Raw genomic sequence first — 56041 nt, 5'->3', positions numbered from 1 at the left:
GATCACGCTCGTGAACCCGGCCGGGACACCCCACGCCCGCCACCGGGCAGCCGAGCCGGGCCGCCCCTGGGCCGGGGTGCCGGCCGACCGCGCAACCGGCTGTCCGGCACCGCCGGAGATAAACGCTCGCCACCGATGACTTCGGGGAGGACGGTCGGTCGGAGAGGAGACGGACACGGACGATCCCGGGCGAGGTACCCATGACGCTGCAGTCACCGCTGGCCATCGAGGCGACCGCCCTGACGAAGTCCTTCGGGACCACCACCGCCGTCGCCGGCATCGACCTCGCCGTCCCGTCCGGCGTGATCTACGGGGTCCTCGGGCCCAACGGCGCCGGCAAGACCACCACGATCCGCATGCTGGCCACCCTCATCGCGCCGGACTCGGGCAGCGCCCGCATCCTCGGGCACGACGTCGTCGCCGACGCCGACGCCGTCCGTGACCAGGTGAGCCTCACCGGGCAGCTGGCCTCGGTCGACGAGGAGCTCACCGGCTGCGAGAACCTGGTCCTGCTCGGCCGGCTGCTGGGCCTGCGCCGGGCCGCGGCCCGCGCGCGGGCCGACGAGCTGCTCGACGCCTTCGGGATCGCCGCCGCGGGGGGAAAGCTGGTCAAGCACTACTCCGGTGGCATGCGACGGCGTCTCGACATCGCGGCCAGCCTGGTGGTCACCCCACGGCTGATGTTCCTGGACGAGCCGACCACGGGCCTGGACCCGCGCTCGCGCAACCAGGTCTGGGAGATCGCCCGCGCGCTGGTGGCCGAGGGGACGACGATCCTGCTCTGCACGCAGTACCTGGAGGAGGCCGACCAGCTGGCCGACGGCATCGCCGTCATCGACCGCGGACAGGTGATCGCGGAGGGCACACCGGGTCAGCTGAAGGCCTCGGTCGGCACCGGTGCCCTGCGCGTGCGCCTGCTCGACCCGGCCGAGCGCCCGGGGGCCGCGGCCGTGCTGGAGCAGGCCGTCGGCGCCGTGGTGCTCGAACCCGACCCGGCGGGGCTCTCGGCGCAGTGCTCCGACTCCGCCCAGGCCGCGCTCGGGATCGCGGAGCTCGCCCGCGCCGGGATCGGCATCGCCGACTTCTCCCTCGGCCGGCCCAGCCTGGACGAGGTCTTCCTGGCGCTGACCGGCCACGCGGCCGAGGAACCGCCCGCACCGACCCTCGAGGAGCAGCCGTCATGAGTGCCGCCCCCACCGCCGCCACCGATGCGGCCGACACCGCCGCCGTCCGCCGGGCGATCGCGTCGACGGCGCGGCCACCCCGGCCGGGAGCGCTGTCGGCGGCCCTGACCTTCGGCTGGCGCGGGATGCTCAAGGTGAAGCACGTGCCGGAGCAGCTCCTGGACGTGACCGTGACGCCGGTGATGTTCGTGCTGATGTTCACGTACTTGTTCGGGGGTGCCATCGCCGGCTCCACCAGCGCGTACCTGGACTACCTGCTGCCGGGCATCCTGGTGATGTCGGTGCTGTTCACCACCGTCTACTCGGGGGTCGCGCTCAACACCGACGTGACCAAGGGGGTGGTCGACCGGTTCCGTTCCCTGCCGATCTGGCGGCCCGCGCCCCTGCTCGGCGCCCTGCTGGGGGACAGCGTGCGCTACGTCCTGGCCGGCACGGTGATAATCGTGCTCGGTGTGCTCCTCGGGTTCCGGCCGGACGGGGGATTTCCGGGCGCGGTGTCGGCCCTGGCGCTGGTGGTCGTGTTCTCGTTCGGGCTGTCGTGGGTGTTCTCGGTCCTCGGGCTGCTCCTGCGCACCCCGAACGCGGTGATGAACGCCGGCTTCATGGGCATCTTCCCGCTGACGTTCCTGTCGAACGTCTTCGTGCCGCCGGCGACCCTGCCCGGTCCGCTGGCCGCATTCGTCGAGGTCAATCCCATCTCGATCCTGGCGACGGCGTCCCGGTCGCTGATGGCCGGCGAGCCCGACCTCACGGCCATCCTGGTCTCCCTGGCGGTCGCGGCGGCGCTCGCCCTGGTGTTCCTGCCACTGACCACCCGGCTGTACCGGAGCCGCTGAGGTCAGGCCGGCGGTTCAGACGCGGGACGCGGCGACCGGCGCCGGGCGGGGCGCCTCGCGCGGGATGAACAGGCCCCCGACGAGGCCCGCCGCGAGCACCGCGGTGCTCGCGGCGAAGGCGACCTGGAAGGACGCCACGTCGGTGAGCCAGCCGGCGACCAGCGGCCCGGCGATCGCGCCGAGATCGGCTGACATCTGGAAGACCGCGACGACCCGTCCGCCGCGGCCGGCGCTGATGTCGCCGACCAGCGCAGCGGGGGCGCTGGCGAGCAGGGATGCGGCGAGGCCGAAGACGGCCATGGAGCCGAGGAAGGGCACGATCGCCGGGGGGCCGACGAGGATCGCCATCGCCGCGGTGCCCAGCACGGCGCCCAGGATCAGCGAGGGACGCCGCCCCCAGCCGTCGACGAACCGGCCCGACCGCAGCAGCCCGAGGGCCTGGGCGGCCGATCCGGCGAGCAGGCCGGCGCCGGCCCAGGCGACCGTCCGGCCCAGCTCCTCGGTCACGTAGAGCGGCACCAGGGAGTTGCGGACGCCGAACAGCACCCAGCCCACGCCGAAGTTCGCCAGCAGGGCGGCGAGGTAGGCGCGGGAACGGAAGGCGGTGGTGAGCGCCATCGGGCCCGGGCCGAGGTCGGGGCCGGCCGTGTCGGCCGCCGGAGGTTCGGCCGGGTCCGGCTCGGCGGACCGGAGCAGCAGCATCCCGACGCCGCCGGCCACCAGCAGGAACCCGGCGTACAGGAAGAACGGCAGCCGGGGTGAGAGCTCGGCCAGCAGACCACCGAAGGCGGGGCCGGCGATGCCGCCCAGGATGAAGCCGCCCTGCCAGGTGGCGGCGGCCCGCCCGCGGTGCGACGGCGGCGCCACCCGGAGCAGCAGCGACAGCGCCGCCACGGTGAACATGGCGCTGCCGATGCCGCCGGCCGCGCGCAGGCCCAGGAAGAGCGGGAAGGACCCGGCCAGCCCGGCGGCTCCGGTCGCGACGGCGACGATCACCAGCCCCGAGGCGAGCACCAGCCGTTCGCCGAACCGCTCGACCAGCGTGCCGCCGCTGAACGCGGAGACGAAGCGGAAGAACGCGAAGGCGCTGACCGCCAGCCCGACGGCGGTGGTGCCCACTCCGAAGGACCGTGCGAACAGCGGGATCGCCGGGGCGACGATGCCGAAGCCGAGGGCGACGACGAAGGCGATGACCGCCAGGACCTTGACCTCGCGGGGAAGGTCTCCCCGTGTCCCGACCCGCACGAGGGACCATGCTCGCACGCCGCGCAGACGCGGCGCGCCGGCGTACGGGGCGGCGGTCGCGCCGCCCCGTACGCCCAGCCGATCAGGCGGTCAGGCCATGGAGTTGGCCGGCTTCCGCGCCCCGGTCCGCTCCTCGCTCGTTCCTCGCTGCGATGCTCCCGGGGCTGTCAGCCGGCCATCCGCCGGGCGCTGGCGAAGCTGCCCATCGAGTCGATCGGGGCCACCTTCACCGGGACGCCGGACGTCGAGGCGTGCACCATCTGCCCGTTGCCGATGTACATGCCCACGTGGCTGACCGGGCTGTAGAAGAACAGCAGGTCGCCGGGCTGGAGGGCCGAGCGGGACACCGGGGTGCCCATCTGCGACTGCATCCGGCTGGAGTGCGGCAGGCTGATCCCGGCCGCCGCGTAGGCGAACTGGGTCAGCCCCGAGCAGTCGAAGGCGTTCGGCCCGGCGGCCGCCCAGACGTACGGGTCGCCCACCTGGGCCAGCGCGGTGTCGACCGCCACGCCGGCGGCCGAGCTGCCACCGCCGGCCGGGGCCGGCACCGGTGCTGCCGGAGCGGGGGCGGGTGCTGCGGGAGCGGGGGCGGGTGCTGCGGGAGCGGGGGCGGGTGCCGCGGGAGCGGGGGCGGGTGCCGCGGCGACCGGGGCCGGCGCGGGTGCAGCGGCGCCGGGGGCCTCCTGGGCCCGCGGCTGCTGGACCCGCGGCTGCTGGGCTCGCGGCTCCTGGGCCGGTGCGGCCGCTGCGGCCTCCGCGGCCTCCGCGGCCTCCGCGGCCTCCGCGGCCTCCGCCGCCTCCGCCGCCTGCTGGATCGCGTGCCGCTCGGCGGCCGCCCGGGAGGCCCGCTGCTCCTCGGCGCTGAGCCGGGCGTACTGGGCCTGGTACACGGCGATCTGCTGGTCGAGCCGCGCGCGCTCGGCGGTCACGCGGTCGACCTGCTCCTGCGCCTCCGCCGCGGCCTGCTCGGCCGAGGCCTGGGCCTGGTCGGCGTCCTCACCGGCCGCCTCCGCCTCGCCCAGCACGCCGTTGTTGTGATCGGCGATCGTGCCCAGCATGCCGACCCGGTCCATCAGGTCGGTGGCCGACTCGCTGGTCAGCATGGCCTCCAGCGTGCCGAGCCCGCTCCCGGTCCAGGCGCTGCGGGCGACCGTGCGGACCCGGTCCTGCGCCTCCGCGAGGTCGGCCTCGGCGGCGGCGAGCTCCGCCGCGGCGCGGTCGGCGGACTCCTGGGCCGCCTTCAGTCCTTCGCGGATCTCGTTGAACCGTTCGGTGAGGACCTCCAGGTCGTGCGCCTTGGCAGCGATGAGCTGCGCGGCTTCCTGGGAGGTGCTCGGCCGCTGCGGGTCGGCGGCGGCGGGGAACGGCGTCAGGCCGACGCCGCCGGCGGCCACGAGGGCCACGAGTGCCCGACGGCCGGGAATCCGACGGTGGGCAGGGTTGTGCGAACTCGCCATGTGCGGCGGGTCGTCCTTTCTTCCACGGCCGCCTACCGGGTGAGCTGACGGGTTCGGGCGGGAAGGCGCCCGGCGTCCGGTGGCCGCGCGGGCCGTCGGTCGCTTCACCCCAGTGGTGCGGTTGGGTCCCCGGTCCTGGTGCCGGCCGGTGCCGGCGGGTGGTTCGGCGGCGTCCGGGCGGCTGTCACCGGTTGAGCGACGGAGGGGGGCCGTCCGGACGGCCCCACGCTAGGGGTCGATCGCGCGGGTCACCAGGGGAAGCGGAGGACTTCACAGCGACCTTCGCCTCGGCGCGGTGGTGCGTGCACATTCCGTCACGGACACGCCGCGACGATCGTCGTCCGATGACCGGGCACGGCCTGGCGCGGCGCAGGTGGACCAGGGACCTATGACCATGTTGACGTCCTAATGCTCGTAGGAAGATGGCTGCCGTGAGCGTGGTTGCACCGCCGGACCGTCGCCGGCGGCGGCGGCAGGAGACGATCGAGCAGGTGCTCGACGTCGCCCTCGAGGTGATGGCCGAGCAGGGCGCCGCCGGGCTGACCCTGGGCGAGGTGGCTCGCCGCATGGGCATCCGGCCGCCGTCCCTCTACGGGTACTTCGACGGCAAGCACGCCCTGTACGACGCCCTCTTCGAGCGGGGGTGGCGGGCGCTGCTGGAGACGCTCCGGGCGGCCGGGGCGATCGACCAGACCGCGGACCCGCTCACCGGTCTGCGCAACGGCACCACCCTGCTGGTCCGCTGGGCGGTCGAGCACCCCGCCCAGTCGGCGCTGATGTTCTGGCGTCCGGTGCCCGGCTTCGCTCCGTCGGAGCGGGCGTACGCGCCGGCCGTCGAACTCGACGTGGAGTCCCGCGCGCTGCTCGCCCGGCTGCGGGACGCCGGGCACCTCGCCCCGGACGTCGACCTGGAACGTGCCTACCGCGCCTGGACGGCGCTGGTCGGCGGGGTCATCTCCCAGCAGCTGTCCAACGCCCCCGGTGAGCCGTTCGAGACCGGCGCCTTCACCGCCGTCCTGCCCGACGTCATGGAGATGTGGCTGGACCACCACCGCAGGAATCCGTCCGCCCGCTGATCCGAGGAGGTCCGTCGTGACCGCTCCCGCTCCTGCCCGTCCCCGCCCGCGCTCGGCCGCTCTGGATCGGGACACCGCCTACCGGCTCGCCGCCACCGAGTACGAGCGCATGCTCGCCGCCCTGCGCGACCTGGACGCCGCCGACTGGAGCCGGGCGACCGAGTGTCCCGGATGGGACGTGCGGGCGATGGCCGCGCACGTGCTCGGTATGGCGGAGATGGCGGCCTCGATCCGGGAGATGGCCCGGCAGAACCGACTCGCGGCGAAGGCCGGTGGGGGCATCGACGCGCTGACCGGCGTGCAGGTGCGCACGCACGCCGACCTCGACGGCGCGGCGATCGTCGCCCGGCTGGACAGCACTGCGTCGAGGGCCCTGCGGGGCCGACGCCGGATGTCCCGGGCGGTGGGCCGGGTGAGGCTGCCCGAGGAGCAGGTCACCGGCCCCGTCCGCGAGTACTGGCGGATCGGCTTCCTGCTCGACGTCGTGCTGACCCGCGACGTCTGGATGCACCGGGTCGACGTGTCCCGTGCGACCGGGCGCGACCTGGAGCTCACGTCCGGGCACGACGGGGTCCTGGTCGCCGACGTCGTCGCCGAGTGGGCCCAGCGGCACGGCCGGCCCTACCGCCTGGTGCTCACCGGTCCGGCCGGCGGCGACTGGTCGTCGGGCTCGGACGGGGAGCAGCTCCAGCTCGACGCCGTCGAGTTCTGCCGGGTGCTGTCGGGTCGGGGAAGCGGGCCGGGCCTGCTGGGCCAGCAGGTCCCGTTCTGAGGCGGTCCCAGGAAAGGCGCACGACGGCAGCCGGGCTATCGGTGGCGCGCAATCCGATCGTCATGTGTGCAGTCGCGGGTCGCTGGGGCACCCCACTGCCATGACCGAAACCGCGTCCCTCCGAGCACTGGCCCTCATCTGCAGCCTCAAGCCCTCACCGGCGCCGTCCAGCAGCGACCTGATCGCCCGTCAGGTACTCGCGGAACTGGGCAAGCACGGCGTGACGGGCGACGTCGTGCGCGTCGCCGACCACGACGTGAAGCCGGGCGTCGAGGTGGACATGGGCGAGGGCGACGAGTGGCCGGCGATCCGCGAGAAGATGATGGCGGCCGACATCCTCGTCATCTCCACCCCGACCTGGGTCGGGCACATGAGCAGCATCGCCCAGCGGGTGCTGGAGCGGCTGGACGGCGAGCTGTCGGAGACCGACGACTCCGGTCGTCCGCTGGTCGCCGGCAAGGTCGCCGTGGTCTCCGTGGTCGGCAACGAGGACGGTGCGCACAAGATCGTCGCCGACCTGTTCCAGGGGCTGAACGACATCGGTTTCACGATCCCGTCCCAGGGCGGCACCTACTGGAACGACCACGCGATGGGCGGCACGGACTACATGGACCTGGACGAGACCCCCGAGGCGGTGGCGTCCACGACGGCGACCCTGGCGGCGAACACCGCACACCTCGCCCGGGCGCTACGGGCCACTCCGTACCCGGGCAGCTGACCGACCGTCAGGCCGCCAGCGACTCCTGTGCCGCGCCGGGCGCGGGCTCGGGTCGCTGGGCGGCCCGGCGGCGCAGCCGGACGCCGGCCACCGCGCCGAGGGCCAGCACCACCAGCACGGCGGCGTAGATCTCGGTGACCGCCTCGAGGCCGAGCGCGCCCGCGGCCACGCCCGCGACGACCGCCGGGACGCTGAAGCTCAGGTAGCCGGCGACGAAGACGCTGGACAGCAGGGCGGCCCGCTCGGCGGGGGCCACCCCGGCGCTCGCCGTGGCGACAGCGCCCAGGAAGGCCAGCCCGAAGCCGAGCCCCGACACGACGGCGGCGGCGAACAGGACGGTGACCTGCACGGAGACCACGGCCGCGGCCGTGCCGGTGACCCCGATCGCGAACAGCGAGGCGCCGGCGACCATGGCGCGCTCGGGAACGAGGTTGCGGCCCAGGATCGCGCCGGCCGCCGCCATTCCCTGCATGGCCAGGACGAGCAGGCTGCCGACCAGGTGGTCGGCGATGCCGAAGACGGTGGCGACCAGGGACGGCCCCAGGGAGAGGTAGAGCCCGCCGAGCGCCCAGACGGCGACGATCACCGGCAGGGCGGTGAGGAACGCCGCTCGCTGGGGCCGGGGCACGCGGACGGCCGGGCGCAGCGAGCGCAGGGCGCCCGGCGCGCGGGGCGACGTCTCCGGCAGGACCACCGCGGTGGCGGCTCCGAGCAGGAGGACGGCGGTGAGGACGGCGAACACCCACCGGGTGGGGGACGCGACGAACTCGACGACCAGGCCGGCGCCCACGGCTCCCAGGGACAGCCCGATGCCGGGGCCGGCGCTGTTCACCAGCGCCCCGAGCGGGCGGCCCCGGCGCTGGGTGTCCAGCAGCATCGCGCCCAGCGTGCCGGTGAGTGCACCCATGGACAGCCCCTGCAGGACGCGGGCGGCCAGCAGCCAGCCCACGCCGTCGGCGGCGAGGAAGACGACCATCGAGACGGCCTGGAGCAGCAGCCCGCCGACGAGCACCGGCCGGCGGCCGACGTGGTCGGACAGGCCACCGACGACCAGCAGCGCGGCCAGGAGGGCCAGGGCGTAGATGCCGAACACCGCGGTCAGCACCCCGGGACCGAAGCCGAACTGCTCCTGGTAGACGCGGTACAGGGGGGTCGGAACGCCCGAGGCGGCGAGGACCAGCAGGAGCAGGGCCGCCGTGATCCAGAACGCCGGGGTCCTGCCAAGGGTCGGGGGAGCCACGATGGTGGCCAAGAGCAACGATCTCCCGCGCATTCCCGGACGGCGGGTCGGCTCGTGCAGCGGCGCCAGCTCCGTCCTCCCGCGTCGTCGCTGTCGGTCCCAGCCCGTGGTCGCTCCCCGAGCCCAGCGGCGGGACGCCGACCGCGGGGACGGCCCTACCGCCTGACGGCCGGGCCTCGGGGGCCCGTGTCGAACGACATCCACCTGCGGCGGCGTTCGGCGCGGCTGTGCAACCCCGCCATGGCCGCGACCCGGCGGCGCTGGTCCTCCGTGGCGACGTGTTGGACGACGGCCACCTCGGCATCTCGCATCGCCTGCTCCGCGGCGACCTCGGCCGGCCCGGAGGGCATCTCGCTGGTGAGGTCGACGTCCTCGTCGTCCTCCGTGCGCGGCCGGGCGTACGGGCTGTCCGGCGGCAGGTGCCCGCTGATCCGGCCGTAGGCGCCGAGGGTCAGCAGGAGAAGCCCGACGACGACCGAGAAGACGACGTTCTCGAACTCGAACGCCAGCAGGTTGACGGAGGTGCGCAGCACCGCCAGGTTCACCAGGGCGGAGACCAGGAACAGCGAGCCGATGACGATCATCACCGTCGACACGACTCGTGGGCTGCGCGCGGCGGCCGCCAGCAGCACGAGCGCCACGATGACCGAGATCGTCGACAGCAACCCGTTGGACGACAGGCCGAGGATGCGCTGGCCGTCGGTCGAGAAGTAGTCCAGGCCGCCGGCGAAGCCGAGGATGCCGAAGACGAGGAGGAACACCGCCACCAGGACGGCGCCGGCGCGTTGGACGATGAACACCCGCGCCCCGAGGTGTGGCTCGCCGGCCGGTGCCGAGCGTGGCGTCGTGCGGTGCAGGAGGTGCGGTCGCCGTGCCATGAGGACTCCCGGGTGGGTGGGGCAGTGACCATTCTTCTCCTCCGGAGCCTGGTCGGATGCGCTACGGCCACGGGTTCTGGAGAAACCCGACCGGCCGATGCGTGTCCCGGCATGGCGCAGCGGGACCTGCACCCGGAGTTCGTCCGCGCGGATGCCGGCGGCGTCGGTGACGTCGTCGTCGCCGAAGGACGACGGTGCGGGGGGTGGTCCCGGTCGGTGCCGTCATCCCGGCGTCAGCGGGCGGGGACTACGCCTGTGGCAGCCGGTGCGGACGGAACGGCGTCACCGCAGCGACCAGTGCCCGCGGCGGACGGAGGTGTCGGCCAGCTCGAACGTCGTCGCGTACGGCTGGAAGTCCACCCGCTCGTTCACCGCGTAGAGCACCCGCGGTGCGACGAGGAACAGCGCGAGCGCCTGGTCGGTCACGTACCGGTCCAGCCGGTTGGCCGCCAGCACCTGCCGCAGCTGGGACCGCCGGGACCGCAGGTGGTCGAAGAGCCGCTCGAACTCCGGATCGACCGGCCCGGCGCGGAACTCACCGGACCGGCCGGCGAACGCGCGGTGCAGCTCCAGCGGGGGGACGTCGACCGACTGCGACCCCTGCTCGAGCAGCAGCACGTCCCAGTCGCGGGGCTCCTTGGCCGCCTGCCGGCGCCGCGCCTCCCGCTGCTCGTCGGAACTGCGCAGGACCCGGACCTCGACGGCGAGGCCCAGCACCGTCTGCCACCGGGCGGCGACGGCGTGGGCCACCGCCTCCCACTCCGCCATGGCGGCCAGCCTCAGCGGTCGCCGGGCACCGCCCGACTCCCGCCACAGCCGCGCCGCGCGGGACGGGTCGTGCGGGTACGGCCGCAGCCGGCCGGGTGCGCGGTGCAGCGCGGTGAGCGGGGTCGGCGGGGTGAGCCCGGCCAGCGGTCGGGCCTGCCCGCCGAACAGGTCGCGGACCAGCGCGGCGCGGTCGACGGCCAGGTTGAGCGCCCGCCGGGCTCGGACGTCGTCGAGGGGCAGACCGTCGGCGCCGCGGTCGATCGCCCCGGCCAACGCGCGCACGGCGTCCACGGCCACCAGCCGGGCGTGCCGCGAGCGGCGGACGCGCTCGGCCTCCCGGTGCGGGACCTCGGTGACGAGGTCGACCTCGCCGACGGTGTCGCACACGAGGTCGAGCGCCCGGGGGCGGTCGAGGTCGTTGCGGAACTCGACCTCCCGCACCCGTGGCCCGCGGACCCGGTCCCAGTAGTGCGGGTTGGCGCGCAGCCGCACGGTGGGGGAGCGGTCCTCGGTCTGCAGCCAGGTCCGGTCCTCGCCGTCGGTGACGACCGGTTCGGTGGCGATGAGCGAGCGGCCCTCGACGAGGGTGAACGGTCCGGAGGCCCACGGCCCCGGTGCGTCGATCACCTACCAGTGGCCCTCGCCGGTCTCGTCGCGGGCGTAGCCGAACCCGAGGTCGCGCCAGAACCGCTCACTCATGACGTGCGTGGCCCGCAGCTTGCCCAGCACCGACCCGTCGGGCTCGGGGAGATGCAGCCGCACGGTGCGCTCGCCGACGACCTCCGCACGGGTGCGCGGGTCGATGTTGAAGTGGGTGCCGGGTGGGTGCGGGGAGTGCCACCGCGCCTGTTCGGTGTACGCCCGGTGCACCGAGCGGGCGTCGAGGCGCGTCCCGTCGGCGAACCGCTCGTCCGGGCGCACCCGGATCTCCAGGGTCCGGTCCCCGCGCCACCGGTAGGAGCTCATCGCCGCCGGGCGGACCTTCCCGCGCCGGGTGACCCGCACCGGCTCCTCGACGGTGTTGTAGGTGATGTACAGCCAGTTGAGCGGGTTCGGGTCCACCACGCGCAGCGCTCCCCGGGGCTCCCGCCGAGCTCTCCCCGCCAGCCGCTGGAGCAGCGTCATCGGTCCGTGCGTCCGGTGCCGGGGGAAGCCGCCGCGTCGGCCGCCCGCCGGACGAGGTCGTCGTAGACGGACGGGTCGTCGGAGTCGACGACGGGGTAGCCGCCGTCCTCGTCGGCGTGCATCGCGATGCCGGGGTTGTGGACGTCCGAGCCGTCGGTGAGGAAGAAGTGCGGGCTGCCCTGGACGTCGTCGCGGTGCGCCCGGTAGTCGGCCATCATCGCGCCGCGCGCGCTCCCGTCGTCGAGCGCCGCCGCGACGGCGTCGGCGTCGACCAGGCCGCAGCCGCGGGCGACGTCCACCACCTCGTGCAGCATGCTGATGCACCGGTTGTCGCGGAAGAACGCCAGCCGCAACGTCATGTCCAGCTCCTCGGCCGCGGCGAGGGACTGCTGCTTGGCGGCGTGCACCGCCTCGTCGGCCGGCAGGGCCGTCACCGGCCAGGCGTCGGGCTCCTGCTGCCACGGCGACATCCCCAGGCCCGGCTCCAGCTGCCCGACGATCGGGATCTCCGCATCGAGCATCCGCTGCGGGATGGCGAAGCGGTTGACGTCCTCCAGGAGGAACAGGCGGAGGTCCGCCCGCAGGTCGTCGTCGAGTCCCAGGCGCGAGCGCGCCGCGTAGAAGCGGTGCAGCGCCACGGTGGACCACGCGCAGACCACGTCGGTGTAGACGGTCACGGTCCCGGGGGCGACGTCGACAGGCATGGCCGCCTCACTACCCGGGGCGCCGGCGGTCACGCGCGCGAGGAAGGTGCCGATCGCGTTTGCCGAGCGGGACGGCGGGCACCGCGCGAGCCATGGACGCCGAGGTCACCCTCACGGTCGACGGCGCGCAGCACACCCTGCGCGTGGACACCCGGACGACGCTGCTCGACGCGCTGCGCGAGCGACTGGGCAACACCAGCCCCAAGAAGGGGTGCGACCACGGGCAGTGCGGCGCCTGCACCGTCCTGCTGGACGGCGAGCGGGCGCTGAGCTGCCTGGCCCTGGCGGTCGCGCACGACGGTGCGGCGGTCACCACCGCCGACGGCCTCGCCGCCGACGGCGAGCTGCACCCGGTCCAGCAGGCGTTCCTCGACCGGGACGCCTTCCAGTGCGGCTACTGCACTCCCGGGCAGGTCTGCTCGGCGGTCGGGGTGATCGACGAGGTGGCCCGCGGCTGGCCGAGCCACGCCAGCCCGGACCTCAGCGCAGACCCCGAGCTCAGCCACGACGAGGTCGCCGAGCGGATGAGCGGCAACCTCTGCCGCTGTGCCGCCTACGTGAACATCGTCCCTGCGGTGCAGCAGGCCGGGGGAGGACCCGCGTGAAGCCGTTCGCCTTCGCCCGGCCGAGCGACGTCGCCGAGGCGGTGCGCACCGTCGCCGCCGCGCCGGCGGCGGTGTTCCTCGGCGGCGGCACCAACCTCGTCGACCACCTGAAGCTCGGCGTCGCCCGCCCCGACCTCGTCGTCGACGTCCGCACACTGACCTCGCGCGAGGTCACCGATCTGGAGGACGGCGGCCTGCGGATCGGCGCCGCGGTCACCAACAGCGAGTTCGCCGCCGACCGGCGGGTGCGCGAGCGCTACCCCGTGCTCGCCGAGGCGGTGCTGGCCGGCGCCACCGGCCAGCTGCGCAACATGGCCACCAGCGGCGGCAATCCGCTGCAGCGCACGCGGTGCGTCTACTTCCAGGACGTGACGACGGCGTGCAACAAGCGCGAGCCCGGCACCGGCTGCTCGGCAGTCGGTGGCTACACGAGGTACCACGCCATCCTGGGCGCCTCGGAGCAGTGCATCGCCACCCACCCGTCGGACATGGCTGTGGCACTGGCCGCGCTCGACGCGCAGGTGCAGGTGCTCGGGCCGGACGGCGAGCGCACCGTCCCGTTCGCCCGGCTGCACCGGCTGCCCGGCGACGACCCCTCCCGGGACACCGTCCTGGAGCACGGGGAGCTGATCACCGCGATCGACCTCCCGCCGCTGCCGGTGGCCGCGCGCTCGACCTACCGCAAGGTGCGCGACCGGGCGTCCTACGCCTTCGCGCTGGTCTCGGTGGCGGCCGCGCTCGACGTCGCCGACGGGGTGGTGCGCGACGTCCGCATCGCCGCCGGCGGGGTCGCGCACAAGCCGTGGCGCGCGACCCGCGCCGAAGAGGCCCTGGTCGGGCGCCCCGCGACGGAGGAGACCTACCGCGCCGCTGCGGACGCCGAGCTCGCCGACGCGGTCGCCCAGCCGGGCATCGACGACGGGAACGCGTTCAAGATCCCGCTGCTCCGCCGCACCCTCGTCGCCACCCTGCGCCAGCTCACCCCGGAGGCCTGACGTGACCGAGCTGCTGGAGCCGCGCGCCATCGGCCAGGGCCTCGTCCGCCGCGACGGCGAGCTGAAGGTGCGCGGCACCGCGCCTTACGCCTACGAGACCGCGGTCGAGCTGCCGGCCTACGCCCACCCGGTGCAGGCTACAATCGCGCGCGGCCGGGTGACCGCCATGGACACGACCGAGGCCGAGGCGATCGACGGCGTCCTCCTGGTACTGACCCTGTTCACCGCCGAACGGCTGGCCGATACCTCCGACCGGGAGTTCGCCGTCCTGCAGTCCGACGAGGTCGCCTTCCGCGGGCAGCTCATCGGCGTGGTGGTCGCGGAAACCTCCGAGCTGGCGCGGGAGGCCTCCGACTCGGTCCGCGTCACCTACGACGAGCAGTCCCACGACAGTTCGCTGTCGGCCGAGCGCGAGGACCTGTACGAGCCGGAGAAGGTCAACGGCGGTCACGAGACCGACACCGCCGAGGGCGACGTGGCCGCGGCGATGGCCGCGGCCGAGGTCACCCTCGAGCGGACCTACGCCACGGCGATGTACCACAACAACCCGCTCGAGCCGCACACCACGACGGCGTTCTGGGACGCCGCCGGCGACGGCTCGCTGGTGCTCTGGGACTCCACCCAGGGCGTGCACCCGGACCGCGCCGCCGTCTGCGGGGTCTTCGGCCTCGAGCAGGAGCAGGTGCAGGTCATCTGCCCGTACGTGGGCGGTGGCTTCGGGTCCAAGGGCACCCCGCACGCGCACGTCATGCTCGCGACGATGGCGGCGCGGGCGCTGCCCGGTCGGGCGGTCAAGCTCGCGCTCACCCGGCAGCAGATGTTCTTCCTGGCCGGCTACCGGTCGCCGACCATCCAGCGGATGCAACTGGCCGCCGATCGGGAGGGCCGGCTCTCGGCGATCGCGATCGACGTGGTCGTGCAGACGTCGCGGATCAAGGAATTCGCGGAGCAGGCCGGCGTCCCGACACGGATGATGTACGCCGCGCCGAACCGGCGCAGCACCCACCGGGCGGCCGCGCTCGACGTGCCGGTGCCGTCGTGGATGCGCGCGCCGGGGGAGTGCCCGGGCATGTTCGGGCCCGAGGTCGCCCTCGACGAGCTCGCCGACGAACTGGGCATCGACCCGATCGAGCTGCGCATCCGCAACGAGCCGGAGGTCGACCCGGAGACCGGGAAGCCGTGGTCGAGCCGGCACCTGGTCGAGTGCCTGCGGGAGGGCGCGGAGCGGTTCGGCTGGGGCGGCCGTGGCCCGCGCGGGCACCGGGACGGCGACTGGCTGGTGGGCGCCGGCGTCGCCGCGTCGGTCTACCCGACCATGCGGGCGGCCCAGTCGACGGCGGTGCTCCGCTTCGCGGACGGCCGGTTCGTCGCGGAGATCGGAGCCGCGGACCTCGGCACCGGCGCGTGGACGATCCTGCCGCAGATCACCGCCGACGCCCTCGGGGTCGACGTCGCCGACGTGGACGTCCGGATCGGGGACACGAAGTACCCGATCGCCTCGGTGGCCGGCGGGTCGTCGGGCACCAACACGTGGGGCTCGGCGCTCGTCGTGGCCGCCCGGGCCTTCCGCGACAAGTTCGGCGCATCGCCGTCCGACGGCGACGAGATCACCGGGGACGTCGACGAGGCCGCCAAGGACGAGGACCACGCCCCGTACGCCTTCGGTGCGCAGTTCGTCGAGGCACGCGTGCACGCCGACACCGGCGAGATCCGGGTGCCGCGGCTGCTCGGGGTGTTCGCCGCCGGTCGGATCATCAACCCCCGGACCGCGCGGTCGCAGTTCATCGGCGGCATGACCATGGGGCTGTCGATGGCCCTGCACGAGAACAGCGTCTGGGACCCGCGGATCGGCCAGGTGGCCAACCACGACCTGGCCGATTACCACATCACGGTCAACGCCGACGTCGGCGACGTGCAGGCCCACTGGATCGACGAGCACGACCCGTACGTCAACGCCATGGGCGCGAAGGGAATCGGCGAGATCGGCATCTGCGGCACCGCGGCGGCGGTGGTCAACGCCGTCCACCGTGCGACCGGTGTCCGGGTGCGGCAGCTGCCGGTGACGCTGGACAAGCTCCTGCCCGGCCTGCCCTGATGCCCGACGGCGCGTGGACCTACGCCGACCCGCTCGGCGGAGGGGGGGCGGTCACACCGACAGCCCCGATCGGGCTCCCGGCCGTCCGGGCGGGCGGGTCACGCGGCGGCCGAGCGGGCCAGCGCACCGCGCACCTCGTCGTCCGTGGTGGCGCGGAAGTCCTCGTACGCCTGACCGACCGCCGAGAACGTCTCGGGGGCCCAGAGGCAGACGACGTCGTCGACCTCGGTCGTGAACCGCTCGCAAGCCTGCGGCGAGGCCACCGGCACGGCGATGGTGAGCCGGGCGGGCTGCTGCCGGCGGACCGCCGCGACAGCGGCGCGCATGGTGGAGCCGGTCGCCAGGCCGTCGTCCACCAGGATCACCGGACGACCGGCCAGCGGCGGCGCCGGGCGACCCTGGCGGTAGGCCTCCTCCCTGCGGCGCAGCTCCACGATCTCCCGCTCGCGCGCTCGGTCGAAGGTTTCGTCGTCCATCTGCAGGTGCCCGATGACCCGCTCGTCGCGCACCGTCTCGACGTCCTGGTCCACGGCGGCGATGGCGCCCATGGCCAGCTCGGGCTGCCACGGCACGCCGACCTTCCGGACGACGACGACGTCGAGGGCTCCCCGCAGAGCGCGGGCCACCTCGGCGGCGATCACCACCCCGCCGCGTGGGAGCCCGAGCACCACGAGCTCCGGGGCAGCGTGCTCGGCCAGGCGCACGGCCAGGGCGCGGCCGGCCTCGGTCCGGTCGGTGAACGGTCGGGACGTCGTGGACATGGGTTTCCTCCTGACCAGCACGGTGCTGTTCGGGCACGGTCGTTCGCTCCCCACCACCCGTCGGAACCGGCGGCACGTATCAACACCCGAGTCGCTGCCGCGCAGTGGTGACCGTCCCGTCGCAGGCGGCTGCGTGGATCGTGGCGTGCGCAGGTATCGCGACCGGCGGAGGGGGTAAGGCCGCTGACCACGACGGCGGCAGGAGTCATCGGGACGGAGGACCGGAGCGATGCCCGATCCCACCGCGCAGGTGCGAGAACGTGCCCGGCCGTTGCGGGATCCCGGGGACCTCGATCCGCTGCTGGAACGGATCGGCGACGCGCGGATGGTGCGCATCGCCGGGGACAGCCGGGGGGCGCCGATGCAGCGGATGCCGCTGCCGCCGGCCCGCCGCGGCAGTACCGAGGCGCTGGTGCACGACGCGGTGACGGACCCCAGCGCGTTGGTCGTCTTCCCGCGTGAGCTGCCCAGATGGCTGGGCGACGAACGGGCGCACCGCGCCGTCGAGGTCGTCCACCACCCCCGTGCCGAACGGTGGGGCAACGACGTGCCCACGGTCCTCGGCCGCCGCTACGACGAGTTCTGCCGGTTCGACGAGTCCCGCGCCCTGACCCACTGCACGACGTCCACCCATCAGGAGCGGAGATGGAGACCTGTCCCGATGCCGACTGACCCAGCAGCTGCGCCCGTCCGTCGAACCGTCGAGGTGCCCTCCTCCGAGGCGGCACTCGCCGGCGATCTCGTCGTCCCGAGGGCGGCCCGCGGGGTGGTCCTGTTCGCCCACGGCAGCGGCAGCAGCCGACACAGCCCGCGAAACCAGCAGGTGGCCGCAGCGCTGCACGATGCCGGCTTCGGCACGCTGCTCCTGGACCTGCTGACCGAGGCCGAGGAGCAGGTCGACGCCCGTACCCGGGAGCTGCGGTTCGACATCGGGCTGCTGGCCGGGCGGCTGACCGACGCTGCCGACTGGCTCGGCCGGGCAGAGGGGACCGCGGGGCTGTCACTGGCCACCTTCGGCGCGAGCACCGGAGCGGCCGCCGCGCTCATCACCGCCGCCGACCGTCCGAGCAGGGTCGCCGCGGTGATCTCCCGCGGGGGCCGCCCCGACCTGGCCGGCGACGCACTGGGCCGCGTCCGGGCTCCGACCCTGCTCGTCGTCGGGGGTGCCGACGCCCAGGTCCTGGACCTGAACCGGGAGGCCGCCGCCCGGCTCACCGCGGAGCACGAGATCGCAGTGGTCCCCGGTGCGACCCACCTGTTCCCCGAGCCCGGAGCGCTCGAGCAGGTCATCGACCGGACCGTCGACTGGCTCGGCCGGTGGCTGCCGTCCGCTACCGCCGACGTCAGACCGTGCGGCGCTCCTCGCCCGTGACCCGGTCCTCCTGCGGGTCCCGGACGGCCTGGCCGACGCCCTGGGCCGCCTCGGCCCGGGCCTGCGCGCCCGGCTCCTGCCCCGGTGACGGATCCAGCCGCAGCGATCTGATCACCTCGTCGTCGTTGCCGTAGTCGACCGGCGGGATCGCCCGGATCGCCCGCAGCACCTCCTCGGAGGCACCCCGGCTCGACGCGGCTGCCAGGAGCGCGTCCTTGTCCGCCGGGTAGTCCACGTCGGTCAGGTGTCCCATGACCTCGTCCGCCGTCACCGCTCCGGCCACGCTGCTGCCCTCCCGATACGCCCGGCCGCGCGCGGTCCCGCGCGACTGCGCAGGGCTACCCGTCGGGCCGGCGAGGTAACGCAGCACGGCGGACGAACCACCGTCGGCGTCACCTCACCGGCCCGGTCGGGCGTCAGGAGGGGCCGAGCACCACCTTCGTCCAGCCGCTCTGCCGCTGGTCGAAGGTCTCGTAGGCGTCGAGCACCGTGGGCAGGTCCTCGACCTGCGTGAGCACCGTCGAGGGGTCGATGGCACCGGTACGCACCAGGTCGAGCAGGTCCGGGATGTACCGGCGGTGGTTGCAGTTCCCCATCTTCACGGTGAGGCTCTCGCGATCGGGCCGTCCGGATCGCCGGCGGCGAAGCCGAGCTCAGCTCTTGTTGCCCGGCTCGTTCCGCCGTGCCTCGAACGTCTTGTGCCCGTTGGGGCAGGGCGGGATCTCGTCCCCCTGCGTCACGTGCACCTTCTCGCTGCACGAGGCGCAGTAGAAGTCCCCGGTCTTCTGCGCCTTCTCGCCGGCGTGCGCGGCCATGGCCCCTCCTGTCGGGTCGGGTGTGGTGGCCCGGACGTGCCCCGCCGGGGCCGGTCGCACACCGGTTGCGGCGCACGGACTCCCGGAGGTCGCTGCGACGCCCGTCCCGATCACGACGGGCCCCGGCGTCCTGGCTCCGCCGGTGTAGGGCACAGCCCGAGGGGTAGGTCGTGCGGACCCCCGGCGCTGAGATCCGGCGTCGGCGTGACCGACGAGAGGCGACACCCGTGGCCCTGTCCTATCCCACCCAGCCCGGCGACATCGACCACCTGATCGCCGACGACCACGCGATCGTCGAGCGGCAGTTCCAGCACCTGGAGGCCGGACGCGGCAACCGGCGCGTGCTGGTCGACCAGGTCTCGTTCGAGCTGGCCCTGCACGCCTTCGCCGAGGAGACAGTCCTCTACCCGATCTGGCCCGAGCTGGGGATGACCGACGAGCACGACGACGCCGAGCACGAGCACCAGCAGATCAAGGAGCTGCTCGTCACCCTGGGTCGCACCGAGCCGGGCGAGCAGGAGTTCGAGGAGGCGCTGAGCAAGCTGATCGGCGTCGTCCGGCACCACGTGGACGACGAGGAGTCCGACGAGCTGCCGGAGTTCCGGTCCAAGGCCGGCCCGGAGCGCATGGCCGAGCTGGGCAAGAAGTTCCTCGCCGCCAAGCGCATGGCACCCACCCGGCCGCACCCGAACGCGCCAGACGAGGGCATCGCCGAACGGATCGCCGGCATGCTCGCCAAGCCGCTGGACCACGTCCGCGACATGCTGTCGGGCAAGCAGAAGGAGATGGCGACCGACGCCTCGGGGCTGCTCGACCCCCAGGCGCAGGCGATCGTCGACGCGCACTCGTCCCTGGGGCCGCTGCCGTTCGAGATCCTCGAGCCGGACCAGGCCCGGAAGCAGCCGGGGCCGAAGGAGGCGGTCCAGAAGGTGATGGCCGAGCGCGGCATCGACGGCCCCGAGCCGGTCGGCTCGGTCGAGGACATCGTGATCCCTGACGCCGCCGGCGGGCAGATGCGGATGCGGGTCTACAAGCCGATCGGCGCGGCCGAGGGGCCGCTGCCGGTGATCATGTGGATCCACGGCGGCGGGTGGGTGCTGTTCGACATCGACGACCACTACGACGACTCCTGCCGCGGGCTGTGCAACAAGACCGGCGCCATGGTGGTCAGCCCCGACTACCGGCGCGCGCCGGAGGCCGTGTTCCCCGCCTCGCACGACGACGTCCTGACCGCCTACCGGTGGACCGCCGAGCACGCCGCCGAGCTCGGTGGGGACCCGTCGCGCATCGGCATCGGCGGTGAATCGGTGGGCGGGAACATGGCGCCCGCAACGGTGCTGCAGCTCGCCCAGGCGGGGGAGCGCGTGCCCGACGCCGTCGTCTGCGTCTACCCCGTCACCACCGGCGAGCAGTTCGGCGAGTCGATGGAGGACGCCGCCGACGCCCGACCGCTGAACCGGGCGCTGCTGTCCTGGATGGCGATGCACGAGTTCGAGGGCAAGCCCGAGGCGGCGAAGGACCCGAGGATCGCGCTGCTCGACTGGAGCCGGGAGCAGCGGGCGAGCATGCCGCCGACCCTGGTCATCACCGACGAGCGCGACGTCCTGCGCAGCCAGGGCCAGCAGTTCGCGCAGGACCTGGAGGCCGCCGGGGTGGCGACGACACACCAGTCCTATGCGGGCGTCATGCACGAGTTCTTCGGTGCCGCGGCCGTGCTGGACAAGGCCGAGCAGGCGCAGCAGGAGGCGGCGCAGCACTTCCTCCGCGCCTTCGGTGCCGCCCGACCGGCGGTCGGCGCCACACCGTCCGGCAGCACGGCCCTGTGACGTCGGCCCCGTCGCGGCTCGCGACCGACGAGCGGGGGGCGACCTCGAGGTCGTCCCCCAGTTCCCCGAGGCGATGCCGACCGGGGTGACCGTCTCCCACGGCGGGCGCATCTTCGCCTGCTACTCGAATGAGGGCGACATCGACTCACCGTGAGGGAGATCCGCGACGGGAAGGCGGTGGCCTTCCCGTCGCCTGCCCTACGGTGGCGGACGTCCTACGTCCTGTTCCGTGCCCGCATCGACGCGGGCCCGGTCCCGCTGCGCTGAGGTCAGGCCCGGCGCTCGCTCCGGCCGGTCGGGGCGAGCGCCAGCCGGCGCACGGCCGTCCGGCAGAACCGGGCCTCGAGTTCGACGCCGATCGACCGGCGGCCGGCCCGCCGAGCGGCTGCCAGCGTCGTTCCCGAGCCGGCGAACGGGTCGAGCACGAGTCCTCCCGGCGGAGCGGACAGCCGGACGAGGGCGGTCATGACCGGGAGCGGCTTCGGCACCGGGTGACCCCAGCGGCGGCGGGTCTCCGGGGTCCGGGCGAGCACCCGCTCCGCCGCGTCGAGCCGGGGACCGCGGACCTGCCAGCCGGGTGGGGCCGTGACGACCACCGCCTCGGCGCTGCCGGGCTCCCGGTGCCACCACAGCCGGGCGGCGACGCCCAGACCGGTGCCCGCCAGCAGCCGGGGGAGCCGGCCGGCGTTGTGCGTGCCGACGCAGGCCACCACCGGCCCCCGGCTGATCCGCGCGCACTGGCGGAGGATCCCGTTCAGCCAGCGCACGTACTGGTCGTCAGGCAGCCGGTCGTCGTGTCCGCCGTACGGGCGGCCCAGGTTCCACGGCGGGTCGGTGACGACGGCGTCGACGCCCGCGGTGGGCAGGCCGGCCAGCAGCTCGGTGGCGTCGCCCCGGACGACCATGGCCGCCGGCACGGTCAGGCCGCTGCCCGCACCGCGTACGCCAGATCCGCGGCCTGCCGGCCGATGCGGGCGTCGTGGACCCGGACGACGTGCCCGCCCCGCATCGCCCCCAGCGCGCAGGCGGCCGCGGTGGCGACGTCCCGCGATCCGTCGTCGAGCTGCAGGGCCCGGCGCAGGAAGATCTTGTTGGACACGGCGACCAGCACCGGCAGCCCCAGGGCGGCGACGTCGGTCAGGCGGGCGAGCAGCGTCATCGACTGCTGCCAGGTCTTGCCCAGGTCGATGCCCGGGTCCACGACGACGCGATCCGGCCCGATGCCGGCGTCCTGGGCGGCTCCCGCCAGCTCCTCGAGCCGCCCGCAGACCTCGCCGACCAGGTCGGCGTAGACCGGATCCGGATCCGGCACGCCGGGTGGCCGGCGGATGTGGGTGGCGACGACCGCCGCCCCCGCGGCAGCGGCCGCGGGGAGGTAGCCCGGATCGAGGAAGCCGCTCATGTCGTTGCCCAGCACGGCGCCCTCGGCGAACGCGGCGACGGCCACGGCGGCCCGGCTGGTGTCCACACCCAGCGGCAGGTCGAACCGGGCGCGCAGCTCGGCGATCGTCCCGGCGGCGAGCTGGCACTCCTCCTCGGGGGACACCTCGGCGACGCCGACCCCTCCGGGGCGCGCCCCGACCTCCAGCACGTCGGCCCCGTCGGCCACCAGCTGCTCGGCGCGGGCCAGCAACCGGTCGAGCTCGAAGTAGGCGGCGCCGTCGTGGAACGAGTCGCGGGTGCGGTTCAGGATGCCGACCACCACCGGCCGATCGTCCAGGTCGAACCGTCGCGTGCCCAGCTGAAGATCCATCTCCCAGGCCTACCGGATCTGCGGCCGACGCGCCCGTCGGGTCGGCCGCGCTCCGCCTGAGTGCGGTGCCTCCTGTTTCCGGCCGGTTCAGGGTCGCGCCGGCCGGGTTGAGGCAGCCGCGCGGGGGAAGGTGCCCCGGATGACCACACGCATCGGGCTGGTCGGCGCGGGCTTCATCGGCGGGCGGCACGCGGACTCGCTCGCCGCCCAGGACGGGGTGGCGGTGGTCGGCGTCGCCGACCCGCGGGCCGACCGCGCAGCGGCCGTGGCCGGGCGGGTGGGCGCCCGGGCCTACGCCGGCTGGGCCGATCTCCTCGACGCCGAGGATCTCGACGCCCTCTACGTCTGCGTCCCGCCGCACGGGCACGGTGCGGTCGAGGAGGCGGCGATCGGGCTCGGTCTCGCGCTGTTCGTGGAGAAGCCGCTCGCCACCGACCTCGCGACGGCCGAGCGGCTGGCCGCCCGGATCGGGGACGCCGGGCTGCTCACCTCGGTCGGCTACCACTGGCGCTACCTGGACACCGTGGAGACCGCCCGCGGGCTGCTGGCGGAGACCCCGGCCCGGATGGTGCTCGCCGCCTGGCTGGACAAGGCGCCCGGCGTCGACTGGTGGGCCCGGCAGAAGCAGTCCGGAGGGCAGACGGTGGAGCAGGCGACCCACCTGTTCGACGTCGCCCGGATGCTGGTCGGGGAGGTTTCCGGCGGGTCGGCGGTCGGCTCGCGGTCGCCGGAGGGCCCCGGGGACATCCTCGACGTCTGCACGGCCGCCCTCCGGTTCGAGTCCGGCGCGGTCGGCTCCTTCTCCAGCAGCTGCCTGCTGCCGCGGGGCACCCGGATCGGGATCGAGCTGGTCGCCCCCGGGCTCGGGCTGGAGCTGACCGAGCACCAGCTGGTGGTCTCCGACCGGGACGGCCGGCGCACCGTCGACCGGCAGGTCGATCCGATCGCCGCCGAGGACCGGGCCTTCGTGGCCGCGGTGCGTGGTGCGGACGACGACGTCCGCGCGCCGTACGCGGAGGCGCTGCGCACCCACCGGCTGGTGACCGCGGTCGCCGCGGCGGCCGCCGGGAACGGCACCGTGCAGCTGCCGGCCACCATCGGGGCGCAGCGGTGAGCGGGCGGGCGGTCCGGTCGATCGGCGTTCCCGAGCCCGGCCGGCCGGCGATCCTGGACGACGTCGAGCCCGAACCCGCCCCGGGCCAGGCCTGGGTCACGACGCTGTGGAGCGGGATCAGCGCCGGCACGGAGGTCGCGCTCGTCCGCGGCACCGATCCCCACCACCGGGCGGGCTGGGACCCGGAGCTGCGGGCGTTCGGCCCGGGAGGGCGGCTCGCGGGCTACCCGGTGCCCGGCCTGGGCTACATGGAGGTCGGCCGGATCACCGAGAGCCGGGCGGGCGCCCTCCCCGAGGGCCTGCTGGTCGCCATGGCCTACGGCCACCGGACCGGCCGGTGCGCCGACCCGGGTGGGGCCGTCGTGATCCCGGTGCCCGACGACCTGGACCCGCTGCTGGGCATCTACCTCGCCCAGATGGGGCCGATCTGCGGAAACGGGCTGCTGCACGCGGCGGCCGCCTTCGCCGGGCCGGGGGCGACGATCGACGACGGCGTCCGCGGACGGCAGGTCCTGATCACCGGAGCGGGGGTCATCGGCCTGCTCAGCGCGCTGCTCGCCGTCCGGTACGGGGCGGGCGACGTGGTGGTCGCCGAGCCGTCGCCCGAGCGTCGCGCGGTCGCCGAGGCCCTGGGCCTGACCGCCGTCGACGACGCGGACGGGCAGGCCTGGTCCGCCGTCAAGCAGCGCTGGCGCAACGGCCCCGGCGACCACGGCGCCGACGTCGTCCTGCAGTGCCGGGGCCACGACGCCGCGCTGGCCACGGCGTTGAAGGCGCTGCGGCCGCAAGGCGTCGTCGTGGACCTGGGCTTCTACCAGGGCGGGGCGCCGAACGTCCGGCTCGGCGAGGAGTTCCACCACAACGGCCTGTCGGTGGTCTGCGCGCAGATCGGCCGGGTGCCGCGCGGCATGGCCGGCACCTGGCCCCGTGCAGCGCTGGCCGCGGTCACCCTCGACCTGCTGCGGCAGCGGGGGGACGAGGTCCGCCGGCACCTGGTCACGGACGTCCTCCGGTTCGAGGACGGGCCGGCTCTCCTCGCCGACCTGGCCGCCCGTCGGCTGCCCGGCTCACCGCTGCAGGCGGTGCTGCGATTCGACGAGCCGGGCTGAGTGCACGTCCTGCTGGTCGGCAACCACTGGACCGACGGCCCCGGCGGCGCCGGGACCATGCTGGTCCGGACCGCGGAGCTCCTGCGCCGCGCGGGGCACGAGGTCGTTGCACGACCCCGGCCGGCACGTCGACGACCTGGTGCGGCTGCACGCGGCGGTCGCGGCCGCCCGGTGAGCTCAGCCCGCGATCGACCGGAAGAGCCCGACGAGCCGGTCGGCGTGCGCGTCGAAGGTGTGGCGCTCGCGCACCGCCAGCGCCGCCTGCCCGCCCCGGCGCCCGGCCCGCTCCTCGCCCAGCACGGCGGCCACGTCGTCGGCCGACCGGTAGAACAACCCGGTCCCGTCCGCACGCAGCACCCGCTCGACCGACACCAGCGATCCGGGGTTGGCCTGCTGCAGCAGCGGCAGGCCGGCGGCGAGCAGCACCGGGAGCCGGGCGGGGGAGTTGAGGTCGTCCCAGGTGGCCCGCGCCAGTTCGCCGCCGTTGTCGCTGGCGAACCGGTGCAGCCAGCCGGCGTCGTAGCGGGACAGCTCGGTCACCCAGTCCTCCGGCCCCACCGCCGGGTGCAGGTGCACGTGCTCCGGAGCGGCGGCCAGCGCCTCGTCCAGCCAGGCGACCCACGCGCCCTTCGGGCCGGGCGCCCGCACCTGCCCGTAGAGGTGGGTGTGCACCCCGCGCCGGGCGAGCTCCACGACCCACTCCGCGTCGAACCCGGACGGGCGGCCGACGACGACCGCGTGGCTCTCCCCGTCGGCGTCCGACAGCTTCGGGCTCAGCGGGGAGTCGAGCCAGTCGCGCTTGGGCAGGTCGCCGTCCAGCACGCCCAGGCGAGCCGGGTCGACCCGACCGCGCAGCGCGGCGGCGAACCAGTCGCGCTCCTCCTCGGTCGCGAGCAGGCAGGCGTCGGCGCCGCAGACGAGGTCGGCGAGCAGCGGCCACTCGCCCCGGACGATGCTGCGCTGCGGCGCCTCCTTGAAGTGCCAGACGAACGGCAGCTCGGGGAAGGCGCTGCGCACCGCGTGCGCGAAGGGGACGGCCCGCCAGTTCAGCTGGGCCCACACCACCTCCGGCCGGCGGGCGCGGACCGCCTCCTGCCAGTGGTCGCGGTCCAGGTCCGGGACGTGGCCGAACGGCAGCGGCCCGATCGTCGCGTCCCCCAGTCCGTCGGGAGTCCAGAGGCCGGCGAGCCGGTGGCCGCGCTCGGCCAGCGCCAAAACCCGTTCCGGGTTGAAGGCCAGCTCACCGACGACCAGCACGTCCAGGCCGTCGGAGGCCTCCGGATGGGCGGCGTCCCGGAATCGGGCGTAGCGGGCCACCTCGTCGGTCTCGCCGCCGTCGGTGGAGGCGAACCGCAGCGGCCCGGCGACCCGGTAGCGGCCGCGGAAGACGTTGAGCCCGCCGTCGAAGGACTCCCGGATCGCCCGCGACCGCTGCCGGGGGTGCCGGGTCCACGCACAGGTGACCCGGCCGGTGTCCGCGGAGCGGCCCCGCCGGGAGACCGCGCCCCAGTACAGCCGGCCGAGGTCGTCGCTCTCCAGCTCGGCCCGCTCGGTCCACCGGTCGCCGGTCCGGCGGTGCGCGACCTGGACCAGCTGCGGGTACGGGGTCTCCGCCGGCTCGGACAGGCCGCTCCGGGCCAGGACGACGGTGGGGTCGGCCAGGCAGTCGAGGAGCCGGACGAGGTGGTCGGCGAACCAGACGTCGTCGGCGGGCAGGTAGGCGACGACCGGTGCGCTGGTCGCGTCCAGTGCCTCGTTGAGGGTGGCGCCCAGCCCGAGGTTGCCCGGCCGGCGGCGGAGGCGGATCCGGTCGTCGGGCGTGGCGGCGAGGACGGCGGCCACGGCTGCCGGATCGGGGGAACCGTCGTCGACGACCACGGCCTCCCAGTCCGGAACCCGCTGGCTCAGCAGGCCGTCGAGGGCCCGCGGCAGGAACGCCGCCTGGTCGTGGACCGGGATCAGCACGGCGACCAGGGGCGCGGTCACGCCGGCCGCGCGAGGAGCGGGTCCGGGGCCCGGACCCGCTGGTAGACCTCCGCCACGCATCCGGACAGGTACGGCCAGCCGTAGGCCCGCGCACGGATCCGAGCGCCCGCGGCCAGCCGGGAGCGCAGCCGGCCGTCGGCGACCAGCCGGTCCAGCGCGCCGGCCAGCGCGTCGACGTCACCCGGCGGGACCAGGAGCCCGGTCTCGCCGTCCCGGACGACCTCGGGGATCCCGCCGACGTCACTGGCCACCACCGGCAGTCCGGCGGCCATGGCCTCGACCAGGACCGACCCCATCTCCTCGTACGCCGACGGCAGCACCAGGACGTCCAGCGAGGCCAGCACCCCCGGGACGGCCGAGTGGTCGACGAAGCCGGTCATCGTGATCCGTTCCGCCACCGGGCTCGCGCGCACCAGCTGCCGGACCCGCTCCCGTTCCGGCCCGTCACCGACGACGACCAGTGCGGCCTCCTCCGCCATCCGGCCGAAGGCGTGCACCAGGACGTCGGCCCGCTTCTGCTCGGCCAGCCGGCCGACGTACCCGATCCGCGGCCGGCCGGCCTCGGGGAAGACGTCGCTCCCGTGGCCGCCGAACAGGGCCGGGTCGAAGCCGGACGGGATGGTCGACACCCGTTCCGCAGCCACCCCGTCGTCGGCCAGGGCGCGGGCCGTGCGTGCGGTCAGGACGATGACGGCCTCGGCCCTCCGGAGGGTGCTCCGTTCGACGGCGCCCCCGACGGTGTGCAGGAGACGGGCGCGCGGCGAGCGTCCGCGCAGGGTGTGGCCGACGCTGCAGTGCACGCTCACCACGAGCGGACACCGGTGCCGGCGAGCGGCCAGCCGGGCGAGCAGCAGCGTCGCGATGTCCTCGCCCTGGTGGGCGTGGACGACGTCGACCCGGCCGCCGGGAGGGGTGCGCAGGACCGCGGGGAGAGCGCTGAGCGCCCACAGCTGCCGGAACCGGGCGGTCGGGAGGCCGGTGCGCTGGATCCGGGTGCGCCGGCCGAGCCGGGAGACCCCCGTGGGACCGGCCAGGCGGGAGGTGACCACGGTCTGGGTCAGGCCGTGCGCGTCGAGGCACCGGGTCAGCGCGGCCGTGTGGTTCTGCATGCCGCCGATCGGGTCGAACCGCGCGGCGCCGTGGTCCAGCTCCCCGTCGATCAGGCCGGCGGGCTCGAAGACGCTGCACAGCCGGAGAACGTGCGGCTCCGCGGACCTGTCGGCGGAGTGCGGCACGGCGAACCTCCTGGTCGGCGGCCCCGCAGTCAAGCACGGGGTTGGCCCGCCGCACAGGGGGCAGGAGGTCCGGCGTGACCGCTCCGCTCGCCGATCCCGCCGTCCGGCGGGTGGCGCTCGTGCGCCTGCGTGTGGGGCTGGGGGACCTGGTCTGCTCGATGCCGGCGCTGCGCCGGCTGCGCGATGCCCGCCCGGATCTGCGGGTCAGCCTGATCACGTGGGCGGAGATGGCGCCGGTGGTCGACCGGATGGCCGGCCTGGTCGACGAGCTGCTGCCCTTTCCCGGTGCCGAGGGGATCCCCGAGCGGGCGCCCGATCCCGCCGGGTGGGCGCCGTTCCTCGTCGCCGCCGCGCAGCGGCGGTTCGACCTGGCCCTGCAGGTCTACGGCGACCGGCCGGCGGCGAACCGGGTCACCGCGGCCCTGGGGGCCCGGCTGACCGGCGGGTTCGCCCCGACCGGATGGCAGCCGCCGAGCGGCACCGGCGGCCTGCACCTGCGCTACCCGCTGGACGTGCACGAGGTCGACCGGCACCTGCGGCTGTTCGAGCACCTGGGGCTGCCGCCCGGTGCTCCGGCCCCGATGAGCTTTCCCCTCTCGGGCGGGGGATGAGGCAGAGCACGCCGGCACCCTGGCGGGGGCCGGTCTCGAGCCCGGCCGGTACGTCGTCCTGCACGCGGGGGCGTCGTCGCCGACCCGCCGGTGGCCGGCCGCGCGCTATGCGGCCGTCGGCGACGCCCTCGCCGCCGACGGCTGGGACGTGGTGCTCACCGGCGTGCCGGGGGAGCGGGACATCAGCGCGGCCGTGCGGGCCCGGATGACCGCGCCGGTCACCGACCTCACCGGTGCGACCAGCCTGGGCGGCCTCGCCGCGCTGCTGCGCGACTGCGCCGCGCTGATCGGCAACGACACCGGTTCCGCGCACCTGGCGGCCGCGGTCGGCGCGCGCAGCGTGACCGTGTTCCTCCCGGGCGATCCGGTGCGGTGGGCACACCGTGGCCCCCGGCACCGGGCGGTCGTGGCCGACGTCGGGTGCGCGCCCTGCCCGCACCTGGTCTGCCCGATCGACTTCCGGTGCGCGGCCTCGGTCCGCCCGGCCGCGGTGCTCGCCGCCGTCCACGAGGTGCTCGGGGAGGAGGACGCCCGGTGAGCCGCCGCGTGGCGTTCGTCGCCGACTCCGACGCCTGGGGCGGCGCGGAGGTGTACCTGACCCACCTGCTCCGGCGGGCGGACCGGAACGGCTGGTCGGCGTCCCTCGTCTGCGCGGAGCCGGTGGCAGCGGACTTCGCGGCCGTCGTCCCGCCCGGCCGGGTCACCACGGTCCCCGTGGCCCGGCACCAGGAGCGCGCACCGGCCGTCGCCGCCGCGCTGGCCGGCGGTCGACCCGACGTCGTGCTGGTGAACCTCGTCGACCCGGGGTCCAACGCGGCCGCCGTCGCCGCCGCGCTCGAGGTCGCGCCGACGGTGGGCGTCCTCCACCTGACCGGCGACACCGGCACGGGCGTGCGGCGCAGTGAACTGGCGGCCCTCTACCAGCGCTTCGTGGCCGTGCTCAGCCCGTCGGCGGAGGGCCGCGACCAGGTGCTGGCCGACCTCGGCGTCCCGGCCTCCCGGGTGCGCGTCGTCCCCAACGGGGTGGACGTCCCCGGGATCCCCAGCGGCCCGGCGGGGCACCCGGTGCCCCGGGTCGGCGCGCTGGGCCGGCTGACCGCGCAGAAGGGGTTCGACGTGCTCGCCGAGGCCGTGCGCACCCTCGTCGCGGACGGGATCCCGCTCCAGGTGCTGATCGGTGGCGCCGGCCGCGACGAGGCGGTGCTGCGCGCCGCCGCGGCCGGGCTCCCGATCACCTTCTGCGGGTTCGTCGGCGACGGGCGCCGGTTCCTCGCCGGCCTCGACGTCTTCTGCCTGCCGTCCCGCCGGGAGGCGCTGCCGCTGGCGCTGCTCGAGGCGATGACCGAGGGGCTGCCGTGCGTGACCACCGACGTGGGGGACGTCGCCGTCGCGGTCGGCGAGGACGCCGTGGTGGTGCCCCCCGGTGACGCCCCCGCGCTGGCCGCGGCGCTGGCCGGCCTGCTGACCGACGGGGCTCGCCGTGCCGAACTGGGCCGACGGGCGCGGCGACGCGCGGTGGCCGGGATGGACGCCGACCTCATGGCCCGGCAGACCTTCGCGGTGCTGGAGCGGGCGCGGCGCTGAGCCGCTCCTCGCCGTGACCCGGCGGCGACCTCACCGCCGCCAGGCCGGCTGGAGCAGGTGGCGCACGGTCTGCTCGTACCGCCGCCGCGTCCGGTCCGGTGGCTCCTTCTCCGTCTCCTTCCAGGACCGCGCTGCCAGCCGCAGGCCGTGGGCCACCAGGTGGCGGATCGCGATGACGATCGCGATGGTGGCGATGGCCCGCCAGCTGGGGTCGCCGACCAGCCGGAGCAGGCCGGCGGCGACCAGCATGTCGAGCAGGATGCCGAGGGCCAGCGCCGGCCGGCGGGTCGCGGCCAGGGCGAGGAGGGCGGCCACGAGGGCCGCTGCCGCGATGAACTGCGAGGCGATGCCGGGGACGGCGGCCAGCGTCGAGCTCACCCCCTCCGCCCGGTGCGCGTGCCCGACGCCGTACCGCGCGGATCGTCCGACGACGGGTGGGACGTCGAGCCGGACGAGGAGTCCGCCGCCCCGTCGGAGGATCGTTCCTTCTCCTCGTCGACCTGGCGGCGCTCCTCGGCGATCTCCTTGCCCAGGAAGTAGTTCAGCGCGGTCCGGATCGCGGCGATCGCGGCGAGCTGCCCGATCTCCTCCCAGCTGGGCGCCACCGCAGTCTTCAGGATGTCGCCGGCCAGCTGGAACTCCAGCCCCAGGGCCAGGAACCGGCCCAGGGTGAGCCGGACGGGGACGAACGAGCCGGCGTCCCGGTGGGTGAGCCCGACCCACAGGAAGAGGAGGAACGCCCAGACCGCCCCGATGATGATGACCGCGGCGCCACAGGCCTCCACGATGACGACCAGCACGTTGACGACGTCCAGCAGCAGCTCTTCCACGGGGCGCGCATACCCGTGGCGCCTCCGCCGCCACGCATGACGACTGCGAGACACCACCGAAGAGCGAGCGGCGTCACTCCGGGTCGACCACGGGCTCGCGGAGGCCCTGGGCCGCCACGGCCTCCGTGGCGAGGGTCTGGCAGCCCTCCTGGTCGAGCAGGACGGTGAGCCGGTCGGGCTCGACGGACAGCACCACCCCGTGCCCCCACTCCCGATGCCGGACGGCGGTGTCGACGGGGAAGGGAGCGTCCGTGCGCCGACCACTCCGACATCGTCAGCAGCCACCCGGAGCCGCAGCCGCGGTCGCCGGCCGGCGACCGCACTCCGTCAGCTCACGGGAGCAGGAACTCGCCGGTGCGGACGAGAGTGTCGGCCACGGTGCGGACCTTCGTGTTGGATCTCATGGAGGCCTGGGCCAGCAGCTGGAAGGCCTGGTCGGGGGTCACCTTGTAGCGCTCCATGAGGATGCCCTTGGCCTGGTCGATGACGGCGCGCGACTCCAGCGCGACCTGCAGGTTCTCGGCCATCGATCGAGCGCTCTCGTAGGCGTACATGTTCCCCGCGGCCACTGCGGCGTAGGGAGTGAGCTGGTCGGCGACCGAGCGGCTCTCCGCGGAGAAGGCGTGCGGCTCCCGGGCGTAGATGTTCAGCGCCCCGGAAATGCCCTCAGCGATCGGGAGCGGCACGGACAGCGAGCTGAGGCTGCCGTGCTCGACGGCCTTGTCCATGTAGTCGCGCCAGCGGGTCTCGGTCCGCGCGTCGTCGACCTGGACCCATTCGCCGGTGGAGGCGGCATGCAGGCAGGGCCCGTGGCCCCGGCTGTACTGGCTCTCGTCCAGATCCAGTGCGAGCCTGCCGCTGGACACCGGGGTGCTGGGCTTGTCGTTGCGTAGCAGGCTCACCGAGGCTTCGGTGTTGCCCGGCATCACAGCGCTGGTCAATTCGGCGACCGTCTGCAGGACCGACTTCATCGAGTGCTCGCGCAGGGAGAGCCGGCCCAGCTGCTCCAGCGCCTCGGCTGCGGCCGACCGCTGCGGGTTCTCGGTGCTGGCCACAGCGGCCGCCTCCGGTCTCGGTATACCGGGGTGGGTGGCCTCGGTCGCGGAGGCCGGCACGGCCTCCGGACGACGCACGCCGCTGTCTGACGCATCATCGGCACGCGGGTCGCCCCGCGCCTGGAGCGAACCTACACCGCCCCGGTCTCCCGGAGCCCCGGCCCGCCGCCGGAGCCCGGATGAGCGGCGCAGGGGCTGGGTAGGCGCCCGGCGTGGACACGCGCACGCTGCTCCTCGGCGACTGGACGCCGGTCGTCCGCGACGGCATCGACGTGCTGCGGCTGGTCGTCCTCGGCGCCGCGGCCTGGTACGCGCTCAGCGGCGACGCCGGGGCGGCCGCGGTGCTGGCCGTGATGGGCGGGGTCACGCTGCTCGCCCGTGCGGTGGACCTGCCGCGCGTCCACGACCTCTCGGTGACCGTCGGCATGGCGCTGCAGGGGTTCGGCGAGGTCTGGGGCCTCTACGACCGCTTCGTGCGGTTCGACGACCTGGTGCACGTCACGCTGCCGATGCTCACCGCGCCCGTCGTCTACATCGCGCTGGCCCGGCTCGACGTCGTCCCCGATCCGCGCGACGAGACCCACCGGCAGGTCGACGCCTACGTCGCCGACCCGCGGTGCGGGTTCGGCCTGTCTGCCGCCGACAACGAGCAGATGTTCGTGTCGGCCCGGCAGCTGGCCGACCGGGAGCGGCTCGGCGGGGTCCGTCCCGACCTGCCGGTGTACGTGGCCGTCGGGGACGAGGACCCGGTCACCGGGCAGCTGGCCCTCGTGCACGGCCTGGTGCAGCGGCTCCAGGCCGCGGGGCTGAGCGACGTCACGCTGAAGGTCTACGAGGGCGCCCGGCACGAGGTCTTCAACGAGACCAACCGCGCCGAGGTCGTCGCCGACCTGCTGCGCTGGCTCGACCGGGTCGTGCCGGCGGGCTGACCGGCGCGGACCTCGCCGGGATCTGCGCCGGCGCCGTGGAATGGCCTGGCCTCCGCGGTGTTGACTGCCGCGGGGACCGGCCGCCCGGCCGGCCCGCACCCGAGCAGTCCGGAGGACGGCCATGCACCTCGGCGTCGACAGCTTCGTCTCCGCCGTCACCGATCCCCGTACCGAGCGGGTGATCGGTCCCGAGGAGCGCATGGCGCACCTGCTGGAGGAGATCGAGCTCGCCGACCGCGTGGGGCTCTACTCCTTCGGCATCGGCGAGCACCACCGCAGCGAGTACTACGACTCCGCGCCGCCGGTGATCCTCGCCGCCGCGGCCGCCCGCACCTCGCGCATCCGCCTCGGCAGTGCCGTGACGGTGCTCAGCGCCGCGGACCCGGTGCGGGTCTTCCAGCAGTTCGCCACCCTGGACCTAATCTCCCAGGGGCGCATCGACCTGGTGGTGGGTCGTGGCTCGTTCACCGAGGCCTTCCCGCTGTTCGGGCTGGGCCTGGCCGACTACGACGAGCTGTTCGCCGAGAAGCTGGACCTGCTGCTGCGGATCCGGGAGTCCGAGCACGTCACCTGGTCGGGGGAGCACCGGCCGGCGCTGACCGGCCAGGGCGTGTACCCGCGGCCGCTGCAGGACCCGCTGCCGATCTGGGTCGGCGTGGGCGGAACGCCGGAGTCCTTCGCCCGGGCGGGGCTGCTCGGGCTGCCGCTCATGGTGGCGATCATCGGCGGGGAGCCCCGGCAGTTCGCCCCGCTGATCGACCTGTACCGGCGGGCCGGGGCGCACGCCGGGCACCCGCCGGAGAAGCTGCAGGTGGGGCTGCACGTGTTCGGCTTCGTGGCCGAGAGCACGCAGGCCGCCGCGGACACCATCTTCCCCGGCTGGCACGAGCTGTTCACGAAGGTCTCCCGTGAGCGCGGGTTCGCCGCACCCACCCGCGCCCAGTTCGACGTGACCAGCGGCCCGGACGGCGCCTTCTTCATGGGCGACCCCGACACCGTCGCCGAGAAGCTGGTCCGGATCTCCGGGCAGCTCGGCGGCGTCGACCGGGTGTCGATCCAGATGACCAACCCGCGGCTGGCGCACGAGGACCTGCTGCGCGGGATCGAGCTGCTGGGCACCGAGGTCGCCCCGCGGGTCGCCGCTTCCTGAGGGATCAGCCCCCGGCCAGCAGCGCCCGCACCGCCTCGAGGGTGTCGGCCTCGGCCGGGGTCTTGTCGGGCCGGTAGCGCAGCACGCGGGCGAACCGCAGGGCGACGCCGCCGGGGTAGCGGGGGCTGCGCTGGGCGCCGTCCACGGCGATCTCGACGACCAGCGCCGGCTCCAGGAGCACGCCCCAGGGCGTCTCCTCCCGGGTGTGCTCGGGGAAGGTGCGCGTCTGCCACGCCAGCAGCTCGTCGGTCATCCCCTTGAACGTCTTGCCGACCATCACCGGCTCGCCGCCGTCGGGGTCGCGGGCGCCGAGGTGGATGTTCGAGAGCGTGCCGGTCCGCCGGCCGTAGCCCCATTCCGCACCGAGGACGACGAGGTCGAGCGTGTGCACCGGCTTGACCTTCTGCCAGGCCTTGCCGCGGCGGCCGGCGGCGTAGGGCGCGGCCAGGTCCTTGACGACGACGCCCTCGTGCCCGGCGTCGAGGGCGTGCTCCAGCACCTGGGCGGCCTGGCCGGGCCGCGGCCGGCGGACGCCGGGCATGCGCAGCGGGGCGGAGGCGTCGTCGGCGAGCAGCCCGGCCAGTGCGTCGAGGCGGATGTCGAGCGGCTCGTCCAGCAGGTCACGGCCGTCGAGGTGCAGCAGGTCGAAGAAGAACGGGCTGAGCAGCACGCCGGCGTCGGGCATCTCGCCACCCGCCCCGGCGCTGCCGAACCGGCTCATCGTGTCCTGGAAGGCGCGGGGCCGGCCGTCATCGTCCAGGGCGAGCGTCTCGCCGTCGAGGACGGCGGTGCGGCACGGCAGCGCCCGCACCCGCTCGACCAGCTCCGGCACCCCATCGGTCACCTCGCGCAGCGTGCGGGTCCAGACGCGCACCTGGTTCCCGTCGCGGTGCACCTGGACGCGGGCGCCGTCGAGCTTGAACTCCACGGTCACGTCCGGGCCGAGATCGGCGAGCGCCGCGTCGAGCGAGGACCCCGGGCCGGCCAGCATGGGCCGCACCGGCCGGCCGACCTGCAGGCTGATCGCCGACAGGGCCTCGGCCCCGCCGCGGAGGGCCGCCGTCGCCGTGTCCGGGAGGCTGCCGGACAGCATGAACGCCCGCCGGACATCGGCGGCGGGGACGCCGGATGCCGTGGCCACCGCCTCCAGCACGACGCCTTCCAGGGCGCCCTGCCGGAGTTCCCCGGTGATCAGCCGGACCAGGAACCGCTGCTCCTCGCTGGTAGCCCTCGACAGCACGCCGCGCAGCAGCTCCTCCCGCCGTGCGGCCGATCCCGGACCCGAGGTGGTGGCGAGCTCGGCGAACGCCGCATCGACGTCGGCCACCGTCAGGGTCGACTCCGCCGCGGCGCCGCCGGTCAGCGCGGCCAGCGACCGCCAGCCGATCCCGAGCCGCCGCTGCAGGGGTTCGCCCGAGAGCCAGGCGGTCACCGCCGGCACCTCGTCGCCGTCCGCCAGGCGCAGCGCGCCGGCGATGAGACCGGCCTTGGCCTTCCTCCCGCGGGCGGCCGCCACCGCGGTGGACGCAGCCACGACCTCGGCGAGCAGCATCCCGCCATCGTGGCACCGTGGATCGGTCACGGAGCGATGGGCAGCCGGGAGCCGACGAGGATCTGGGCTCCGTCCGGCCGTGCGCCCGGCGGGTCCGGAGCGCGCGGCGAGCTGGTGTGCCGAGCCGCGGCGCGCCGGAGGACCCCCCGACCGGTGGGCCGGCGCGATCCGCGCGAGGATGGGGGCGTGGTGAAGAACCGGAAGGTCGGACCGAACGACGCGCGCTCCTGGCTGCTGGTCAACGGCGCCCGCACAGCGCTGTTCGACGTCGCCCACGACTCCCGCGCCGATCAGATCGTGCTCGACATCGAGGACGCCGTCGACCCGGCGCACAAGGGCGAGGCCCGGAACGGCGTCGTCGAGTGGCTGTCCCGCGAGGACCGCAGCGCCTGGGTGCGGATCAACGACCGCTCGACGCCCTTCTGGGCCGACGACGTCGCCGCCCTGGCCGGGCTGCCCGGCCTGCTCGGGGTCATGCTCGCCAAGGCGGAGGCCGCCGGGCACGTGACCGAGACCTTCGACCGGCTCGGTGGGTCCAGCCCGGTGCTGGCGCTGGTGGAGTCGGCCCTCGGCATCGAGGAGGCGGTGAACATCGCCCGGGCACGGGGCGCGTTCCGGCTGGCGTTCGGCAGCGGTGACTACCGCCGCGACACCGGCACCAGCGCCGACGAGCTGGCCATGGCCTACCCGCGGTCCCGCCTGGTCGTGGCCAGCCGGATCGGCGGGCTGCCCGGCCCGATCGACGGCCCGACGGTGAGCAGCAGCCACCCGGTGCTCCGCGAGCAGACCGCCGTCACGGTGTCCCTCGGCCTGACCGGCAAGCTGTGCCTGGACATGGACCAGCTGCCGGTCATCAACGAGGTCATCAGCCCGACGCCGTCCGACGTGGCCTGGGCCCGGGACTTCCTCGCCGACTTCGACGCCCGCGGTCAGGTGATCCGCGACGGCAGCGACCTGCCCCGACTGGGCCGGGCCCGCAAGATCGAGCGGCTGGCCCTGGTGTTCGGCGTCCAGCCGACCTGACGGCGTCGGTCCGGCCACCTCCTCGGCCACCCGGCGGATCGGCCCGGACCAGGCGGTCGGCCAGGTGCGCCCGCACCGCCGCCTCAGCTCCCTGGCCTACGGCGGCGCGGCGCCGGCGATCCGGCTCCGCGAGTGCCGAGCCGCACCGTCGCCTGCTCAGGCGGCGGTGACCACGCGATTCCGCCCCTGGCGCTTGGCCGCGTAGAGGCGCGCGTCCGCGCGGCCGAGCAGGTCCGCGGGGGACGGGTCGGTGAGCCCCTCGGAGCTCGCGAGGCCGATGCTGACCGTCACCGGCAGGCCGGCGGTGACCTCCGCCCACGGGTGCGCGGCGATCGCCCGGCGGACGTCCTCCGCGTGGATCTCCGCCGTGGCAGCGTCGACACCGGCGAGCACGAGCAGGAATTCCTCGCCGCCCAGCCGGGCCACGAACGAGCTCGGGTCACGACCAGGGTCTTCGAGCGCGCCGGTCCGCTGCAGGAGATCGGCGACGGTGCGCAGCACCTGGTCACCGGACTCGTGGGAGCACGTGTCGTTGATCCGCTTGAAGTGGTCGAGGTCCAGCAGTGCGACGGCGATCGTGCCCGGGCGGCCGGTCAGGAGACGCGGCAGCTCCTCGTCGACGTAGCGGCGGTTGTAGAGCCCGGTCAGCGGGTCGCGCAGCGAGAGCTCCCGGTACCGGCGGCTCTGCTGTCGGGCCTCCGCGGTCTCGTACATGGCCTGCAGCGCCCGGGCCCGCGCGTCACGCTCGGTGGACTGCAGGTCCATGAGCTCGGCGCAGTACAGCTTGTGCTGCTCGTACGCCGCCCGGAAGCGGCCGTCGGCCGCATGGAGCTCGGCCTCCTCGCGGCGGGCGCGCACGCGGATGGCCGTCAGCCCGTACCGCTCGCAGCGGCGCACGCACTCGTCGAGGCTCTCCTGGGCCTGCTGGAGGTGCCCGCGGCGACGGCGGATCTCGGCGAGGGTCAGCAGGAAGTCGGCGCCCGCGTCGCCGTCCAGGGACGCGTCCAGGACCTCCGGGTGCAGGCCGGGCAGCATGGCGGCCTCGGCGTCCTCGAGCCGGTCCAGCTCGAGAAGGGCCCGGCCGACGGTGTCCAGCCGGCCGACCCGGAGGGGGACGCCGTGCCGCGCCGCCAGGTCCTGCAGCTTCGTGCTCCAGACCAGCGCTTCCTCGAAGCGGCCGGAGAGGCTCTCGCAGTAGGCGCGGTTGTTGAGCACCAGCAGCTGCCGGTCGACGTCGCCGATCTCCTCGGCGAGCTGCAGCACGTGGTCGTAGCGGTCGCGGGCGGCCAGGTCGCCGTTGAGCCCGAGGCAGTCGGCCAGCCGGGCGTGGTGGTCGATCCGCGCCTGCGGCCGGACGTCCTCGTCGAGCAGTTCGACGGCGCGGACGGCGTGTTCGAGAGCCAGGGACAGGTCGCCCAGCTCCTGGAAGACTGCGGTCAGGACGAAGTGGCTGCGCGCCAGGAGGCAGCGGGAGCCGTGGTCGGCGGCCCAGCGGTGGATCTCCTCGGCCGCCCGGCCCGCCTCGGCGACGTTGCCGCGGCGCCGCACCAGGTCGGCCTGGATCAGCCGGGCGCGCCGTTCCAGCTCGGTCCGCCCGACCTCGCGGACCGCGGCCAGGACCCGCTCGGCCCGCTGCTCCAGGCCGTCGTCATCGAACCGGGAGCGGTCCTCCAGCTCGGCGATCTCCACCCACAGCGCCACGGGCATCGCGATCGTGGCCACCGGTGCGGGCACGGCGAAGCCACCTCCACCGGTTCGCTCCGCCACGCTGGTCACCAGACCCCATCGGGCGTCCAGCGCCGGAACTTGAGCGGCCCAGCACCTGACCTCGACCGTACGGGTGACACGGCGCAGCTGTTCACACGTCCGCGAGCCACACGGCGGTGTCCGGCGGCAGCGCCACGCTGGCGGGTGACCGGCGCACCGACGTGCTCGAGGCGAGCAGGACCGTGCCGCGGGAGCGGACCAGCGCCGTGTCGGGGCCCATGTTCACCACGCAGCGGATGACGCCGCCGTCCGGGCCGGTGCACCGGACGGTGAGGACGTCGCCGCGGGTGCTCACCGTCGCGTCGCCCGAGCCGAGCGCCGGGTGGGCCTCCCGCAGGGCCAGCGCACGGCGGTAGAGGGTCAGCATCGAGCCGCCGTCCCGGGACTGCGCGGAGATCGCGTACCGGTCCCAGTCCTCGGGGATCGGCAGCCAGGGCTCGGCCGACCCGGCCGGTGAGAAACCGACGCCGGGGTCGCCGTTCCACGGCATCGGCACCCGGCAGCCGTCGCGCCCGGAGCGGGCGCCGCCGCTGCGGAAGAAGATCGGGTCGAGCTTCGCCTCGTCGGGGACGACCGCCTGGGGCAGGCCCAGCTCGTCGCCGGCGTACAGATAGGCCGAGCCCGGAAGCGACAGGACCAGCAGCGCCGCGGCCCGGGCGCGGGCGGTGCCGACCGCGCCGCCGCCGAACCGGGTCACCTGCCGGTCCTTGTCGTGGTTGCCCAGGACCCAGGACACCGGCGCGCCGACCGTGCCGAACGCGTCGAGCGCCGAGCGCACGCCGTCGGCGAAGGACGCGAGCGACCACGGCGACTTCAGCAGCCGGAAGCAGAACGACTGGTGCATCTCGTCCGGCCGCGAGTAGAGGGCGACCTCCCGCGGATCGGCCAGGCAGACCTCGCCGACGAGCATCGTGTCGGGGTACTCGTCGCAGACGGACCGCCAGCGGCGCCAGACGTCGTGGACCTCGGGCTGGTTCCAGGTCATCGCCTGCTCGGGGCCGTGCCCGAACAGGGTGGGGGAGTAGGCGCCCGGGTTGTCGCGCAGGCCGGCGTCCTTGAACAGGCCGTAGGCGACGTCGACGCGGAAACCGCTGACGCCCCGATCGAGCCAGAACCGCAGGGTGCGCTCGAAGTCGGCGGCCACGGCAGGGTCGCGCCAGTTGAGGTCGGGCTGCTCGGGGGCGAACAGGTGCAGGTACCAGCGGCCGTCGGGCGTGCGCGACCAGGCCGGCCCGCCGAAGAGGGACTGCCAGTTGTTCGGCGGGTTCTCCGACGGTGGCGCGAAGTGGTAGCGCGAAGCCTCCGGGCAGTCGGGGTCGGCCAGCGCGGCCTGGAACCACGGGTGCCGGTCGGAGGTGTGGTTGGGGACGACGTCGAGCACGACCCGCAGCCCCAGGTTCCGGGCGTCGGCGACCAGTGCCTCGAGGTCGGCGACGTCGCCGTACTCGGGGTCGACCGCCCGGTAGTCGACGATGTCGTAGCCGCCGTCGGCACCGCCCGAGGGGTAGTGCGGGTTGATCCACACCGCGTCCACGCCCAGCCACGACAGGTACGGCAGCCGGGAGCGGAGCCCGGCGAGGTCGCCGATCCCGTCCCCGTTGCTGTCGGCGAACGAGCGCAGGTAGACCTGGTAGACCACCGCCGTCCGCCACCAGGGGGACGCCGACTGGGCCGCGACCTGCTTCTCGGTCGCGGTCCGCACCGTTGCGAGCCGCACTGCCATGCGACCACCATCGGCAGGAGCCGCCCCCGGCTTGCGCCGCCTGGGGCGTCGAGTGGCCGGTGTGACCCGTCGTTATCACTCCGTGAGGTGAACCCCGGCCCCTGCCGGCCCGTCCGGGGCAGACCAGGATGGCGGCATGGCAGCAGAGGACGCACGCATGCACGACCTGGTCGTCTACGGAGCCACCGGCTTCGTCGGGCGGCTGCTCGCCGGCTACCTGGCCGAGCACGCCCCGGAGGGGATGCGGGTCGCCCTGGCGGGGCGGTCGCGGGGCCGCCTGGAGGAGGTCCGGGCCGCCCTGCCGGCGGCCGGGCGGAACTGGGGGCTCCTCGAGGCCGACTCCACCGACCCGGACTCGCTGCGCGCGCTCGCCGAGAGCACCCGGGTGCTGGCCACGACGGTCGGCCCGTACGCCCGGTACGGGCTGCCGGTGGTCGAGGCCTGCGCGCGGGCCGGGACGCACTACGCCGACCTCACCGGTGAGGTGCTCTTCGTCCGCGACGCGATCGACCGGTGCGACGCCGTGGCCAGGGAGACCGGCGCCCGCATCGTGCACGCCTGCGGCTACGACTCCATCCCCTCCGACCTGAGCACGATGCTGCTCGCGCGGCGCGCCCGCGAGGACGGGGCCGGGGGGCTGCGGGACGTCCAGCTGGTGGCGACGGCCCGCGGCGGCTTCAGCGGCGGCACCATCGACTCGATGCGCGCCCAGATGGAGGCGCTGCAGGGGGACCCGACGCTGCGCCGGGCGCTGGGCGACCCCTTCGTCCTGAGCCCGGACCGGGCGGCAGAGCCGGACACCCCTCAGCCACGGGATGCCGGCCTACCGGTGCGGACGCCGGACGGGCGGTGGACGGCGCCCTTCGTGATGGCGCCGTTCAACACCCGCATCGTGCGGCGGAGCAACGCGCTGCAGGGCTGGGCCTACGGGCGGGGGCTGCGCTACGGCGAGGTCATGGGCACCGGCCGCGGGCCGCTGGGTGCCGTGACCGCGGCCGGGGTCGCCGGCGGGCTGGTCGCCGCCGTGTCCGCCATGAGTCTGGCGCCGACCCGCGCGCTGCTCGACCGGGTCCTCCCGGCGCCCGGTACCGGCCCCGGCGAGGAGGCCCGGGAGAAGGGCTGGTTCCGGATGGTCGTCGACGCCGAGACCGAGGAGGGCCGTCGCTACCGCGCCACCGCCGGCGGCACGGGCGACCCCGGGTACGCGACGACCGCGGTCATGCTCGGCGAGGCCGCCCTCGCGCTGGTCCTCGACGGCGACCGGCTGCCCGACCGCGCGGGCTCGCTGACCCCGGCGACCGCGCTGGGCGAGGTGCTCGTCGAGCGGCTGCGCGCCGCCGGTCACACCTACGAGGTCACGGCGCGTTGAGCCGCGGCGGCCGGACCGGCTCGGCAGCCGGTCCGGCCGTCCACCGGGCTAGGACGGGCGGGTCCCGGTCGCCGCCGGCACCCCGTTGACGGCGTCGCCGCCCTGGCTCTCCGCGGCGGTGTTGGCCTCGAACGTCGTCGACCGGTCGGGGTCGGCGTCCTCGGTGGGGCGCTGGGCCGGTGGGCGGGCCGGCACCGGGAGAGCGGCCGGGTCGGCGTGGCCCCACTCGTTCTCGACGTCGCTCAGCAGCGCCTCCAGGTAGGACCGCAGCTGGACGCGGCACGCCTGGCCGAATGCCTTGAGATAGGCCACCTGCTCCTCGAGCTCGGCCACGGTGCGCCCGCCGCCCTGGTCGGGGCCGTCGGGCGCCGGGCCGGTCAGCCGGGCGGCCGCCTCCTGGGCGGCCTGGATGATCGCCCCGGCGTTCTCCCGGGCGAGCCGCACCGCCTCCTCGTACTCGGTCCGCGCCTCGCCGGTCACCTGCCGGCTGAACTTCTCCGCCTCGGCCACGTAGTTGTCGGCCGTCTGCTGGGCGCTGGCCAGGATGCGCACAGCCTGCTCGCTGGGCGGCTCGTGCGCGGGCGCACCGTTCAGCTGGGCCTGCAGGGTGCGTACCTGCTCCCGGAGCTGGGCCTTCTCGGCGACGTGCCGCGCGAGCTCCTCGGCGACCCGGTGCATCACCCGGTCGACCTCCGTCTCGACGTAGCCCGGGTGCAGCATCGAGGCGCGGGTGAACCGCACGTTGTGCAGGTCGGCCGGGGTGAGCCCCCGGTCCGCGTTCCCGGGCCCGCTCGGTGCGCTGGTCATTCGGTCACCTCTCCGTCAACACTGGGCCCCGGTCGGCTCGGGGCGAAGACCTCGCTGGACATGCGGCGCTCCGGGACGCCGTCCTCCCGGAGCCCTGCGACGGTGGCGGTCACCATGGGTTCTGGCCCGGCGACGCGCACCTCCCGGCTCGACCACGGACCCGCGCGTCGCACCACGTCGCCGACCTCGCCGTGCACCAGGGACGAGGCGGCGCCGTCGGAGACGGCGAAGGTGACGCTGAGCCACGGGTGCTCCCGGGCCAGCTGCTCCAGGTCGGCCCGATCGTAGATCTGGTCCTCGGTGCGGAAGCCGGCGAACAGGTCGACCCGCCGCAGCGGTCCCTGCCGGGCGACCTGGTCGACCATCGCCTTCAGCGGCGCCAGCCCCATGCCGCCGGCGACCAGCAGCAGGTCCCGGTCGGAGTCCTCGCCCACGGTCAAATCGCCCATCGGCGGTCCCAGGCGGAGGACGTCGCCGACCCCGACGCTGCGCACCAGCGCCGAGCTGACCGGGCCGCCGTCGCGTGCCTTCACGTGCAGCTCGATCAGCCCGTCGGGCCGGGGTGCGTTGGCGGGGGAGTAGTACCGCCACAGCCGGGGCCGCAGCTCGGTCTCCAGGGACAGCGACTGCCCGGGGAGGTAGTCGTAGCGGACCCGCGGCCGGATCCGGAGGACGGCGACGTCGAGGGTGCGGCGCTCGTGCCCCACCACGTCGGCGTCCCACCACGCCGGCTGCCCTGCGGCCTCCTCCGCCCCCTGGATCATCACGGTGGCGACGACGTCGTAGGCCTCGGCCCAGCTCTTGGCCAGCTCCGGCGTCCACTCCGGGTCGAAGTGCTCGAGGGTGGCCAGCAGGCTGCCGCCGGCCGCCGGGTAGTGCGCCGGCAGCACCCCGAACTTGAGGTGGTCGCGGCCCAGCTGGCGCAGGATCGGCACCAGCGCGTCCAGGTCGTCCACCCGGGTCACGACGTCGCCCAGCGCGGCGAAGAAGCGGTCCCGCTGGTGCGCCATCGAGACGGGGAACATCTGCCGGGTCTCGGGGTGGCTCAGGAACAGGTGCGAGTAGAAGTACAGCGGTGCCTCGTCGCCGGTGGCCGCGGCCTTGGCGAAGTTCGCCCGCATCGCCGGGATGTCCATGTGGATCTCCTCGGGTGGAGGTGTCCGGGTCAGACGCCCGCGGCCGCGTGCCGGCCGCTGCGTTCGGAGGCGCCGGGGCTCTCCTCGGTGGCGAGGTCGGCCTGCCAGAGGTCGGGGCCGAACACCTCGTACTGGATGTCGCGGGCGGGGACGCCACGGTCGACCAGCGCGCTGCGCACGGCCTGCATGAACGGCAGCGGGCCGCACAGGTAGTGCATCGCCCCCTCGGGCAGGTCGACGTCGTCCGGGTTCATGACGCCGGCGTGCACCTCGACGGGGAGGCTGCTCTCCGCCCCGCGCTCGTACCAGACGTGCGCCGTGCCGCCGGACAGCGCGCGCAGGTCCTGGAGCACCTGCGCACGCAGCGCGAAGGAGGACTCGTCGGTGTCGGCGTGCAACAGCGTGACCGGCAGCCGGGACCCGGCGGCGGCGAGGTGGGAGAGCATGCCGGCCATCGGGGTGATGCCGATGCCGGCGCTGGCGAAGACCACCGGGCGCCCCGAGTCGTCCAGGACGACGTCGCCGAACGGTACCGACATGGTCAGCCGGTCACCGACCTGCACCCGCTCGCAGAGATGGTTGGAGACCTCGCCGTCGGGCTTGTCGCTGCCGTGCACCCGCTTGACGGAGAACTGGCGGTGCTCTCCGTCGTCGGCCCGGGTCAGGCTGTACTGGCGGGGCTGGCGGACGCCGTCGGGCATCGGGACCTGGACGGTCACGTACTGGCCCGGCAGCGACGTCTTCACCAGGCGGTCGTCGACCTTGCGCATCCGGAACGTGACGACATCGGTGGTCTCCTGGACCTTCTCGGCGACTTCCCACTCCCGCCAGACCGTCTCCGGACGCACCCCGCGGGCGCTGTAGAGGCCGCGCTCCTGGTTGATCAGCGCGTAGGCCATCAGCCAGTAGACCTCGTCCCAGGCCGCGGCCACCTCCGGCGTCACGGCGTCGCCCAGCACGTCGGCGATCGCCCAGAACAGGTGCTCGTGGACGACGTCGTACTGGGCCGGTGTGATGCCCAGCGAGGCGTGCTTGTGCGCGATGCGCGAGAGCAGGTGCTCGGGCAGCTGCTCGGGGACCTTGAGCAGCGAGGAGGCGAAGACGGCGACCGAGCCGGCCAGCGCCAGCTGCTGGGTCTTCTCCGCCTGGTTCCCGCGGTTGAACACACCGTCGAAGAGCCCGGGGTGCTCCCCGAACAGATGCGCGTAGAACCGGGTGGCGATCTCCTCGATGTTCTCGGCCACCACGGGCAACGTCGCCTCGACGACGGGACGGGATCGATCAGAGAGCACGTGTCCTCCTTGCCAGTCGACTAGCCCCCCGCTGGCGCGGTCACGTTCCGCTAGGCATCCGCTACCCGGTCGCCCGCGTTCGAGTCCTCCGGTATTCCGCCGGGCGTGTCGCCGGTCGATCGAAGGCCGCGGCCGGCGCGGGCGCTCAGCCGAGCCGCGTCGTGATGTCGATGGCCCCCCGGAGGCTCCGGGCGACCGGACAGCCGTCGGCGTGGACGGCCAGCACCCGCTGCACCTTCTCCGCGTCCGACTCGCCGACGGTCAGGCCGGTGTAGGTGACTCCGATGCGCTTGAGCACGAGCACCTTTCCCTCGAGCTCCACCTCGCCGCGCGCGTGCCCCACCAGACCGGTGGGGTCGATCCGCCGGGCCGCCAGGGCCCCGGCGAACGTCCCGGTCAGCTAACCGAGAGCCGCACCGACCAGGTGGTCGATCGTGCTCGCGTGGCTGGGTGCCGTGCCGGGATCCATCCCGTAGTGCTCGGCGATGGCACCGTGCATCCCGTAGACGGTGGGCTCCTCCTCGCCGGGCAGGTAGGCCGCGCGCAGCGGGCCTCCCATGCGCTCGACGCGGACCTTCGAGACGTACGCGATCTCTGCCACCGGGACCTCCTGTTGATCGGGCCTACCCGGCACTCTTCCAGCAGGAGCGGTTCCGCACCTCCCGGGCGGCCGCACTAGGGTTGCCCGACATGCCGACCAGGTTCCCGGAGTTCCCCGCGCGGACCATCCGCGATCTGGGCCTGCCCGGGCGGGCGGTGACGGCGCTGGCCCGCGCCGGGATCACCGACACCGCCGCGCTCGCTGAGCTCACCCGGCGCGAACTGGCCGCGGTGCCCGGCCTCGGGGCAGGCATGATCGCAGCCATCCGTGCCGTCGTCCCCGAACCCCCGGCGGTCCTGCCGCGTGGTGCTGCGCCCGGCGGGGCGGCCGACCTCGTCCCCGACGACGAGGAGTCGCCGGCTGCGCCGACGATCCCGTCCTTCGCCTCGCTGCGCGGCCCGCGGCGTCGCTCGGCGGTCGACCTCCTGCTGCCGGACGCGCCGCCCCCGCCGTCCGCGGCTGAGACCCCGCCGACCGCGGCTGGGAACCCGCCGACCGTGCCATCCATGGTCGAGGCCCCGCCGCCCGTGCCGCCCGCAGCTGGAACCCCGCCGCCGACCGTGCCGCCGGTCCGCCCGCCCGACTACGCCGACCTGCTCCGGCTGGGAGTGCACGTCGCTCGGGCCCTGGCCGTCGCACCGCTCTCGGTGACCCGGTGGTCGGTGGGCTGCCTGCGCCGGGTGCTCGGCGGATGAAGCTCTCGTCCAGGTTCTGAAGCGCTGGCCCAGGATCCTGCCGCCGCCGATGAGTCGCCGGGTCGGGACGTGCGGCCGCTGCTGATCGGGTCGTCGCTGGGTGAGGAAGGGCGTCGGCGGAGCAGGGGCGTGCGCCGTAGCGGCGCAGCGGCGCAGCGGCGCAGCGGCGCAGCAAGGCTCCGGTCTCGCGGCGCGGCGACGCGAGATTCCGCGGCTACCCGTGGGCACTTGTCGACTCGTCGACCACCCGGCGGGCCGCATGCCTTCCGGGCTTTCGCGGAGCGAGATGCTCCGGCGGAGCTAGAACGGTGGTGGGTCGTGGTCCGGTTGGGTCGGCGGCTCGGGTGGTGGTTCGGGTGGGGGTGTGCGCAGGCCGGGTGGCCGGGTGGTGCGGGTGATGCCGGTGGGGGTGGTGACGTACAGGGTTCCGTCGGGCTCCATGGCGAACCGCCAGCCGGGGGCGAAGGTCTTCAGCCGGTGGTGGGAGCGGCACAGGCAGCAGAGGTTCAAGCAGGCCGTCGCACCGCCGCAGGCGTGCGGGATGACGTGGTCCAGGTCGGTCCAGCCGACCCGCTGCCCGCAGTTGGGCATGCGACAGGTGCGGTCCCTCGTCTTGACGAAGGCCTCCTGCCGGTCGGTGCGCTGGTAGGCATCGGTGTCCGGTGCCGGGCCGAGCACCGGGCAGCCGCAGTTCCCGCCCGGGTGCTCGGCGCAGCCCTTCTTCGCCACCCGCAGTAGTTCGGCGACGCTGGTGGTGGCCAGCAGCCGGCCGTCGGGGTCGGTGATCGCGAAGGTGAGGTTGCCACCGGGCGGGGCCTGCAGGCCAAGGGCGGCGATCCGGGTGAGCAGCTCGCGGGCGTGCGCGGCGGTGATCGCCAGCCCGTTCATCGATCCCGCTGTCGTGGAAACGCCGGCGAGGGAGTCCAGGGTGGCGGTGATGGTCAGGTGCGCGGTGACGGCGGGCTGGTCGTGCCCGCCGGGGCGGCGCAGCAGCAGGGAGAACAGCTCGGTGCGGAGCTGGGCGATCGGCCGCTGGTCGCCGTCGGCCTTGAGCATCCTCGCCAACTGGTCGATCAGCGCGTAGGCCTCGGCCGCCTCGTCGGCGGACAGTTCCGCGCCGAGGGTGGCCATGCCGTCGGCGCCGGGCTGCAGGAAGACGTCGGCGGAGCGCTTGGCCTGCTCGCGGCGCTCCTCGGCGGCGGCGGCGTCGAGTTCGAGCAGCAACTCCAGCGCCCGCCTCTTCAGCCCGGCCACCGACAGGTCGACCGCCTCGGGCAGCAGCAGGGCCTCGATCGCAACCGCCAGCTCGGAGCGGGTGTTTCCGAGCACGTCGGCCAGAGCCGCCGCCCGCGCGAGATCCAGCTCCCCGTCAGCGAGCGCGCGAAAGGTGGCGGGCAGGTTGTCCCGCCACGCCTGCGCGCGGCAGTGCAGGTGGTTGGCGGTGCCGCGGCCGCGGTTGAGCACCATCGCCAGCTCGCCGGCGAAGAACTCGCTGACTCCGACCGGATCGTCCCCGGCTCCCCAGCCGGGGTTGCGCGCCCCCGGGGTGCCGGCGGGCGGGTCGTGCTCGTCGGAGGTCAGCTCGGCCAGCCGCAGGATCAGCTCCGCCTCGTAGGCGGCCTCCATCGCCTGCCGGCGCTGCCGCCGCTGCAGCTCCGCGGCCACCTGATTTCGGGACAGCAGTTCCACCGGCAGCCGCGCGGGGCTGACCGGCTGGTCGATCGACCAGTCGATCAGCACACCCTCGAAGGTCGAGGAACCGGAGATCCGGGGCACACTGACACGCTAACGGCGGGGTACGACAATGTCGGCGGACAGCAGGGATGCCGGGTCCGCTGTCCACACCTCCGTCCTGACACCTCCGTCGTTCTACCGGTGCACCGACACAACTCGGGACGGCGGACTCGCTCGTCCGGGACGGTGCGGCCGGCCGGCCGGTCGTACCCGTCGGCGAGACTGCGGTCGTGAACCGGGTCGTGCTCCGCCGGCGGGAGGCCGTCGTGGAGGCGCACGACCTGGCCGACGGCGGCGCTCCCGCCGGCGTGGCACGGTTCGCGGCCGAGGAGCTGCCCGCCTTCGTCGGGGACCGAGAGGCCGCCGTACCCGTCCGCTGGGTGTGGGACGACACGACCCGCTGGTACCCGGCGCTCCTGGCCGCCGGGGTGCGGATCGAGCGCTGCACGGACCTCCGGCTCGCGCACGCGATCCTGCGGCGGTCACCCTTCGCCGACCAGGCGCTCCTGGCGGCCGACGAGACCGCCGCATGGGACGAGCTGCAGCCGGTGCCGGTGGCCGAACCCGCGCTCTTCCCGCCGACCGACCCCGCCGACCGGCTGGACCCGGTCGCGGAGCACGCGCGGCAGCAGGCGGCGCTCGCCGCCTCGCCGCGGCGGCAGGGGCTGGAGCTGTTGCTCGCCGCCGAGTCCTCCGGTGCGCTGGTGGCCGCGGAGATGACGCACACCGGGATGCCGTGGCGGGCCGACGTCCACGAGCAGCTGCTCACCGAGCTCCTCGGGCCCCGCCCCGTCGCCGGCGGACGGCCGGCCGGGCTCGAGTGGCTGCTCCGGCAGATCCGGGAGGCGTTCGCCGCCCCGGGCCTGAACCCCGATTCGCCGGCCGAGCTCCTCCGGACCCTGCAGCACGCGGGCCTGCCCGTCGGGGATACCCGGTCGTGGACGCTCGAGCAGGTCGACCACCCAGGCATCCCACCGCTCCTGGAGTACAAGAAGCTCAGCCGGCTGCTCACCGCCAACGGCTGGAGCTGGCTGGACAGCTGGGTGCGGCAAGGCCGGTTCCGCGCCACCTTCCTGCCCGGCGGGGTGGTCACCGGGCGATGGGCGTCCAACGGGGGAGGGGCGCTGTCGGTACCCACCCAGATCCGCCCGGCGGCGGTCGCGGACGAGGGGTGGTGCCTCGTGGTGGCCGACGTCGCCCAGCTGGAGCCCCGGGTGCTCGCCGGCATGAGCGCGGACACGGCGATGGCCGAGGCGGCGCGCGCCAAGGACCTCTACCAGGGGATGGTGGACGCCGGTGTGGTGCCCGGCCGGGCGGAGGCCAAGGTCGGCATCCTCGGGGCGATGTACGGGGGCACCCGCGGTGAGAGCGGCCGGATGATGCCCCGGCTGGCCCGCCGCTACCCCCGGGCGATCGGCCTGGTGGAGGAGGCGGCACGGGCCGGTGAGCGCGGGGAGGTGGTGCACACGCTGCTCGGCCGGGGCTCCCCGCTGCCCACCGGTGCGTGGGCGCAGCGCGAGGCCGAGCTCGGCGAGCCGGCCGAGTCCGCCGGTCCGCGGGACGAGCGGGACCGCGCCCGCCGTGCGTGGGGCCGGTTCACCCGCAACTTCGTCGTCCAGGGCACCGGCGCCGAGTGGGCCCTGTGCTGGCTGGCCGACCTGCGGAACCGGCTCTGGCGGCTCGGGGGCACGGGACCGCTGCACCAGCGGCCGCACCTGGCCTTCTTCCTCCACGACGAGGTGGTGGTGCACGCCCCCGCGGACCTCGCCGGGGCGGTGGTCGAGGAGGTCCGGGCGGCGGCGGGGACCGCGGGCCGGCTGCTCTTCGGCACCTTCCCCGTCGACTTCCCGCTGGACGTCGCCGTCGTCCGGTCGTGGGCCGACGCGGGCTGAACCGACGTCGGCGCCTACACCTCCGGAGCCCCGGGTCCGGCCGCGCGACACGCATCACGCCCGGAGAATCGTTGCGCGCAATTGTCACGACTGCATAACGGCGGCTACGGTGGCTGGCGTCCGGTCGGTCGCACCTCCCCACCCGGGGAGTCCGAACGGGCGCCGCCGAGTCGCCCGCCAGGGCGAGCCGGGGACCCACCGCAGCACTGGGGTGAATCGCGCGCCGCGCACGTCGCGGCGCGGGTAGGGCCACTTCCCGCCCGAATCCGTCAGCTAACCCGGTAGGCGGCAGACGGAAGAACGGAGAGCCGCCGGATGGCGCGCCCTTGCCCTGCTGCACGACCCTGCTCGACCCGACGCCGCCGCCTCCGGGCGCGTCCGCGGATCTGACCGCACCTCGCCCGGCGACCCGCGCCTGCCGGCCCACCACCCCGAGCCCTCTTCGCTCGACCGGCTGAACGCCGTTGCCTGGTGGCCGCCAGCAGGTCTCCCGCCGCCTGGTGAGACCCCCCTCTCGCTGCCCGCATCCCCGCCGCAGCCGCCCCCCGAGGGCCGGCCGCGCACCCGCTCCGGAGCACCCCGTACCCATGGATCCCCGCACCACCACCACCGGCCGTCGTCGCCCGGCCCCCCGTGGCCACCGCCGTCCGCCGGCAACCGTCCGCCGCCCCGCGCTGTACCTGGGCATGGCCGCCGCCGGTGCCGTCATGGTCAACGTGCTCGTCGGCGTGGACCCCGCCGCGCAGGCCGAGCCCGGGACGCCGCAGTCGGTCAGCGTCGCCCAGGAACTGGGGCTCAGCGCCCAGTCCGCGCCCATCGACGTCACCGAGGACCTCGAGCCGCTGCAGGACCTCGCGGCCAGCCGCAGCACGCGGGAGGCGGAGCAGGTCGCCGCGCAGCAGGCGCAGGCCGCCGCCGACCAGGCCGTGCTCGACCAGCAGAAGGCGGAGGCCGAGGCGGCCGCCCGTGCCGCTGCCGAGGCCCAGGCGGCCGCCGCTGCCGAGGCCCAGGCGGCCGCGGAGGCCGAGGTTCGGGCTGCCGAGGAGCGGGCCGCTGCCGAGGCCCAGGCGGCCGCGCCCACCCCCCGGCAGCAGGCGGAGGAGGCGGTCACGGCGGCCGCCTCGGTCGCGGCCACCGCGGTCGCCCGCATCACCAACAACGCCGGAAGCGTCCGACCGCAGGTCCAGCGCGCCGCCGACGCGGTGGTCAGCAATGTGCCGGGCGCCGGGAGCATCACCCTCGGCGGCACCCGGGCCAGCGCGGCCGACCCGGGCGGGCACCCCTCCGGGCTGGCGCTGGACTACATGGTCATGTCCGACGCCGCTCTCGGGGACGCGATCGTCGCCTACCACCGGGCGCACTGGGCCGAGCTGGGCGTGGACTACCTGATCTGGCAGCAGCGGATGCTCTCCTCCCCGGGCGGCTCCTGGCAGGCGATGGAGAACCGAGGCAGCGCGACCGCCAACCACTACGACCACGTGCACGTGAACTACCGCGGCTGAACGCGGCCGGCCGGGGGATCGCCCCGGCAGCACGTCGAGGGTTCGGCGCGGCGCCGGGCGGGCACTCTTCGTCCTGGACAGCGACCGGACGACGGGCGGGGACGACCCCGCGCCGGGGAGCACGGAGGAACCGGGAGTGAGCACCGTCGAGACGGGCCACCGGTTTCTGAACGACCGCTACGAGCTCCAGGAACTGATCGCCGTCGGCGGCATGGGAGAGGTCTGGCGGGCGCGCGACGCGCTCCTGGACCGGCTGGTGGCGGTCAAGCTGCTGCGCGGCGAGACCGCCGGCGACCCCGTCTTCATCGCCCGCTTTCGCTCCGAGGCGCGGCATGCCGCCGCCCTGAGCCACCCGAACATCGCCGCCGTCCTGGACTACGGGGAGACGACGGCTGCGGGCACCGGTGAGAAGCTGGCCTACCTGGTCATGGAACTGGTCGACGGCGCGCCGCTGTCCGCACGGCTGAACGCCGAGGGCTCGCTCGACACGGGAACCACGCTGTCGGTGCTCCGGCAGGCGGCCGCCGGCCTGGCCGAAGCGCACCGGGCGGGCGTCGTCCACCGCGACGTCAAGCCGGCCAACATCCTGGTCCGGCACGACGGCACGGTGAAGCTCACCGACTTCGGCATCTCGTGGTCGGCGGGGAGCGTGCCCCTCACCCGTACCGGCCAGGTGATCGGCACGGCGCAGTACATGTCGCCGGAGCAGGCCATGGGCGAGCAGGTCGGCCCGGCCAGCGACGTCTACGCCCTGGGCATGGTCGGGTACGAGTCGCTGACCGGTCACACGGCGTTCGAGGGCGACAACCCGGTGACCGTCGCGCTGAAGCAGGTGCAGGAGCGTCCCGAGCCGCTGCCGGCCGAGCTCCCGCAGGACGTCCGCGCGCTCATCGACGCGGCCCTGGTGAAGGACCCCGAGGAGCGGCTGCCCGACGGCGAGGCGTTCCTGACCGCCCTCGAGGACACCCTCGCCCGGCCGTCGGTCACGGCCTCGCTGACCCGGCCGGTGGCCGTCGCGGCCCGGCCGCAGCACCGCGCCCGGCCGGTGGTGAGCCCGCCGGTCGAGCAGCAGCCCCGGCGGCGCGGCGCCCTGCTGGTCCTGCTGCCGTTGCTGGCGCTGCTCGGTCTCGGGCTGGGCGCGTACGTCGCCCTCGGCGACTCACCGCCCACCGACGTCGCCAGGTCCGCGGAGGTGACCTCCGTGCCGACGGCGAGCGGCATCGAACTGGCCGTCGACGACTACGTCGGGCGCCCGGTCGAGGACGTCGTCGCCGACCTGACCGCCCTCGGCCTCACCGTGCGCCAGGAGGAGGAGATCACCTCCGGCAGCGCCCCGGGCACCGTGGTCGGGCTGGAGCTGACCGGCACGGTGCTGGAGCGCGGTGACGAGGTCCTGCTCCGCGTCGCGGTGGCGCCGGCCGACATGGTCGCCCCGCCGCCCGCCGTGCCCTCCCCGGTCGGCACTCCGGAGCCGGTCGTCGAACCTGTCGCGCCCAGGGCGCCGGAGGGCGATGCGGGGCCGGCGACCGTCGAGCCACCGGTCGACTCCCCGTCCGCACCCCCGGCGGAGCAGACGACGGGCGCGGGCAGCGACGCCCCGGCCACGCCGGAGGACGAGACCGCGACGGACGACGGTACGGACACCGCCACGCCGACCACCCCGACCGACGACGCGGATCCGGGCACCGGGACACCCACGACCCCGCCGGAGGACGAGGGCAGCCCGACGCCGACCACGCCGCCGGAGGACGAGGGCAGCCCGACGCCGACCACGCCGCCGGAGGACGAGGGCAGCCCGACGCCGACCACGCCGCCGGAGGACGAGGGCAGCCCGACGCCGACCACGCCGCCGGAGGACGAGGGCAGCCCGACGCCGACCACGCCGCCGGAGGACGAGGGCAGCCCGACGCCGACCACGCCGCCGGAGGACGAGGGCAGCCCGACGCCGACCACGCCGCCGGACGACGAGGGCAGCCCGACACCGACCACGCCGCCGGACGACGGTGGCACGGAAACCGGCACGGGGACCGGCGCGACCCCGACGGCGGACGCCGACCCCACCACACCGGCGTCGGTCTGACCGGCCCTCACCGCGGACGCGCCGCAGCAGGTGGTCGTGCTGCGCGCGACAGCCCGCCGGCGGCGCCCGGTCGTGAGCACTAGGACCCTTTCCGTGCCCGGCGACCCTGAGCAGGATCGGCTCGTCGCGGCACTGCGACGCGGAAGGAACCTGCCATGACCGATTCGAGGACGCGGGCGGTCGTCGCCGGGGCCAGCATGGCCGGTCTGCTGGCCGCCCGGGTGCTGAGCGAGACCTTCGACCGGGTCACGCTCGTCGAGCGGGACGACCTCCCCGCCGAGCCCGTCCCCCGCCGGGGCGTTCCGCAGGGCCGCCATCCCCACGGCGTGCTGGCCCGCGGTGTGCAGGTCCTCGATGAGCTCTTCCCGGCGCTGCTGGAGGAACTCGCCGCGCACGGGGCGGTGGTCGGGGACATGCAGCAGGACGTCCGGTGGTACGTCGACGGTCACCTCCTGCGGCAGCAGCCGATCGGGATGCAGGGGATCGGGCTGACCCGGCCGTTGCTGGAGGACCGGGTGCGCGCGCGCGTCCTCGCCCTGCCAGGGGTGGACGTCGTCGCGCCGGCCGACGTGGACGGGTTCGTGCTGGCCGACGGCCGGGTGACAGGCGTACGGATTCGCCGGGGGAACCGGTCGGCGGGTCCGCAGACCACTGACGTCCTGCCGGCGGATCTCGTCGTCGACGCGACGGGGCGCGGTTCGCACACCCCGGCGTGGTTGGAGTCCCAAGGCCTCCCGCGGCCGGCGGAGGAGAGGATCGACGTCGGCATGCGCTACACGACGTGGGTCCTGCCGCGGCGGCCCGGGGACCTCGGCGGGGACCGGGCCTGTCTCATCGGGGCCACCGTGGCCCGGCCCCGCTTCGGTGCCGCGCTCTCCGTCGAGGGCGACCGGTGGATCGTCGGGGCCGGCGGGTACCGCGGGGACGCCGCCCCCACCGACCTGGCCGGTTTCCGGGACTACGTGGCGACCTTGCCCGCCTCGGAGCTCTGCGAACTCGTGTCCGACCGCGAACCGGTGGACGACCCGCACACATACCACTTCGCCAGCAGCACGCGCCGCCGTTACGAACAGCTGACCCGGTTCCCCGACGGCCTCCTGGTCACCGGCGACGCGCTCAGCAGCTTCAACCCCGTGTACGGCCAGGGGATCACCGTGGCGGCGCTGGAAGCGCTGGCGCTCCGGAAGGTGCTGGCGGCAGGCGCGGACCGGTCCGCCCGGCGCTTCTTCCGGCGGGTCGCCCGGCTCATCGACGTGCCGTGGGACATGGCCGCCGGGGGAGACCTGCGGATTCCGTCGGTCTCCGGTCCGCGGCTCCTGCGGGTCCGGGTGATGAACGCCTACGTGGCCCGGGTCCAGGCGGCCTCCGCGGTGGACGCTGCGGTGGGCCGGGCGTTCCTCCTGGTGGCCAACCTGACCGATCCGCCACAGAAACTGCTCCGGCCGCGGTTTGCTGCCTCCGTACTGCTCAAGGCCCGGCACGCCGGTCCCGTGGCCGCCCCTGTGGCCGGATCGGGTTCTGCGGTCGGGCTGCCCCGGCCCCGCGAGGTCTCGCCCGCCGAGGCCGTCGGCGCGGAACACGACCGACCGCTGCGCGAGCGCTGACGACCGCTCGGGCGGAGGCGCATCGGTTCATGGCCACGGACGGCCCCGGTGGCGCAACCGGGCAGGGGGTGTCAGAGCAGTCGGTCGAGGTCGTCCGGGCCGGGGTCGGTGCCGCCGGAGTCGGGCAGGGGCGAGGTGTCGGGCACGTCGTCGTCCGGCGGCTCGGCGGCGACCGGCCCCTCGGCGTACAGGGTGTCGGGGTCCTGAGGGTCCATCTCACGCGGCACTGGCGTCGTCTACCCGCCCCGGGCGACGCCGAACGCGGCCGGGTCCGTGGTCAGGTTCCGCAGAAGGTGCGGTAGACGCCGAAGTCCTGCGGTGCGGGCGCGGCGTAGCGCTCCAGGCCCGGCCGCTGGTCGTAGGGGGCGGTCACCGCGTCCAGCAGCCGGTCCAGCGGGCCCAGGTCGCCGCCGGTCGCGGCGTCGAGGGCCTCCTCGACCAGGTGGTTGCGCGGGATGTAGACGGGGTTGACCCGGTCCATGCCGTCGGGGTCCGGCTGCAGGGCACGCCAGCGCGCCAGCCAGCCGTCGATCCCGGCGAGGTCGAGGAAGAGCAGCCGGGTGGGCTCGGCGTCCCCCCGGGCGGCCGACGCCAGTCCGCGGAAGAACGACGTGAGGTCGACGTGGTCGCGGTGCAGCAGCTCGAGCAGGTCGACGGCGAGGCTCGCCACCGTGTCGTCGTCGGAGGCCGCGGTAAGGCCCAGCTTGGCCCGCATGCCGGCCGTCCAGGCGGCCTCGTACCGCGGGCGGAAGCCCCGGAGAGCCTCCACGGCCACCGGGATGGCCTGCGCCTCGTCGTCGTGGAGCAGGGGGAGGAGCGCCTCGGCCAGCCGGGCGAGGTTCCACTCGGCCACCAGCGGCTGGTTGCCGTAGGCGTACCGGCCGCCGGTGTCGATGGAGCTGTAGACGGTGGCCGGGTCGAAGGCGTCGAGGAAGGCGCACGGACCGTAGTCGATGGTCTCGCCGGAGATGGTCATGTTGTCGGTGTTCATGACCCCGTGGACGAAGCCGACGAGCATCCACGACGCCACGAGCGAGGCCTGGGCGGAGACGACCGCCTCGAACAGCGCGAGGTAGGGGTTCTCCGCGCGGGCAGCTCCTTCCTCACCCGCCCCGACCCGGTGCCGGGCGATCGCGTGGTCGGCCAGTCGGCGCAGCAGGTCCAGGTCGTCGGTGACCCGCGCGTACTGGAAGCTGCCCACCCGCAGGTGGCTGCTCGCCACCCGGGCGAGCACCGCTCCGGGCAGCAAGGTCTCCCGGCGCACCTGGCGCCCGGTCGCCACGACGGCCAGGGAGCGGGTGGTGGGGATGCCGAGGGCGTGCATCGCCTCGCTGATCACGTACTCGCGCAGCATCGGCCCGATCGCGGCCAGGCCGTCGCCGCCGCGGGCGAACGGCGTCCGGCCGGATCCCTTGAGGTGCAGGTCCCGGAGCCGG

54 protein-coding genes and 2 riboswitches (1 of these 56 cut by a window edge) are annotated in these 56041 nt (G+C 74.9%); of the genes, 24 read left to right on the top strand and 30 right to left on the bottom strand.

The window, feature by feature from the left end:
• The first annotated feature begins 200 nt into the window (after positions 1–200).
• Together BLASA_RS13235 and BLASA_RS13230 are read left to right on the top strand one after the other, a co-directional pair.
• The gene (locus tag BLASA_RS13235; protein WP_014376671.1) at positions 201–1184 is read left to right on the top strand and encodes a daunorubicin resistance protein DrrA family ABC transporter ATP-binding protein; all 984 of its coding nucleotides are present in this window, start codon (positions 201–203) and stop codon (positions 1182–1184) included.
• Complete coding sequence (locus BLASA_RS13230; RefSeq protein ID WP_014376670.1) at positions 1181–2020, top strand: ABC transporter permease; 840 nt, start codon at positions 1181–1183, stop codon at positions 2018–2020. The genes BLASA_RS13235 and BLASA_RS13230 overlap by 4 nt, the downstream gene beginning before the upstream one ends.
• A gap of 15 nt (positions 2021–2035) precedes the next feature.
• On the opposite strand, the gene BLASA_RS13225 is transcribed toward BLASA_RS13230, so the two are convergent.
• Together BLASA_RS13225 and BLASA_RS26320 are read right to left on the bottom strand one after the other, a co-directional pair.
• The gene (locus tag BLASA_RS13225; RefSeq protein WP_014376669.1) at positions 2036–3265 is read right to left on the bottom strand and encodes an MFS transporter; all 1230 of its coding nucleotides are present in this window, start codon (positions 3263–3265) and stop codon (positions 2036–2038) included.
• A 167-nt stretch (positions 3266–3432) separates the two neighbouring features.
• A complete protein-coding gene (locus BLASA_RS26320) occupies positions 3433–4722 on the bottom strand; it encodes an NlpC/P60 family protein (protein ID WP_041775760.1) in 1290 nt (429 codons plus the stop codon).
• Between the two features lie 14 nt (positions 4723–4736).
• Positions 4737–4889, bottom strand: a riboswitch (cyclic di-AMP (ydaO/yuaA leader).
• 264 nt (positions 4890–5153) lie between these two features.
• On the opposite strand from BLASA_RS26320, the gene BLASA_RS13215 reads away from it, so the two are divergent.
• The 3 genes from BLASA_RS13215 (at position 5154) to BLASA_RS13205 (ending at position 7288) form a co-directional block, all read left to right on the top strand.
• Entirely contained in the window at positions 5154–5798 is a 645-nt protein-coding gene (locus tag BLASA_RS13215) for a TetR/AcrR family transcriptional regulator (protein ID WP_014376667.1), read from the top strand.
• Positions 5799–5814: 16 nt separating this feature from the next.
• Positions 5815–6570 (top strand): maleylpyruvate isomerase family mycothiol-dependent enzyme, encoded by a 756-nt coding sequence (locus tag BLASA_RS13210; protein ID WP_014376666.1) that lies wholly within the window; start codon positions 5815–5817, stop codon positions 6568–6570.
• Between the two features lie 100 nt (positions 6571–6670).
• Positions 6671–7288, top strand: coding sequence for a flavodoxin family protein (locus BLASA_RS13205; protein ID WP_014376665.1), 618 nt, complete (start codon positions 6671–6673; stop codon positions 7286–7288).
• Between the two features lie 7 nt (positions 7289–7295).
• Here BLASA_RS13205 and BLASA_RS13200 read toward each other — a convergent pair whose 3' ends face one another.
• The 5 genes from BLASA_RS13200 to BLASA_RS13180 all read right to left on the bottom strand — a co-directional run bounded on the left by BLASA_RS13200 (position 7296) and on the right by BLASA_RS13180 (position 12003).
• Positions 7296–8540: an MFS transporter gene (locus BLASA_RS13200; RefSeq protein WP_231839462.1), complete on the bottom strand. Its 1245-nt coding sequence runs from the start codon at positions 8538–8540 to the stop codon at positions 7296–7298.
• A gap of 143 nt (positions 8541–8683) precedes the next feature.
• Positions 8684–9406 carry a DUF4383 domain-containing protein gene (locus BLASA_RS13195; RefSeq protein ID WP_051004991.1) on the bottom strand — a complete coding sequence of 241 codons (723 nt, stop codon included), beginning with the start codon at positions 9404–9406 and terminating at the stop codon, positions 8684–8686.
• 282 nt (positions 9407–9688) lie between these two features.
• Positions 9689–10801, bottom strand: coding sequence for an ABC transporter substrate-binding protein (locus tag BLASA_RS13190; RefSeq protein ID WP_014376662.1), 1113 nt, complete (start codon positions 10799–10801; stop codon positions 9689–9691).
• Complete coding sequence (locus tag BLASA_RS13185) at positions 10802–11299, bottom strand: ABC transporter substrate-binding protein (RefSeq protein WP_014376661.1); 498 nt, start codon at positions 11297–11299, stop codon at positions 10802–10804.
• Positions 11296–12003 (bottom strand): DsbA family oxidoreductase, encoded by a 708-nt coding sequence (locus BLASA_RS13180; RefSeq protein ID WP_014376660.1) that lies wholly within the window; start codon positions 12001–12003, stop codon positions 11296–11298. Before BLASA_RS13180 ends, BLASA_RS13185 begins: the two co-directional genes overlap by 4 nt.
• 92 nt (positions 12004–12095) lie before the next feature.
• On the opposite strand from BLASA_RS13180, the gene BLASA_RS13175 reads away from it, so the two are divergent.
• Genes BLASA_RS13175 through BLASA_RS13165 form a run of 3 tightly spaced genes read left to right on the top strand, consistent with a single transcriptional unit; the run spans position 12096 to position 15698 of the window.
• Complete coding sequence (locus BLASA_RS13175; RefSeq protein ID WP_014376659.1) at positions 12096–12608, top strand: 2Fe-2S iron-sulfur cluster-binding protein; 513 nt, start codon at positions 12096–12098, stop codon at positions 12606–12608.
• Positions 12605–13603, top strand: coding sequence for an FAD binding domain-containing protein (locus BLASA_RS13170; RefSeq protein WP_014376658.1), 999 nt, complete (start codon positions 12605–12607; stop codon positions 13601–13603). The genes BLASA_RS13175 and BLASA_RS13170 overlap by 4 nt, the downstream gene beginning before the upstream one ends.
• A 1-nt stretch (position 13604) precedes the next feature.
• Positions 13605–15698, top strand: a complete 2094-nt coding sequence (locus tag BLASA_RS13165; RefSeq protein WP_014376657.1) for a xanthine dehydrogenase family protein molybdopterin-binding subunit — start codon at positions 13605–13607, stop codon at positions 15696–15698.
• 98 nt (positions 15699–15796) lie between these two features.
• Here BLASA_RS13165 and BLASA_RS13160 read toward each other — a convergent pair whose 3' ends face one another.
• Entirely contained in the window at positions 15797–16459 is a 663-nt protein-coding gene (locus BLASA_RS13160) for a phosphoribosyltransferase (RefSeq protein ID WP_014376656.1), read from the bottom strand.
• A 229-nt stretch (positions 16460–16688) separates the two neighbouring features.
• On the opposite strand from BLASA_RS13160, the gene BLASA_RS24295 reads away from it, so the two are divergent.
• On the top strand, positions 16689–17831 hold the full coding sequence (locus BLASA_RS24295; RefSeq protein WP_083878003.1) for an erythromycin esterase family protein: 1143 nt from the start codon (positions 16689–16691) through the stop codon (positions 17829–17831).
• Here BLASA_RS24295 and BLASA_RS13145 read toward each other — a convergent pair.
• The 3 genes from BLASA_RS13145 to BLASA_RS13135 form a co-directional block, all read right to left on the bottom strand.
• The gene (locus BLASA_RS13145; protein WP_051004988.1) at positions 17803–18114 is read right to left on the bottom strand and encodes a DUF2795 domain-containing protein; all 312 of its coding nucleotides are present in this window, start codon (positions 18112–18114) and stop codon (positions 17803–17805) included. The genes BLASA_RS24295 and BLASA_RS13145 overlap by 29 nt on opposite strands.
• 133 nt (positions 18115–18247) lie before the next feature.
• On the bottom strand, positions 18248–18433 hold the full coding sequence (locus BLASA_RS13140; RefSeq protein WP_014376652.1) for an alcohol dehydrogenase: 186 nt from the start codon (positions 18431–18433) through the stop codon (positions 18248–18250).
• A 51-nt stretch (positions 18434–18484) separates the two neighbouring features.
• Positions 18485–18646 carry a zinc ribbon-containing protein gene (locus BLASA_RS13135; RefSeq protein ID WP_014376651.1) on the bottom strand — a complete coding sequence of 54 codons (162 nt, stop codon included), beginning with the start codon at positions 18644–18646 and terminating at the stop codon, positions 18485–18487.
• Positions 18647–18873: 227 nt separating this feature from the next.
• Between BLASA_RS13135 and BLASA_RS23515 the strand changes: the two genes are divergently transcribed.
• Entirely contained in the window at positions 18874–20472 is a 1599-nt protein-coding gene (locus BLASA_RS23515) for an alpha/beta hydrolase fold domain-containing protein (protein ID WP_014376650.1), read from the top strand.
• 269 nt (positions 20473–20741) lie between these two features.
• Here BLASA_RS23515 and BLASA_RS13120 read toward each other — a convergent pair whose 3' ends face one another.
• Together BLASA_RS13120 and folP are read right to left on the bottom strand one after the other, a co-directional pair.
• On the bottom strand, positions 20742–21377 hold the full coding sequence (locus tag BLASA_RS13120) for a DNA-methyltransferase (protein WP_014376647.1): 636 nt from the start codon (positions 21375–21377) through the stop codon (positions 20742–20744).
• 14 nt (positions 21378–21391) lie between these two features.
• Positions 21392–22225, bottom strand: a complete 834-nt coding sequence (gene folP / locus BLASA_RS13115) for a dihydropteroate synthase (protein ID WP_014376646.1) — start codon at positions 22223–22225, stop codon at positions 21392–21394.
• A 139-nt stretch (positions 22226–22364) separates the two neighbouring features.
• Between folP and BLASA_RS13110 the strand changes: the two genes are divergently transcribed.
• A complete protein-coding gene (locus tag BLASA_RS13110) occupies positions 22365–23339 on the top strand; it encodes a Gfo/Idh/MocA family protein (protein WP_014376645.1) in 975 nt (324 codons plus the stop codon).
• On the top strand, positions 23336–24448 hold the full coding sequence (locus BLASA_RS13105) for a zinc-dependent alcohol dehydrogenase (RefSeq protein ID WP_014376644.1): 1113 nt from the start codon (positions 23336–23338) through the stop codon (positions 24446–24448). Before BLASA_RS13110 ends, BLASA_RS13105 begins: the two co-directional genes overlap by 4 nt.
• A gap of 177 nt (positions 24449–24625) precedes the next feature.
• Here BLASA_RS13105 and BLASA_RS13100 read toward each other — a convergent pair whose 3' ends face one another.
• On the bottom strand, positions 24626–26434 hold the full coding sequence (locus BLASA_RS13100) for a glycosyltransferase (RefSeq protein ID WP_014376643.1): 1809 nt from the start codon (positions 26432–26434) through the stop codon (positions 24626–24628).
• Positions 26431–27669: a glycosyltransferase gene (locus BLASA_RS13095; protein ID WP_014376642.1), complete on the bottom strand. Its 1239-nt coding sequence runs from the start codon at positions 27667–27669 to the stop codon at positions 26431–26433. Before BLASA_RS13095 ends, BLASA_RS13100 begins: the two co-directional genes overlap by 4 nt.
• A 74-nt stretch (positions 27670–27743) precedes the next feature.
• On the opposite strand from BLASA_RS13095, the gene BLASA_RS23510 reads away from it, so the two are divergent.
• From BLASA_RS23510 to BLASA_RS13085, 3 genes are read left to right on the top strand one after another with little or no spacing between them, the layout of a single operon-like run.
• The gene (locus BLASA_RS23510) at positions 27744–28280 is read left to right on the top strand and encodes a glycosyltransferase family 9 protein (RefSeq protein ID WP_014376641.1); all 537 of its coding nucleotides are present in this window, start codon (positions 27744–27746) and stop codon (positions 28278–28280) included.
• Between the two features lie 19 nt (positions 28281–28299).
• Positions 28300–28818, top strand: a complete 519-nt coding sequence (locus BLASA_RS23505) for a glycosyltransferase family 9 protein (protein WP_083878002.1) — start codon at positions 28300–28302, stop codon at positions 28816–28818.
• Complete coding sequence (locus BLASA_RS13085) at positions 28815–29864, top strand: glycosyltransferase family 4 protein (protein WP_014376639.1); 1050 nt, start codon at positions 28815–28817, stop codon at positions 29862–29864. Before BLASA_RS23505 ends, BLASA_RS13085 begins: the two co-directional genes overlap by 4 nt.
• Before the next feature lie 30 nt (positions 29865–29894).
• On the opposite strand, the gene BLASA_RS13080 is transcribed toward BLASA_RS13085, so the two are convergent.
• The 4 genes from BLASA_RS13080 to BLASA_RS13070 form a co-directional block, all read right to left on the bottom strand.
• Complete coding sequence (locus BLASA_RS13080; RefSeq protein ID WP_014376638.1) at positions 29895–30242, bottom strand: DUF1622 domain-containing protein; 348 nt, start codon at positions 30240–30242, stop codon at positions 29895–29897.
• Positions 30239–30694, bottom strand: coding sequence for a DUF1622 domain-containing protein (locus tag BLASA_RS13075; protein ID WP_014376637.1), 456 nt, complete (start codon positions 30692–30694; stop codon positions 30239–30241). The genes BLASA_RS13080 and BLASA_RS13075 overlap by 4 nt, the downstream gene beginning before the upstream one ends.
• A 73-nt stretch (positions 30695–30767) precedes the next feature.
• Positions 30768–30890, bottom strand: coding sequence for a hypothetical protein (locus tag BLASA_RS26315; RefSeq protein ID WP_014376636.1), 123 nt, complete (start codon positions 30888–30890; stop codon positions 30768–30770).
• A 136-nt stretch (positions 30891–31026) separates the two neighbouring features.
• The gene (locus BLASA_RS13070) at positions 31027–31749 is read right to left on the bottom strand and encodes a GAF and ANTAR domain-containing protein (protein ID WP_014376635.1); all 723 of its coding nucleotides are present in this window, start codon (positions 31747–31749) and stop codon (positions 31027–31029) included.
• Positions 31750–31961: 212 nt separating this feature from the next.
• Here BLASA_RS13070 and BLASA_RS23500 point away from each other — a divergent pair, with 212 nt between their 5' ends.
• Both BLASA_RS23500 and BLASA_RS13060 read left to right on the top strand, forming a co-directional pair.
• Entirely contained in the window at positions 31962–32678 is a 717-nt protein-coding gene (locus BLASA_RS23500) for an alpha/beta hydrolase (protein WP_014376634.1), read from the top strand.
• A gap of 121 nt (positions 32679–32799) precedes the next feature.
• Complete coding sequence (locus BLASA_RS13060) at positions 32800–33828, top strand: LLM class flavin-dependent oxidoreductase (protein WP_014376633.1); 1029 nt, start codon at positions 32800–32802, stop codon at positions 33826–33828.
• 4 nt (positions 33829–33832) lie between these two features.
• Here BLASA_RS13060 and BLASA_RS13055 read toward each other — a convergent pair whose 3' ends face one another.
• Complete coding sequence (locus BLASA_RS13055) at positions 33833–35380, bottom strand: ATP-dependent DNA ligase (protein ID WP_014376632.1); 1548 nt, start codon at positions 35378–35380, stop codon at positions 33833–33835.
• 186 nt (positions 35381–35566) lie between these two features.
• On the opposite strand from BLASA_RS13055, the gene BLASA_RS13050 reads away from it, so the two are divergent.
• Positions 35567–36403: an HpcH/HpaI aldolase/citrate lyase family protein gene (locus tag BLASA_RS13050; RefSeq protein ID WP_014376631.1), complete on the top strand. Its 837-nt coding sequence runs from the start codon at positions 35567–35569 to the stop codon at positions 36401–36403.
• A gap of 156 nt (positions 36404–36559) precedes the next feature.
• Here the strand turns inward: BLASA_RS13050 and BLASA_RS13045 are convergent, their stop codons facing one another.
• Together BLASA_RS13045 and BLASA_RS13040 are read right to left on the bottom strand one after the other, a co-directional pair.
• Complete coding sequence (locus BLASA_RS13045; protein ID WP_231839461.1) at positions 36560–38137, bottom strand: GGDEF domain-containing protein; 1578 nt, start codon at positions 38135–38137, stop codon at positions 36560–36562.
• A gap of 124 nt (positions 38138–38261) precedes the next feature.
• Positions 38262–39893 carry a glycoside hydrolase family 13 protein gene (locus BLASA_RS13040; RefSeq protein ID WP_014376629.1) on the bottom strand — a complete coding sequence of 544 codons (1632 nt, stop codon included), beginning with the start codon at positions 39891–39893 and terminating at the stop codon, positions 38262–38264.
• Between the two features lie 136 nt (positions 39894–40029).
• On the opposite strand from BLASA_RS13040, the gene BLASA_RS13035 reads away from it, so the two are divergent.
• Complete coding sequence (locus BLASA_RS13035; RefSeq protein ID WP_041775756.1) at positions 40030–41262, top strand: saccharopine dehydrogenase family protein; 1233 nt, start codon at positions 40030–40032, stop codon at positions 41260–41262.
• A 48-nt stretch (positions 41263–41310) separates the two neighbouring features.
• Here the strand turns inward: BLASA_RS13035 and BLASA_RS13030 are convergent, their stop codons facing one another.
• The 5 genes from BLASA_RS13030 to BLASA_RS13010 form a co-directional block, all read right to left on the bottom strand.
• Positions 41311–42069, bottom strand: coding sequence for a DivIVA domain-containing protein (locus BLASA_RS13030; RefSeq protein ID WP_014376627.1), 759 nt, complete (start codon positions 42067–42069; stop codon positions 41311–41313).
• Positions 42066–43205 (bottom strand): globin domain-containing protein, encoded by a 1140-nt coding sequence (locus BLASA_RS13025; RefSeq protein WP_014376626.1) that lies wholly within the window; start codon positions 43203–43205, stop codon positions 42066–42068. Before BLASA_RS13025 ends, BLASA_RS13030 begins: the two co-directional genes overlap by 4 nt.
• 29 nt (positions 43206–43234) lie before the next feature.
• Positions 43235–44497, bottom strand: coding sequence for a globin domain-containing protein (locus BLASA_RS13020; RefSeq protein WP_014376625.1), 1263 nt, complete (start codon positions 44495–44497; stop codon positions 43235–43237).
• 145 nt (positions 44498–44642) lie between these two features.
• Positions 44643–44897: an OsmC family protein gene (locus tag BLASA_RS13015; protein ID WP_083878001.1), complete on the bottom strand. Its 255-nt coding sequence runs from the start codon at positions 44895–44897 to the stop codon at positions 44643–44645.
• Positions 44898–45098: a hypothetical protein gene (locus BLASA_RS13010; RefSeq protein ID WP_014376623.1), complete on the bottom strand. Its 201-nt coding sequence runs from the start codon at positions 45096–45098 to the stop codon at positions 44898–44900.
• Positions 45099–45187: 89 nt separating this feature from the next.
• Here BLASA_RS13010 and BLASA_RS24590 point away from each other — a divergent pair, with 89 nt between their 5' ends.
• Positions 45188–45793: a DNA-directed RNA polymerase subunit alpha C-terminal domain-containing protein gene (locus BLASA_RS24590; protein ID WP_014376622.1), complete on the top strand. Its 606-nt coding sequence runs from the start codon at positions 45188–45190 to the stop codon at positions 45791–45793.
• A gap of 300 nt (positions 45794–46093) precedes the next feature.
• Here BLASA_RS24590 and BLASA_RS13000 read toward each other — a convergent pair whose 3' ends face one another.
• Entirely contained in the window at positions 46094–47569 is a 1476-nt protein-coding gene (locus BLASA_RS13000) for an HNH endonuclease signature motif containing protein (RefSeq protein WP_014376621.1), read from the bottom strand.
• 188 nt (positions 47570–47757) lie between these two features.
• Here BLASA_RS13000 and BLASA_RS12995 point away from each other — a divergent pair, with 188 nt between their 5' ends.
• From BLASA_RS12995 to BLASA_RS12980, 4 genes are all read left to right on the top strand, one after another.
• The gene (locus BLASA_RS12995) at positions 47758–49419 is read left to right on the top strand and encodes a bifunctional 3'-5' exonuclease/DNA polymerase (protein ID WP_014376620.1); all 1662 of its coding nucleotides are present in this window, start codon (positions 47758–47760) and stop codon (positions 49417–49419) included.
• A gap of 153 nt (positions 49420–49572) precedes the next feature.
• A riboswitch (cyclic di-AMP (ydaO/yuaA leader) is annotated at positions 49573–49722 on the top strand.
• A gap of 284 nt (positions 49723–50006) precedes the next feature.
• Positions 50007–50921, top strand: coding sequence for a hypothetical protein (locus BLASA_RS12990; protein ID WP_051004986.1), 915 nt, complete (start codon positions 50007–50009; stop codon positions 50919–50921).
• Between the two features lie 136 nt (positions 50922–51057).
• A complete protein-coding gene (locus BLASA_RS12985; RefSeq protein ID WP_014376618.1) occupies positions 51058–53001 on the top strand; it encodes a serine/threonine-protein kinase in 1944 nt (647 codons plus the stop codon).
• Positions 53002–53156: 155 nt separating this feature from the next.
• On the top strand, positions 53157–54605 hold the full coding sequence (locus BLASA_RS12980) for a hypothetical protein (RefSeq protein ID WP_014376617.1): 1449 nt from the start codon (positions 53157–53159) through the stop codon (positions 54603–54605).
• Positions 54606–54676: 71 nt separating this feature from the next.
• Here BLASA_RS12980 and BLASA_RS25075 read toward each other — a convergent pair whose 3' ends face one another.
• On the bottom strand, positions 54677–54820 hold the full coding sequence (locus BLASA_RS25075; protein ID WP_166486545.1) for a hypothetical protein: 144 nt from the start codon (positions 54818–54820) through the stop codon (positions 54677–54679).
• A 62-nt stretch (positions 54821–54882) separates the two neighbouring features.
• Positions 54883–56041, bottom strand: the 3' portion of a protein-coding gene (locus BLASA_RS12975) for a protein adenylyltransferase SelO (RefSeq protein ID WP_014376615.1). The gene runs 320 nt beyond the window's last position; only the last 1159 of its 1479 coding nucleotides appear in the window; its start codon lies off the right edge, out of view; the stop codon is at positions 54883–54885.

The sequence above is a fragment of the Blastococcus saxobsidens DD2 genome (genome assembly GCF_000284015.1).
Classification (GTDB): Bacteria; Actinomycetota; Actinomycetes; order Mycobacteriales; family Geodermatophilaceae; genus Blastococcus; species Blastococcus saxobsidens_A.
Note: the sequence above shows the minus strand (reverse complement) of the source record. Positions and strands in the feature narration are given on the sequence as shown.

Excerpts from the sequence above, each read along its gene's own strand:
- BLASA_RS13235 (WP_014376671.1), top strand. The coding sequence starts at position 201 with ATGACGCTGCAGTCACCGCTGGCCATCGAGGCGACCGCCCTGACGAAG.
- BLASA_RS13230 (WP_014376670.1), top strand. The coding sequence starts at position 1,181 with ATGAGTGCCGCCCCCACCGCCGCCACCGATGCGGCCGACACCGCCGCC.
- BLASA_RS26320 (WP_041775760.1), bottom strand. The coding sequence starts at position 4,722 with ATGGCGAGTTCGCACAACCCTGCCCACCGTCGGATTCCCGGCCGTCGG.
- BLASA_RS13205 (WP_014376665.1), top strand. The coding sequence starts at position 6,671 with ATGACCGAAACCGCGTCCCTCCGAGCACTGGCCCTCATCTGCAGCCTC.
- BLASA_RS13195 (WP_051004991.1), bottom strand. The coding sequence starts at position 9,406 with ATGGCACGGCGACCGCACCTCCTGCACCGCACGACGCCACGCTCGGCA.
- BLASA_RS13185 (WP_014376661.1), bottom strand. The coding sequence starts at position 11,299 with ATGACGCTGCTCCAGCGGCTGGCGGGGAGAGCTCGGCGGGAGCCCCGG.
- BLASA_RS13180 (WP_014376660.1), bottom strand. The coding sequence starts at position 12,003 with ATGCCTGTCGACGTCGCCCCCGGGACCGTGACCGTCTACACCGACGTG.
- BLASA_RS13175 (WP_014376659.1), top strand. The coding sequence starts at position 12,096 with ATGGACGCCGAGGTCACCCTCACGGTCGACGGCGCGCAGCACACCCTG.
- BLASA_RS13160 (WP_014376656.1), bottom strand. The coding sequence starts at position 16,459 with ATGTCCACGACGTCCCGACCGTTCACCGACCGGACCGAGGCCGGCCGC.
- BLASA_RS24295 (WP_083878003.1), top strand. The coding sequence starts at position 16,689 with ATGCCCGATCCCACCGCGCAGGTGCGAGAACGTGCCCGGCCGTTGCGG.
- BLASA_RS13135 (WP_014376651.1), bottom strand. The coding sequence starts at position 18,646 with ATGGCCGCGCACGCCGGCGAGAAGGCGCAGAAGACCGGGGACTTCTAC.
- BLASA_RS13120 (WP_014376647.1), bottom strand. The coding sequence starts at position 21,377 with ATGGTCGTCCGGGGCGACGCCACCGAGCTGCTGGCCGGCCTGCCCACC.
- folP (WP_014376646.1), bottom strand. The coding sequence starts at position 22,225 with ATGGATCTTCAGCTGGGCACGCGACGGTTCGACCTGGACGATCGGCCG.
- BLASA_RS13110 (WP_014376645.1), top strand. The coding sequence starts at position 22,365 with ATGACCACACGCATCGGGCTGGTCGGCGCGGGCTTCATCGGCGGGCGG.
- BLASA_RS13060 (WP_014376633.1), top strand. The coding sequence starts at position 32,800 with ATGCACCTCGGCGTCGACAGCTTCGTCTCCGCCGTCACCGATCCCCGT.
- BLASA_RS13055 (WP_014376632.1), bottom strand. The coding sequence starts at position 35,380 with ATGCTGCTCGCCGAGGTCGTGGCTGCGTCCACCGCGGTGGCGGCCGCC.
- BLASA_RS13040 (WP_014376629.1), bottom strand. The coding sequence starts at position 39,893 with ATGGCAGTGCGGCTCGCAACGGTGCGGACCGCGACCGAGAAGCAGGTC.
- BLASA_RS13035 (WP_041775756.1), top strand. The coding sequence starts at position 40,030 with ATGGCAGCAGAGGACGCACGCATGCACGACCTGGTCGTCTACGGAGCC.
- BLASA_RS13030 (WP_014376627.1), bottom strand. The coding sequence starts at position 42,069 with ATGACCAGCGCACCGAGCGGGCCCGGGAACGCGGACCGGGGGCTCACC.
- BLASA_RS13025 (WP_014376626.1), bottom strand. The coding sequence starts at position 43,205 with ATGGACATCCCGGCGATGCGGGCGAACTTCGCCAAGGCCGCGGCCACC.
- BLASA_RS24590 (WP_014376622.1), top strand. The coding sequence starts at position 45,188 with ATGCCGACCAGGTTCCCGGAGTTCCCCGCGCGGACCATCCGCGATCTG.
- BLASA_RS12990 (WP_051004986.1), top strand. The coding sequence starts at position 50,007 with ATGGATCCCCGCACCACCACCACCGGCCGTCGTCGCCCGGCCCCCCGT.
- BLASA_RS12980 (WP_014376617.1), top strand. The coding sequence starts at position 53,157 with ATGACCGATTCGAGGACGCGGGCGGTCGTCGCCGGGGCCAGCATGGCC.
- BLASA_RS25075 (WP_166486545.1), bottom strand. The coding sequence starts at position 54,820 with ATGGACCCTCAGGACCCCGACACCCTGTACGCCGAGGGGCCGGTCGCC.